This window comes from Sinomicrobium sp. (assembly GCA_029266035.1).
GTDB lineage: Bacteria > Bacteroidota > Bacteroidia > Flavobacteriales > Flavobacteriaceae > Sinomicrobium.
In genome coordinates, this window is record JAJUFH010000025.1 from 1 (window position 1) to 44,562 (window position 44,562).

General features: G+C 42.2%; 39 protein-coding genes, 1 tRNA gene and 1 pseudogene. 13 read left to right on the top strand and 28 right to left on the bottom strand.

Features of this window, described 5'->3' with window-relative positions:
• The 4 genes from ACYZZR_RS10900 to ACYZZR_RS10915 form a co-directional block, all read left to right on the top strand.
• Nucleotides 1-292 (top strand): Crp/Fnr family transcriptional regulator (locus ACYZZR_RS10900; RefSeq protein ID WP_461534038.1); only part of this gene is annotated, 292 nt, incomplete at its 5' end.
• A gap of 110 nt (nucleotides 293-402) precedes the next feature.
• Nucleotides 403-987: a peptide deformylase gene (gene def, locus ACYZZR_RS10905; protein WP_461534039.1), complete on the top strand. Its 585-nt coding sequence runs from the start codon at nucleotides 403-405 to the stop codon at nucleotides 985-987.
• A gap of 30 nt (nucleotides 988-1,017) precedes the next feature.
• On the top strand, nucleotides 1,018-1,548 hold the full coding sequence (locus ACYZZR_RS10910) for a GNAT family N-acetyltransferase (protein WP_461534040.1): 531 nt from the start codon (nucleotides 1,018-1,020) through the stop codon (nucleotides 1,546-1,548).
• Nucleotides 1,549-1,590: 42 nt separating this feature from the next.
• The gene (locus tag ACYZZR_RS10915; protein WP_461534076.1) at nucleotides 1,591-2,241 is read left to right on the top strand and encodes an RteC domain-containing protein; all 651 of its coding nucleotides are present in this window, start codon (nucleotides 1,591-1,593) and stop codon (nucleotides 2,239-2,241) included.
• 755 nt (nucleotides 2,242-2,996) lie between these two features.
• Here ACYZZR_RS10915 and ACYZZR_RS10920 read toward each other — a convergent pair.
• The 8 genes from ACYZZR_RS10920 to ACYZZR_RS10955 all read right to left on the bottom strand — a co-directional run bounded on the left by ACYZZR_RS10920 (nucleotide 2,997) and on the right by ACYZZR_RS10955 (nucleotide 9,437).
• A tRNA-Arg gene (locus ACYZZR_RS10920) sits at nucleotides 2,997-3,070 on the bottom strand.
• Between the two features lie 128 nt (nucleotides 3,071-3,198).
• Nucleotides 3,199-4,290 (bottom strand): AMP-binding protein, encoded by a 1,092-nt coding sequence (locus ACYZZR_RS10925; RefSeq protein WP_461534041.1) that lies wholly within the window; start codon nucleotides 4,288-4,290, stop codon nucleotides 3,199-3,201.
• A gap of 11 nt (nucleotides 4,291-4,301) precedes the next feature.
• Nucleotides 4,302-5,258, bottom strand: coding sequence for a lysostaphin resistance A-like protein (locus tag ACYZZR_RS10930; protein WP_461534042.1), 957 nt, complete (start codon nucleotides 5,256-5,258; stop codon nucleotides 4,302-4,304).
• A gap of 4 nt (nucleotides 5,259-5,262) precedes the next feature.
• The gene (locus ACYZZR_RS10935) at nucleotides 5,263-6,306 is read right to left on the bottom strand and encodes an o-succinylbenzoate synthase (protein ID WP_461534043.1); all 1,044 of its coding nucleotides are present in this window, start codon (nucleotides 6,304-6,306) and stop codon (nucleotides 5,263-5,265) included.
• An 80-nt stretch (nucleotides 6,307-6,386) separates the two neighbouring features.
• A complete protein-coding gene (locus ACYZZR_RS10940) occupies nucleotides 6,387-6,764 on the bottom strand; it encodes a four helix bundle protein (RefSeq protein WP_461534044.1) in 378 nt (125 codons plus the stop codon).
• A gap of 211 nt (nucleotides 6,765-6,975) precedes the next feature.
• Nucleotides 6,976-7,653 carry a metal-dependent hydrolase gene (locus ACYZZR_RS10945; RefSeq protein ID WP_461534045.1) on the bottom strand — a complete coding sequence of 226 codons (678 nt, stop codon included), beginning with the start codon at nucleotides 7,651-7,653 and terminating at the stop codon, nucleotides 6,976-6,978.
• A 25-nt stretch (nucleotides 7,654-7,678) separates the two neighbouring features.
• The gene (locus ACYZZR_RS10950) at nucleotides 7,679-8,581 is read right to left on the bottom strand and encodes a 1,4-dihydroxy-2-naphthoate polyprenyltransferase (RefSeq protein WP_461534046.1); all 903 of its coding nucleotides are present in this window, start codon (nucleotides 8,579-8,581) and stop codon (nucleotides 7,679-7,681) included.
• A 13-nt stretch (nucleotides 8,582-8,594) separates the two neighbouring features.
• On the bottom strand, nucleotides 8,595-9,437 hold the full coding sequence (locus tag ACYZZR_RS10955; RefSeq protein ID WP_461534047.1) for a 1,4-dihydroxy-2-naphthoyl-CoA synthase: 843 nt from the start codon (nucleotides 9,435-9,437) through the stop codon (nucleotides 8,595-8,597).
• A gap of 59 nt (nucleotides 9,438-9,496) precedes the next feature.
• Here ACYZZR_RS10955 and ACYZZR_RS10960 point away from each other — a divergent pair, with 59 nt between their 5' ends.
• Complete coding sequence (locus ACYZZR_RS10960; protein WP_461534048.1) at nucleotides 9,497-10,618, top strand: C1 family peptidase; 1,122 nt, start codon at nucleotides 9,497-9,499, stop codon at nucleotides 10,616-10,618.
• A 29-nt stretch (nucleotides 10,619-10,647) separates the two neighbouring features.
• Here ACYZZR_RS10960 and ACYZZR_RS10965 read toward each other — a convergent pair whose 3' ends face one another.
• A complete protein-coding gene (locus ACYZZR_RS10965; RefSeq protein ID WP_461534049.1) occupies nucleotides 10,648-13,059 on the bottom strand; it encodes a TonB-dependent receptor domain-containing protein in 2,412 nt (803 codons plus the stop codon).
• 318 nt (nucleotides 13,060-13,377) lie between these two features.
• Between ACYZZR_RS10965 and ACYZZR_RS10970 the strand changes: the two genes are divergently transcribed.
• The 4 genes from ACYZZR_RS10970 to ACYZZR_RS10985 all read left to right on the top strand — a co-directional run bounded on the left by ACYZZR_RS10970 (nucleotide 13,378) and on the right by ACYZZR_RS10985 (nucleotide 15,862).
• On the top strand, nucleotides 13,378-13,584 hold the full coding sequence (locus ACYZZR_RS10970; RefSeq protein ID WP_461534050.1) for a hypothetical protein: 207 nt from the start codon (nucleotides 13,378-13,380) through the stop codon (nucleotides 13,582-13,584).
• 106 nt (nucleotides 13,585-13,690) lie between these two features.
• On the top strand, nucleotides 13,691-14,191 hold the full coding sequence (locus ACYZZR_RS10975) for a hypothetical protein (RefSeq protein ID WP_461534051.1): 501 nt from the start codon (nucleotides 13,691-13,693) through the stop codon (nucleotides 14,189-14,191).
• A gap of 49 nt (nucleotides 14,192-14,240) precedes the next feature.
• Nucleotides 14,241-15,440: an alanine dehydrogenase gene (locus tag ACYZZR_RS10980; RefSeq protein ID WP_461534052.1), complete on the top strand. Its 1,200-nt coding sequence runs from the start codon at nucleotides 14,241-14,243 to the stop codon at nucleotides 15,438-15,440.
• A gap of 44 nt (nucleotides 15,441-15,484) precedes the next feature.
• The gene (locus ACYZZR_RS10985; protein ID WP_461534053.1) at nucleotides 15,485-15,862 is read left to right on the top strand and encodes a hypothetical protein; all 378 of its coding nucleotides are present in this window, start codon (nucleotides 15,485-15,487) and stop codon (nucleotides 15,860-15,862) included.
• 277 nt (nucleotides 15,863-16,139) lie between these two features.
• Here ACYZZR_RS10985 and ACYZZR_RS10990 read toward each other — a convergent pair whose 3' ends face one another.
• The 3 genes from ACYZZR_RS10990 to aroC all read right to left on the bottom strand — a co-directional run bounded on the left by ACYZZR_RS10990 (nucleotide 16,140) and on the right by aroC (nucleotide 18,485).
• Entirely contained in the window at nucleotides 16,140-16,322 is a 183-nt protein-coding gene (locus ACYZZR_RS10990; RefSeq protein ID WP_461534054.1) for a hypothetical protein, read from the bottom strand.
• Between the two features lie 49 nt (nucleotides 16,323-16,371).
• Nucleotides 16,372-17,355 (bottom strand): YpdA family putative bacillithiol disulfide reductase, encoded by a 984-nt coding sequence (locus ACYZZR_RS10995; RefSeq protein WP_461534055.1) that lies wholly within the window; start codon nucleotides 17,353-17,355, stop codon nucleotides 16,372-16,374.
• 65 nt (nucleotides 17,356-17,420) lie between these two features.
• The gene (gene aroC / locus ACYZZR_RS11000; protein ID WP_461534056.1) at nucleotides 17,421-18,485 is read right to left on the bottom strand and encodes a chorismate synthase; all 1,065 of its coding nucleotides are present in this window, start codon (nucleotides 18,483-18,485) and stop codon (nucleotides 17,421-17,423) included.
• A gap of 218 nt (nucleotides 18,486-18,703) precedes the next feature.
• Between aroC and ACYZZR_RS11005 the strand changes: the two genes are divergently transcribed.
• Nucleotides 18,704-19,543 carry a UDP-2,3-diacylglucosamine diphosphatase gene (locus ACYZZR_RS11005; protein ID WP_461534057.1) on the top strand — a complete coding sequence of 280 codons (840 nt, stop codon included), beginning with the start codon at nucleotides 18,704-18,706 and terminating at the stop codon, nucleotides 19,541-19,543.
• 12 nt (nucleotides 19,544-19,555) lie between these two features.
• On the opposite strand, the gene ACYZZR_RS11010 is transcribed toward ACYZZR_RS11005, so the two are convergent.
• The 13 genes from ACYZZR_RS11010 to ACYZZR_RS11070 all read right to left on the bottom strand — a co-directional run bounded on the left by ACYZZR_RS11010 (nucleotide 19,556) and on the right by ACYZZR_RS11070 (nucleotide 38,816).
• Nucleotides 19,556-20,569 carry a LacI family DNA-binding transcriptional regulator gene (locus ACYZZR_RS11010; protein WP_461534058.1) on the bottom strand — a complete coding sequence of 338 codons (1,014 nt, stop codon included), beginning with the start codon at nucleotides 20,567-20,569 and terminating at the stop codon, nucleotides 19,556-19,558.
• 45 nt (nucleotides 20,570-20,614) lie between these two features.
• Nucleotides 20,615-21,466 (bottom strand): glycerophosphodiester phosphodiesterase, encoded by an 852-nt coding sequence (locus tag ACYZZR_RS11015; protein WP_461534059.1) that lies wholly within the window; start codon nucleotides 21,464-21,466, stop codon nucleotides 20,615-20,617.
• Between the two features lie 18 nt (nucleotides 21,467-21,484).
• Nucleotides 21,485-22,354, bottom strand: a complete 870-nt coding sequence (locus tag ACYZZR_RS11020; RefSeq protein ID WP_461534060.1) for a glycerophosphodiester phosphodiesterase family protein — start codon at nucleotides 22,352-22,354, stop codon at nucleotides 21,485-21,487.
• A gap of 13 nt (nucleotides 22,355-22,367) precedes the next feature.
• Nucleotides 22,368-23,294: a carbohydrate kinase family protein gene (locus ACYZZR_RS11025; RefSeq protein WP_461534061.1), complete on the bottom strand. Its 927-nt coding sequence runs from the start codon at nucleotides 23,292-23,294 to the stop codon at nucleotides 22,368-22,370.
• 9 nt (nucleotides 23,295-23,303) lie between these two features.
• The gene (locus ACYZZR_RS11030; RefSeq protein WP_461534062.1) at nucleotides 23,304-24,800 is read right to left on the bottom strand and encodes a mannitol dehydrogenase family protein; all 1,497 of its coding nucleotides are present in this window, start codon (nucleotides 24,798-24,800) and stop codon (nucleotides 23,304-23,306) included.
• A gap of 5 nt (nucleotides 24,801-24,805) precedes the next feature.
• Nucleotides 24,806-25,750: an ABC transporter permease gene (locus ACYZZR_RS11035; protein WP_461534063.1), complete on the bottom strand. Its 945-nt coding sequence runs from the start codon at nucleotides 25,748-25,750 to the stop codon at nucleotides 24,806-24,808.
• Between the two features lie 2 nt (nucleotides 25,751-25,752).
• Nucleotides 25,753-27,246 carry a sugar ABC transporter ATP-binding protein gene (locus tag ACYZZR_RS11040; RefSeq protein ID WP_461534064.1) on the bottom strand — a complete coding sequence of 498 codons (1,494 nt, stop codon included), beginning with the start codon at nucleotides 27,244-27,246 and terminating at the stop codon, nucleotides 25,753-25,755.
• 17 nt (nucleotides 27,247-27,263) lie between these two features.
• Nucleotides 27,264-28,274, bottom strand: coding sequence for a substrate-binding domain-containing protein (locus ACYZZR_RS11045; RefSeq protein ID WP_461534065.1), 1,011 nt, complete (start codon nucleotides 28,272-28,274; stop codon nucleotides 27,264-27,266).
• An 11-nt stretch (nucleotides 28,275-28,285) separates the two neighbouring features.
• Nucleotides 28,286-29,680: an SUMF1/EgtB/PvdO family nonheme iron enzyme gene (locus tag ACYZZR_RS11050; RefSeq protein WP_461534066.1), complete on the bottom strand. Its 1,395-nt coding sequence runs from the start codon at nucleotides 29,678-29,680 to the stop codon at nucleotides 28,286-28,288.
• 17 nt (nucleotides 29,681-29,697) lie between these two features.
• The gene (locus ACYZZR_RS11055) at nucleotides 29,698-31,161 is read right to left on the bottom strand and encodes a RagB/SusD family nutrient uptake outer membrane protein (RefSeq protein ID WP_461534067.1); all 1,464 of its coding nucleotides are present in this window, start codon (nucleotides 31,159-31,161) and stop codon (nucleotides 29,698-29,700) included.
• 16 nt (nucleotides 31,162-31,177) lie between these two features.
• Nucleotides 31,178-34,336, bottom strand: coding sequence for a SusC/RagA family TonB-linked outer membrane protein (locus tag ACYZZR_RS11060; RefSeq protein ID WP_461534068.1), 3,159 nt, complete (start codon nucleotides 34,334-34,336; stop codon nucleotides 31,178-31,180).
• 305 nt (nucleotides 34,337-34,641) lie between these two features.
• Nucleotides 34,642-37,602, bottom strand: coding sequence for a DNA polymerase III subunit alpha (locus ACYZZR_RS11065; protein ID WP_461534069.1), 2,961 nt, complete (start codon nucleotides 37,600-37,602; stop codon nucleotides 34,642-34,644).
• A complete protein-coding gene (locus ACYZZR_RS11070; RefSeq protein WP_461534070.1) occupies nucleotides 37,602-38,816 on the bottom strand; it encodes a DNA polymerase Y family protein in 1,215 nt (404 codons plus the stop codon). Before ACYZZR_RS11070 ends, ACYZZR_RS11065 begins: the two co-directional genes overlap by 1 nt.
• Before the next feature lie 99 nt (nucleotides 38,817-38,915).
• Here ACYZZR_RS11070 and ACYZZR_RS11075 point away from each other — a divergent pair, with 99 nt between their 5' ends.
• Nucleotides 38,916-39,674: an XRE family transcriptional regulator gene (locus ACYZZR_RS11075; RefSeq protein ID WP_461534071.1), complete on the top strand. Its 759-nt coding sequence runs from the start codon at nucleotides 38,916-38,918 to the stop codon at nucleotides 39,672-39,674.
• Nucleotides 39,675-39,690: 16 nt separating this feature from the next.
• Here the strand turns inward: ACYZZR_RS11075 and ACYZZR_RS11080 are convergent, their stop codons facing one another.
• Nucleotides 39,691-40,419, bottom strand: a complete 729-nt coding sequence (locus ACYZZR_RS11080) for a YoaK family protein (RefSeq protein ID WP_461534072.1) — start codon at nucleotides 40,417-40,419, stop codon at nucleotides 39,691-39,693.
• Nucleotides 40,420-40,522: 103 nt separating this feature from the next.
• Nucleotides 40,523-41,725, bottom strand: a complete 1,203-nt coding sequence (locus ACYZZR_RS11085) for an MFS transporter (protein ID WP_461534073.1) — start codon at nucleotides 41,723-41,725, stop codon at nucleotides 40,523-40,525.
• A gap of 265 nt (nucleotides 41,726-41,990) precedes the next feature.
• On the opposite strand from ACYZZR_RS11085, the gene ACYZZR_RS11090 reads away from it, so the two are divergent.
• Together ACYZZR_RS11090 and ACYZZR_RS11095 are read left to right on the top strand one after the other, a co-directional pair.
• On the top strand, nucleotides 41,991-42,182 hold the full coding sequence (locus ACYZZR_RS11090; protein WP_461534074.1) for a cold-shock protein: 192 nt from the start codon (nucleotides 41,991-41,993) through the stop codon (nucleotides 42,180-42,182).
• An 87-nt stretch (nucleotides 42,183-42,269) separates the two neighbouring features.
• Nucleotides 42,270-44,399 (top strand): M3 family metallopeptidase, encoded by a 2,130-nt coding sequence (locus ACYZZR_RS11095; protein ID WP_461534075.1) that lies wholly within the window; start codon nucleotides 42,270-42,272, stop codon nucleotides 44,397-44,399.
• A gap of 30 nt (nucleotides 44,400-44,429) precedes the next feature.
• Here ACYZZR_RS11095 and ACYZZR_RS11100 read toward each other — a convergent pair.
• Nucleotides 44,430-44,562 (bottom strand): annotated as a pseudogene (locus ACYZZR_RS11100) (IS1595 family transposase); the annotation flags it as partial.

Here is a 44,562-nt window from a genome sequence, read left to right on the forward strand (position 1 = left end):
ATTGCAGGCATTGACGGAAACCGTGGTTTGGCAAATATCTTATGATGATTTGCAAAAAGTATATGCAGAGACCAAAGCAGGAAACTATTTAGGGCGTTTTGTGTCGGAGAAACTGTTTTTGCAAAAAAGCAAAAGAGAATTGTCGCTTTTAAAACATACAGCCAAAGAACGGTATCTAAACCTGTTCAATGAGCAACCTGATATTTTAAAATTCATTCCGTTAAAATACGTTGCTTCCTATATCGGGATAACACCACAGGCTTTGAGCCGGATACGCAGGCAAATTGCATAGCAATCACGAACATCGTTGAAAATCAACGGAATCCGTGCGCAAATACTTAACATAGGTTCATTGCCTACCATGTTTATTCTTTGGAAATTTGTTGAAAAATCCAAAGAATAATGAAACGATCCATCTTAGCATACGGACACCATATCTTAAAACAGAAATGCAACTACATCGAAAAGGATTATCCTGAATTGGATAAATTAATTGCCGATATGTGGGAAACTATGGAAAATGCCAATGGTTGCGGATTGGCATCACCACAGATAGGACTTCCGGTTAGATTGTTTATCGTGGACAGTAAATCAACTTTTGATAACCTCGGAGAAGAAGAAAGAAAGTTTTATTTCCCCCAAGATGATAAAGGCATAATGGAAACTTTCATCAATGCCAAAATCATCCAACGGTCTGAAGAACTTTGGGAAGACGAAGAGGGCTGTTTAAGTATTCCAAATTTATTCTACAAAGTAAAGCGGAATTGGGCGATAACGATTGAATATTATAATCGGAATTTTAAAAAGCAAATCCGTACATTCAGTGGAACGACCGCGCGAATGATACAACACGAATACGACCATACCGAGGGAGTTCTCTATCTCGATTATCTCAAGCCTTTGACAAAAAGGCTTATGGCTTCCAAACTTCAAAAAATCCTAAAAGGTCAAATTGTACCGACCTATCCCATGAACTTTATACGATAGAAAAAGCAGCCATCTTAAACATACTTACTTATGATAAATATTAGAAAAGCCGACATAGATGACGTGATAACTATTTCAAAATTGGGACGTATAACATTTTCAAATACGTTTGAGTCTTTTTTCAACGACAAGAACGACCTGTTGGATTACTTGGAAGACATTTTTTCGGAAAAAAGGATTCACGACAGTATACTAAAAGCGGAATCCATTTATTGGATTGCTTTCTACGATAGCATTCCTGTTGGTTATGCGAAAGTTAAACTGGACTTCACAAGCCAATTGATAATCCCACCAAATACGTGCTATCTTGATAAGATTTATGTCGTAAAAAAAATTATAAGCAAAGGAATCGGTAAAGAACTGCATAAAATTTTAATGCAAGAAATAATTGCTTTGAAATATCAGCGTATTTGGCTCTCTGTATTAAAACAGAATCAAAAGGCAATAAATTTTTATCACAAAAAGGGTTATCAGATAATAAGTCAGTATTCACAAAACATTGGTTCTCAGAAATTCGACTTTTTTGTAATGGCACTGAATTTAGACGAAAAAGCTACATGAATTTGCATACTGAAAAGAGGTTTTAAAAACACCGATGAAGAAATCCGTTTTTTCAAATATCAGAAACCTGCCATTGTTGCCAAGCTCATATACTACAATGCCATCTACAAAATCGAAACAAAAAAGCCTTATGGAACAAAGCCCATAAGGAAATGCCTTAACAAAGAACTGAAAAAGCTAAAAAGGTTCTTTGACAACAACCTCGATTTTTACAAGTACTACCGTAGCAATAACTCGTTCCTCGACGAGAAAATGTTTTTAAGGGGTAACCACGATATAAAGCTATGGTTGGACACTTATTATTTCCAGTCAGACCACAATTTTTCTACATCACATGATTACAACGTTGCCAAGATAATAGCCAACGATTTGATACAGGTCTACATCGAAGACCAATTATACCACAAGTTCCAAAAGAACAAATCAAAAGCCCAAAAGAGGCTGAAATGGACAGGTAGCAAAGTAGCCTTGATAGAACTGATTTATGCCCTGTATTATCAAAATGTGTTTGACAACGGGAACAACGACATAAGAGAAGTAGCCCAATATTTTGAAAGTGTATTCGGCATCAATTTGGGCAATTTCTATCAGACTTATTTGGAACTTAGAAACCGGAAGATGAACCAAACAAAATTCCTTGACACACTTCGGGAAACGCTTATCAAGAAAATGGACGAATTGTACAAAAGGTAAGGTTCAATTTAATAGGTTCTAAAATAGTAAAATAGTTATACGACCGACTTCGGAGGGTGTTAATATCACCTGTAAGGGCAAGTAGTTTTGAGGCACAGAATGGGTTTCGAGTGCCTCAAAACATAACTTGCTCTGTTTAGGGAAACAGAAAGTTTCTGAGTTATTAGGCGTCCATCAGCCGAGCTTGCTTGCATTCAAGCCATACGACTGCCTTGATAGATAGACAGCAAGGTTTCAGGAGGGCATGACGGCTTTCCATATATCAGTCTGACAACTTCTTTTTATTTATTCGGTAATGAGAGGAGGTGCTGTTTTGTTTCTCTATCACTACCATTTATTCGTTCAAAGGTCGGAGTATGCTATGTTTCGTTTTATGGGCCAAAAAGGTCAGTGTTTCGCTGAAACAAGGTTTTGACTGAAAAATACGATCCGCCAAAAGCGGATGGAGATTTTTCAGCAAACCGAAGGCTTGACCTTGTAAAGCGTAAAAACACTGATTTATCTTTGCCCGTGAAAATGAAACGAACAGCATACTTACTTTTTAATGAAATAGTATAAGGTGTTGAAAATCAATTGAATTATATAAAAATAAGTAAAAGCGGGTTCGATGTTCCCTAAATTTCGGTGATTTTACAAGACACAACATCGAACCCCGAAGGTAATTTTCAAGTCAATGTATAACTGTCAGAATATCAGTAAAATATAAGGGAATAAAAAAGGGACAAATCTGTTGTTTTCAGATTTGTCCCTAGAGGTGATCGCGACAGGATTCGAACCTGTGACCGTCTGCTTAGAAGGCAGATGCTCTATCCAGCTGAGCTACGCGACCGTTATTTGCGCTTTATTACTTCGACTAAACTGTGTAGTCGTTTGCGCAAAAGCGGTGCAAATATATAACTGTATTCTAAAGTATGCAATACAAATCGGCATTAATTGACTTGCTAATTCTAAACAGAATTACAACTTACTATGTCTTAATATTTTCCCGCTGGAGGTTTCTTTAATTTTTTTTACGATAAAGATCTCCCTGGGTTTTTCGTATTTGTCGAGTTCGCTAAGCTGGTCTATTCCTTTTTTTATCTCTTCTGTACTGCAGCCGGGATTGCTTTGCTGCTCTACAAACAGCACCAATTTTTCTCCCAAGGTATCATCGGGCATAGCGGTTACGTAAAAACGTCCTTTGAGCAGTTGGTCTAATTTGGCTTCTATCTGTTCCGGGATCAGTTTTACTCCTCCCGAATTAATAACGTGATCTATACGCCCCAACCATTTAAAGGAGGTATCTGAAAGCAGCTCTACAAGATCGTTGGTCACTATAGTCTCGCTGGTGATTTGAGGGGCGTGAATAACTAGACATCCCCTTTCATCTAGAGATAGGCTCACTCCGGGAATGGTCTTGAAATAGTCCTCTCCCTCTACTCCTACTCTTTTAGCGGCAATATGGGTTATGGTCTCTGTCATTCCATAGGTTTCAAAAACACTGCACTCTTGTGGCAGTGCCTCTTTGAGCTTGTCGGACATCGGTGCTCCTCCTACTAATAAGATCTTTACTCGATCTAACTCGTTTAGCGAATGCTCTACCTGCATGGGGGTCATCGCTACAAAGTCATAGGCTTTTGTACTGCTCTCTAAGGGAGTGGACGAAGGTGGAACGAGATCAAGTTCCAGTCCGAGGATAATCGCTCTGACCAGCATCATTTTCCCTGCGATATAGGTGGCGGGTAAACAGAGTAATGCGCTGTCTTCTACCTTTATATCAAAAAAGTTTCCGGTAGCGAGAGCCGAATGCACCATATTTTGCTTTTTCAACACAATTTCCTTTGGGGTTCCTGTAGATCCAGAAGTCTTAACGACAAGATCTTCTGAACTGTCGAGCCACTCCAACAGGAAGTCTCCTATAGCCTTTTGGTAATCATCTCCTTCTTTGATATAATCGCAGGCCACCTCTGCCAGTGCTTCGAGATCGTAATAGCTACCGTTGATTTTAAAGCGATTGTGAATATTCTTATACGTGATATCTATATTCCTGGTAAGGGTGTTTACAGACATAAATTAAGGCTTTAGAGTGATTTATCGATAATGACTTCAGGTTCTTCGGGAGCGTCGGTACGTCCGAACAGCTTCTCTTTCCAACCTGTCCACCCGTATTTCCTGGCAAAGATGAGCGTCAATGAGGGGTAGAGTACAATCAGCGGGAAGAAAATCTCCAGTCCGACAGAGGGGTCGGACACATCCTTTAACACGGAATGAGTTTGAAAAGCCGTCCAATCGGCGGTGACAAAAAGGGCGATAAAGAGGTTGTTGGCTGCGTGGAAACCCAATGCCAATTCCAAGCCTTCGTCCATCAGCGTGATGATTCCTAAAAAGAATCCTATTCCGATATAGGCTACCAAGGCTATATACCCCATTTTGCCAATTTCGGGATTAAAGATGTGCATCAATCCGAATACCACAGAGGTGATGATCAGTGGAACCCAGCGATTCTTGGCAAAGGCTCCTAGACCTTGCATCAAGTATCCTCTGAAAATATACTCCTCAAAACTGGTCTGCAAGGGAATCAACACTACGGCAATCACACACATAATCACAAAGGGAACGAGCTTGAAATTCCACTCGTAATCTTCCGGAGAGATAAAATATCCAACCCAAATAAAGAGTACACTTATACCCCCCCATAGTCCGAAGGAAAAGAAAACTCTTTTCCAGTCCAATTTCTGCCGGTAAGAATGCAGTACTTTAAAGGGTAAATTGTGTATCGGTTTCATCCACAATATCAATCCTAACAGCCCTAATGCAAAAGGCAACAACATAAGCACTAGCATGATATTGGGGTCGTATATTTTGAGAACGGCCATAGGATCGGACATATCTATTTCTCCTCCCGACAGGGCTTTTACAGTCATTGCCCCTCCCAAGAGTATTGCTCCTATAATCTGGCTCCCTCCGAAAACCACACATACTCCAATAATATACCTCCAAAGCTCGTGTTTACCTTTTAATGCCTGTTCTATATACATATTTTCAGTTTTTTAAAGTACTTGTATCCCATAGATTGTCCTCCCCGTAGCGTAAACTGCCTTTTGACACGGTGAGCGGACTTTCTATATTATTGGTATAAAGACTCCCGGTACCCAGTCCTTGTGGCATAGGATTGCCTAGCGTATGCGTCCACTGCGCTATAGCATTGAGTCCGATATTGCTTTCTAGAGCGCTGGTAATCCACCAACCAGCCCCGTATTTCTCGGCAAGTTTTATCCATGATTCACTGCCTTTATGTCCTCCAACTAGACTTGGTTTTAGTATGATGTATTGTGGCTTGATAGTTTGAAAGAGTTTCTGCTTTACGTCTTCGTTAAAAACCCCTATCAGTTCTTCGTCTAGAGCTATCGGCAGTGGAGTTTGCTCACAGAGGCGAGCCATCAACTCCCATTGCCCTTGTTTTACGGGTTGCTCGATAGAGTGGAGTGACAATTCGGATAGTATTTTCAGTTTTTCCAAAGCGTTACTTGAGGTAAAAGCACCATTGGCATCTACCCTGATCTCGATTTCATCGACAGAAAATTCTTTTCGTATAGATTGTAGTAATTCCAATTCGGTATCAAAATCTATGGCACCGATCTTCATTTTAATACAACTAAAACCCGAATCCAGTTTTTCTCTGATTTGCTCTCGCATAAAGGATTTGTCTCCCATCCACACCAATCCGTTGATGGATATGACTTCTTGTCCTGAAGTAAAGTTAGAAGGATAGAGCAAAAAAGGAGATGGTGAACGCAGCGATAGAAAAGCCTGTTCGAGTCCGAATTGTATGGATGGAAACTCTTTCAGCTGAGCATACAGCACCTCTTCTCCAAGTTCTATATTATCGCACAGCCAACGGAGTTTGTCTTCATAATCGTCTCTGTCGTCCGCGCTCAACCCTCTCAGTATACCACACTCCCCTATTCCCTTTTTCCCCTCTTCTTCCAAAAAGACAAACCAGGTTTCCTTTTCTGTGAGTATCCCCCTGGAAGTTCCACTGGGGCGTTTGAATCGAAGTGTATATTTGTTATATGATGCTCTCATCGATAATCTATGTAATTGAGACTTGGAGATGGAGAGACGCGGAGCAAAATCTCTGAGTTATCTATTTGAATCATTACTTTTTATGAATTCCACTTTTCCGGGTTTAGTATCATTTTGACTAACATCCCCAGAATAAAATTATACTTTTCATAGAGGTTATCGTAGATTTCTTTTTTTACATAACTACACGATAGCGCGTAATCTAGCCATACTTGGGTTTCAGCAGCTTCCCCTTCGGCATCTGTCAATTTTGCTACAAAAGCCTTAGGATATCTTCTTTTTCTCCATGCTTCTGCCAGATTTCCTGATACAGACCTAGACGACCTCCTAATTTGATCAGTCCGAGAATACCTTTCCTCTTTCGGAAAAGATTTAGACACTTCAAATATTTCCATCCCCGATTCAAACGAAAGCTGATAGACCCTTAAATCTTTATGTGTTTTGATTATTTTCCCCATTTCATTTATCCAATATTCACAGTCCATCACCAAACCTCCTAGTCTCCTCTTCTCCCAGTCTCCTCCTCTCCTAATCTCCTCTTCTCTCAGTCTCCTCCTCTCCCAGTCTCCTCTTCTCCCAGTCTCCTCCTCTCCTAATCTCCTCTTCTCTCAGTCTCCTCCTCTCCTAATCTCCTCTTCTCCCAGTCTCCTCCTCTCCTAGTCTCCTCTTCTACAACTCAATACTCTCTCCTATATCCAGCAGCATCAAATCTTTTCCTTTGTCAAAAAACTTTCGTTTGGCTTCTTCGTGGTTTATTTCTATATATCCAAAAGTATCGTAATGACAACCTAGGATTTTATCGCATTCTACAAAATCGGAAGCTATAATGGCATCGTCTACTCCCATAGTAAAATTATCACCTATAGGCAGTATAGCGAGGTCGAGTTTGATATACATCGGGATGAGCTTCATATCCATAGTCAGCGCGGTATCGCCTGCGATATAGATATTTTTGTTTTCTCCCTCTATGACAAAACCTCCGGGCTGCCCTCCGTAGCTACCGTCTGCGAATGAAGAGGTGTGTATAGCATTTACATATTTCAGTTTTCCAAATTCAAAATCCCAGCTCCCACCGTGGTTCATAGGGTGTACTTCTAGACCTTTATCACCGAAATGCCCTGCTATTTCATAATTGGATATCACCATAGCTCCGGTGTGTTTTGCGATAGTTTCTACGTCGAGGGTATGATCCTGATGGGCATGAGTGACCAGAATATAATCGGCTTTTATCTGATTGATATCGATATGAGAAGCCTTTTCGTTGGCAGATATATAAGGGTCGACCAGTATATTGATATCTCCGGTCTCTATTCCCAAACAGGCGTGTCCGTAAAATGTGATTTTCATAGCTGTTTCTTTATCAAATTAAACATTACATACACTGTGCTGCGAGAAAAAGCAGCGACAGCAAAAAAGTACTCAACGCCAGCTTTTTGAGTTCCGGATCCAGTGTTTTGGGATTTCTGTTTTCCCTTACCGCAGAGAGGTGAAAGAAGACCGGAACAAAGGCGAGGAAAAATACGTATTGATAAATATAAAAACTTTGGTCGACAGCAAAAAGTAAAAACAGTACTAATGACAGTATCAGTATGGTATAGTGATATTTTTTTGCCGCCTTCCCTCCTATCTTTACAACCAGAGTGTTTTTTCCGGATGCGGCATCGCTCTCTTCATCGCGCATATTGTTTAGGTTGAGTACGCCGGTACTCAGCAAACCGATAGAAGCCGCCGGGAGAAAAACCGTCCAATCCAGACTTTTAGTATAGAGAAAATAGCTTCCGGCTACACTTAAGAACCCAAAAAACAGGAAGACAAAAACATCTCCAAATCCGTTGTACCCATAGGCAGATTTCCCTACCGTGTATTTAATCGCAGCTACTACAGATGCTATTCCCAAAAAGAAAAACACCAGTGAATACAAGAAATTCTGACTCCCAAAAGACACGTAAATAAGCAATATGGCGATGAGCAGGGTTATCCCTATGGTAATCGCTATAGCCTTTTTCATTTCAGAAGGAGTAACTACTCCGCTCTGCAGGGCTCTTTGCGGTCCTACACGATCTTTGTTATCCGTTCCTTTTACTCCATCGCCGTAATCGTTGGCAAAATTGGAAAGCACCTGAAAGCCTACGGTAGTGAGCAAGGCCAGTACACATATTTTCCAGTTAAAGTGTCCTCTGGCAACGGCTAGGCCTGTTCCAGTAATAATTCCTGCTACAGAAAGAGGTAAGGTGCGTAAACGCGCAGCTTCTACAAAGGCTTTTGTCTTTGTCATTCTCTCCTGAGGTTTAAGGTATCCATTTAATATTGCTAAAGTCGGGCTTTCTCTTTTCTAAGAAAGCGTTGCGTCCTTCTTTGGCTTCGTCGGTCATATAGGCCAATCGGGTAGCCTCACCTGCAAATACCTGCTGTCCTACCATACCGTCGTCGGTAGCATTAAAGGCAAACTTCAGCATTTTTATAGATGTAGGCGATTTGGCCAGTATTTCCCGAGCCCATTCAAAAGCAGTGTCTTCGAGTTCTTCGTGTGGGATTACTGCATTGACCATTCCCATCTCGAAAGCCTCTTGAGCGGAGTAGTTTCTACCGAGAAAGAATATTTCGCGAGCGCGTTTCTGTCCTACCATCTTAGCGAGATAAGCCGAACCGTATCCACCGTCAAAACTGGTCACATCGGCATCAGTTTGTTTAAAAACAGCGTGTTCTTTACTGGCGAGAGTAAGGTCGCAAACCACGTGTAAGCTGTGCCCTCCTCCTACTGCCCAGCCCGGTACCACGGCGATAACCACCTTGGGCATAAAACGAATAAGGCGTTGTACTTCTAGTATGTTGAGTCTCGGCATACCGTCGTCGTCTACATAGCCTTGGTGACCTCTGGCATTCTGATCCCCTCCACTGCAAAAGGAATACACTCCGTCTTTGGTAGAAGGTCCTTCAGCAGATAGTAAAACCACTCCGATAGAGGTATCTTCCCGAGCGTCGAGAAAGGCTTCAAAAAGTTCGCCTACAGTTTTAGGCCGAAAGGCATTGCGTACATTGGGACGATTGAAGGCTATTCGAGCCACTCCGCCGCATTTTTTATAAGTGATGTCTTCGTATTCTTTGACTACTTTCCAATCAGCTTTACTCATAATTTTGTTATTTTGCGTAAAATTAATCCTTTTTAGTCTTTTAAAAGTAATATCACAGAATGAAAAAATTTCTTCTCTATCTTGGGTGCTTGTGCTGTACTAGCCTTGCATTTTCCCAACAATACAGTTTTGACAAACTTATCGACCTGGAAGCCAACCCTGTAATAAGTCAGGATATTACCGGAACCTGCTGGAGTTTTGCGACCTCCTCTTTTCTCGAATCAGAAATCATTCGCATGTCGGGAAAGCATATCGATATTTCTGAAATGTACAATGTGAGAAATACTTATTCTAAAAAAGCGTGGAATTACGTTATGCGACAAGGGAAAGCTCAGTTTAGCCAGGGCGGACTGGCTCACGATGTTATAAACAGTATCGCGGAATACGGAATGGTGCCACAGAAGTTGTACACCGGACTGAAGGAGGGCGAGGAAAAACACAATCACACCGAATTGGTGTCGGTACTCAAAGGGATGCTCGATGTATATATCGAAAACCCTGCAAAAACCCTTTCTCCAAAATGGAAAGAGGCTGTTGAAAATGTGTTGGACACTTATCTCGGGAAAAGAATAGCGTCTTTTACCTTTGAAGGTAAAGAGTATACCCCTCAGTCGTTTATGGAAATGACCGGGATAAAGCCTGAAAATTACATTACGGTTACCTCTTTTACCCACCGTCCTTTTTACGAAGATTTTGTGTTGAATATTCCGGATAACTTTTCAAACGGAAGTCTGTACAATCTGCCATTAGACGAGTTTATTCAGGTTGTAGATCACGCTCTCGAAAAAGGGTATACGCTGTCTCTGGACTGCGATGTAAGCGAAGCTGGATTCTCTCAGAAACACGGTATTGCCATCGTTCCTGAAAACACTGCCGATGCCCACGCTATTCTCACGGAAATAATGCCTGAAAAAGCCGTATCACCCGAATACCGTCAACAGGAATTTGAAAATTACCACACTACAGACGACCATCTGATGCACATAGTAGGCAAGGTAAAAGACCAAAAAGGAAATATCTACTACAAGGTTAAAAATTCGTGGGGCACCGACAAAACTCGTGTGGGCGACAGTGGCGGATATATCTATATGAGTGTTCCCTATATGAGGTTGAAAGCAATCTCTGTAATGCTTCACAAAGAGGCATTGCCTAGTGATACCGCCAAACATCTGGGAATTTAATAGAAATCCCGTAAAACTTTAAAGCACCACTACCCGTCCAATCTTTCTTGTTCGTCGGGAGTGGTGTTTCTGTTGTTGTCTTTCAGGCGGTAATTTCCGAAATTGTATTTCAGTCCCAGAATGAGTTTTCTGGTTTCGGGACGGGCAATATAAGCGTTGTCCTGATTGGCATACTCAGAGTGATACCATATACTGGAAGTATTGAAAATATCTTCTACGTTCAACGATGCCACCAGCCTGTTGTTCCACATCCTCCTCGTGACTCCCAGTCCGGCAGAAAACTGGTTTTTACTCTTTAAAGAACCAGACACCATACCCGAAAGGTAGTTAAGGCTTAATTCCATATTGGTTGTCCCCTCATTATCAAAGCGAATCTGATTGTACAACTGCCCGTAAAACGCGGTGACATTTAGGCTGTGTGATCGATCGGTATCTATAGCCTTGAAACGGCTCTCCATATAAAAAGTAGAGGTATAAGCATAACAGTACCACCAGTCGAATACATTGCCGTAATAAGAGAAGTCAAAGCTGTACTGAAATTCTCGGTCTATATTGTACAGCGAGGTGTAGATAAGCCGCGCTGCATTGTCCTGATACGGTAGTCCGCGCAAGGCTCCGGAAGCCCCCGAATAATAGATGGAAAAGGCGTATTGGTGTTTGTAGGTATAATCGAGTGCCAGTTTGTGCTCTACAGCACGGGTGAGTGCCGGATTTCCGGCTTCGTACTGCCTTTCGTTGAGATAATAGCGGTAAGGGTTTAAATCACCATATGAAGGCCTGCTCAAACTGCGCTTGTAATTGAGATCAAACGCGTGGTGTTTTCTGGGAGTGTATCTAAGGCTCGCCGAAGGAAACAGCTCAAAATAGCTGCGAGTATTGACCTGTCCGAGCACTACAGAACGCGCATTTACATCGGTGTATTCACTTCTTATTCCCAATACGGTCGACAGTTTTTCTCCCCATTCCCGAGTGTGATTTATATAACTGGCATAGATATTCTCGTAATAGTTAAAATGATCGTCAGGGCTATTTTGCGGAATGCCCCCACCCGAAAACTCTGCCCTGCTCTTGCTCTGTATGGAAGAGTATTTTAAACCTGTTCGCAATGTGGATGAAGCACCGGGCAGAGAGAGGTCGAATTGCTGTGTAAAAATATTGTTTCGCTGTCGGGCGCTAAAGACGAATGCGCTGTTGCTCTCCGGTATTCTATACTCGTCAAAATATGAAGTGTAGAGATGTTGTAGCTGACTGTCGTCGTGATAAATATAATTGGAAAGGCTTTTAAATTCAGCATCACTATCGTTCAACTGACGCGTGTATTCCAAGGAGAACGACAAGTTAGATCGGTCGTTGTTCAAATCGCTGTTTGTGAGAAAACAAGACTCGAGCTCGCCGTAGGTATCAAACACATCAGTAATCGCACGATTGCTGTAATCTGTTCCCGGAGCGTACTGCAGATTGGCTGAAAGACTCAGTGAATTTTTATCATTTAGTTCGAGGTCTGTAATAGTGTGTAAATTATGAGCGTAAGAATGTGTTATCCGGGTAAAATCGGTTTCCATACGTCCGGAAGCTGTTACGTCCTCGGCAAAGAAATTGATATAATCTAAATCGTGTTTATACTCTTTGGAAGGCGAAAAGTTGTAAGCGGCAAAAAAATCGAGGTGATCACTCTTAAAATAATGCTCGGTACCGAGATTGTATTTGGGAAAAATCGCTTGAGTCCACCGAGCACTGACCCCTCCCTTATATCCCGTAGCGATGTTTTTTGAGGTTACTATATTCAACACCATACCGCTATCGGCATCGTAGTTGGCTTGAGGTGAGGTGATCACTTCAACCGACTGTATATGGGAACCCGGATAATTTTGGAGAAAAGCTTTTAACTCCTCTCCACTTAGATAGAGCTTCTTTCCGTTGATATACACATCTGCTGCGGAATTCCGTATTCTAATCTCGTTATTTACAATGAGTACTCCGGGGGTATTTTGAAGTATGTTAAACGAATTTCCAGCCGACAGTGTGGTGTGTTCTACATTAAAAATCAATTTACCCACCTGCCGCTGTACTAAAGGTCTTCGTCCGGTAACAACGACCTCCCTTAAGTCCTCCGTACTTTCCTTGAGCATCACCTCTCCCACCGACATATCTCCGGAAACCTGAAGATTGATGGTATGACTCGTATATCCCAATGAGGAAATTTTTAATACATAGGTCCCTTCTCTGATTCGCTCGAGAACAAAATGACCGTTTTCATCCGATGAATTTCCCGTCACCACCGCAGAATCTGAGGGATGTAAGAGCGTGACATTGACAAAAGATAGAGGGGTGCCTCCTATTTCAGTCACCTTACCGCTCACCTTGTATTCCTGCGACAACAGGATTTCCGGAAAAAGCACAAGGCTCCACATACATATTTGTAACATCTCTCGACTGAACATAGGCTATGCACTTTTAGCGCCTTTCAAAAATATGTTTTTTATCGACAAAAACAAACACTTTATCTGTATCATATCGCCACCTGTTATATGCTAAATGACCGACATAACGAAAAACAGCAAGGGAAAAATTATACAGATTTATATCGTGAAGACTAAATGAATTTACGTAATATTGTGACAACTTCACTTCAATAAACCCTCGTTTTTTTATTATTTTTTCGATAAAAAGCTATAAAGTTACGATGAAAGTACAAAATAATACTATTTATTTTTTTGATACGTTTGTTCAAAAGTAAATAACCAAAAAGCATAACAAACATGAAATCATTTAAGGTTAACCACTATTTTCTATCTGTATCCCTTGCTTTTGTAGTCGCCTTGGGCACAGTATTCTTAATCGACAAGTTTCAAAAACCACCCAAGCACGGTCTCGCATTTATAGATAAATTCCAAAAACCGCCCAAGCACGGTCTCGCGTTTATAGACAAATTCCAAAAACCGCCTAAACACGGAGTGATTGCTTGATTATAACCCACTTGTCAGTTAATTTCTGACCCATAAATAATTAAGATAAAAGATTTGTATATAAGGAGTCTTTTTGCTTTCTTCGTATCTCTTTGTTATTCACCATATGAAGAAAGTAAAGACAAAGCAAATGCGGAGGTCGTTGTTATTCGGGAGTTTTATAGCTTTTCTGATTGCAATATCTCCGTATCTTTTTTATCTCTACGAAAATTTTCCGGAGAGCAAGTCTTGGGAGAGTGCGCTTTTTACATTGGAAGTCACAAATTATCCCGATGTCTATACCGCTGCCTGGTATTTTGTGAGTAAGTTTATCCCGCTATACCTTCTTCTTTTTTGGTTTTTTACCTGCAAGCATTGGTGGTATCACATCATACTCATCCCTATTTGTATGTATGCCTTCCAACTTTTTCACGTGATCAATGACGATGTGGAATACATAGATGAAACCGAGATCTATTACCTGATTCCCATCATGTTTATTATTATTCCCATAGTATATTTTATCCGGATAAAACTGTTTGATAAGTTGGTTAACGGTATCGATATGAAAAAACTGGACCGAGAACTTGAAGAACTGGATATGGAAAAGGAGCATTTCTCTAAATAATTTTTAACTTAGACAGTTCCTTAACCGGTATTTTGTAGTAAACTTAATTATGAATATAGCTTCGTCACCTTTTACCAAGCAGCAACTGTTACCCCAGGAGGAAATGCTGGAGGTGCTGAAACAGAAGGGAAATCTGTTTATCGGTATTCCTAAAGAGGTCGCTTATCAGGAAAAACGGGTATGTCTTACACCCGATGCAGTAAGTGCCCTTACGGCACACGGTCACAGGATATTGATAGAGTCGAAGGCCGGAGAGGGCGCCAATTTTAGCGATATAGAATACAGCAATGCCGGTGCAGAAATAACCACCGATACTAAAAAGGTGTATTCCTGCCCTATCATTCTCAAAGTAGAACCTCCTTCTCCAGATGAGCTGGAACTGATAAATCCGCAAACAATTCTGATCTCTGCACTACAGATAAAGACACAGGATAAAACCTATTTTGAGCAACTCGCTAAAAAGAGAATCACCGCCATAGCTTTTGAATACATACGAGACGAAGACGGCAATTATCCCGCCGTGAGATCCCTCAGTGAAATCGCTGGCACGGCTTCGGTACTGATTGCCTCAGAACTTATGACCAATGTAAACAGTGGTAACGGACTCATGTTTGGCAATATAAGTGGAGTGCCTCCCGTTGATGTGGTCATCCTCGGAGCGGGAACCGTAGGCGAATTTGCCGCACGATCTGCATTGGGACTCGGTGCCGGTGTCAAGATTTTTGACAACTCCATAACTCGCCTTCGACGTATACAGACCAATTTAGGCCGACCTATATTTACTTCTACACTTCAACCGAAAAGTCTTTTTAAAGCACTTATACGATGCGATGTGGTTATTGGAGCTATAAGAGGTAATAACCGTGCCCCAGTAGTGGTATCGGAAACCATGGTGGAGAATATGAAAAAGGGATCGGTGATAATAGACGTGAGCATAGATATGGGAGGATGCTTTGAAACCAGTGAGGTGACTACTCACGACAAACCAATTTTTGAAAAACACGGGGTTGTACATTATTGCGTTCCTAATATTCCAGCACGCTATTCCAGAACGGCTTCGGTTTCTATCAGCAATATATTTACACCCTATCTTCTAAAAATCGGCGATGAAGGCGGACTAGAAAATTCGCTTCGCTTTGACCGTGGTTTGAGAAACGGATTGTATTTTTACCACGGAATATTGACCAACAAGACCGTCGCTGAATGGTTTAACCTTTCTTATCGCGACATTAATTTGTTGATATTCTGAATGCAATACGTTTTAACATAAACTATTAGTTTAAACACATTAACATGAGTTTACTGAAGCGAATAGGTTTCTATCTTATAGGACTTTCTATCGGATTGGTCGTGGTGACATTCTTTCTTAGGGAAAAGGGTACTTCTTTTTGTTACGGACCTAACTGCCGAGTGTTGAAGAATATCAGAAGTAAACAAATCACATTTCAAGAGGAGGTACAAAGAGCTTTTGTAGCAAACGCTATCGACACTACCGGAATTACTCAAGCCGTATTTACCGACGGAGAGGTCAACTTTTCTGAAAGCGACACCAAACGAGATTCTTGCAAAACTTATGTTATAGAAGCTGTACTAAACTCAAAGGAAATCAGTATTTCCGTAGAAAACTGCGACAGCATTGCCAAGATCTACGACTTTAAACTGCGGCAATAATTTTCTTTTTAGGAAAAAAATATTTTAAAGTTTTCGAAAATTTAGCGTAAGAAGTATTCCCCAAGGCTTCGAACTTGAAAAAAATCGAAGTTTGACTCGTACAAAACAAAAACACTACCAACTATCAACTACGAACTAATCAACTAAAAAACGTCAAATCCAGAGATTCCTTCCTTCCTCCTGCGGCGGACAGGCCCTATCGTCGGAATGACACCAAAATATCATTCAGAATGCGGTTCTGAAAACTCTCCCCCCTATTTGCAATCAACTCCTCCCTTTAGACAAAGGGCGGTGGCATACCGGAGGTATGACGGAGGGTTTGAAAACCCAGACCATCCCGATGTTCCAAACCCTTAGTGCTACTCCAAAAATTCAGGCTATCAAAATCCTCCCCCCCATCGCTGCGCTCGGGTACCCCTTCATCTGAAGGGAGGAGCCTTTGTCTTGCTCTTGCAAACATAGGATGACACTCAAAATGTCAGAACGCAGTACCTGCTAGACAAAGGATTCTAATATCGAGCAGTTTTTGTGCTCTTCTTTGCAACGATATCGGCCATGATGAGTTTGGCGTGTATTCTCGAATTTTCTATAAACCAAAGATGAGTGTCCATTCCACCACAGACCACACCGGCAAGGTATAAACCGTCGACATTGGTCTCCATAGTCTGCGCGTCGTATTTCGGGTAGAACCGACCTTCGTCGGAAAGCTGTACTCCCGCTTTTCGGAGAAAATCGAAGTTTGGCATATATCCCGTAAGAGCTAAGACAAAATCGTTGGGCAGTACTACAGTTCCTTCGGGGGAATCTACCACAACTTCTTCTTCTTTTATTTCGCGTATATTACTGTTGAAATAGGCTTTAATAGCACCTTCTGCTATTCTGTTTTCTATATCGGGTTTTACCCAATACTTTACTCGGCTCCCTATTTCACCCTGTCTCACCACCATAGTTACTTCACCTCCCTTGCGATAAATCTCAAGTGCAGCGTCGACCGACGAATTGCTCGCCCCGACCACCACCACTCGCTGTCCGGCATAGTAGTGAGGGTCTTTGTAGTAGTGAGATACCTTGTTGAGCTCTTCTCCCGGCACTCCCATCGGATTAGGAATATCGTAAAAACCAGTGGCGATTACCACCTGCTTTGCCTTGTAAACCTCCTTGGAAGAGGTGATCACAAAAGCTTCTTCTTTTTTACTTATATCCGTAACCGCTTCAAACAATCTGAGATCAAGGCTGTTTGAAGTGACTATCCTCCTGTAATATTCAAGTGCTTCGGCTCTTTGTGGCTTACTCTTTATACTGATAAAGGGAATATTGTCAATCTCCAGTTTTTCTGAAGTAGAAAAAAAGGTCATATTAAGCGGATAGTTGTACAGTGAATTGGCAATACACCCCTTTTCCAAAACCACATATCGCAATCCTTTTTTCTTAGCTTCCAAAGCACAAGCTATACCTATGGGGCCACCCCCCACTATCAATACATCATATTCCATTATCCAATTTTTTCAACCACAAACCACAAACCACAAACAACAAACAACAAACAACAAACCACCAACTACAACCTCACACTCTTATTCATCAAAAAGTGATCGGCCAGTACAAGAGCTGCCATAGCTTCAACGATAGGTACAGCACGAGGAACCACACAGGGGTCGTGCCTTCCCTTGCCTTGCATTTCTACAATATTACCGTCGCGATCTATGGTGGGTTGCGACTGCATAATGGTAGCTACGGGCTTAAAGGCTACTCTGAAATAGATATCCATTCCGTTACTGATTCCTCCTTGAATACCTCCGGATAGATTGGTTTTAGTACTTCCGTCCGGATTGTACAAATCGTTGTGCTCGCTTCCCTTCATCTTCGCTCCGCAAAATCCGCTGCCGTATTCAAAGCCTTTTACGGCATTGATAGACAACATCGCCTTGCCGAGATCGGCGTGAAGCTTGTCGAAAACAGGTTCGCCGAGACCTATGGGTACATTTCGCACTACACAAGTTACTGTTCCCCCTACGGTATCCCCTTGTTTTCTTATTTCCTTGATATACTCCTCCATACGACGTGCTACTTCGGCATCCGGGCAGCGTACAGGATTGTCCTCTCTTTTGGAGAAATCTAAATCTTGATAGGGCTTTTCGAGAAAAATATCCCCTACCGAAGATACATAAGCCTCTATGGTAACACCTTTGAGCAACTGTTTGGCTATAGCTCCGCCAACTACTCTACAAGCCGTTTCCCTGGCCGAACTTCGACCACCGCCTCTATAATCGCGAAAACCGTATTTCTGATCGTACACATAATCGGCATGACTGGGGCGATAACTGTCTTTTATATGCGAATAGTCATGAGACTTCTGATTGGTATTTTCAATGACAAATCCAATAGGCACTCCAGTTGTTTTCCCTTCAAAAACCCCTGAAAGTATACGAAATTCATCGGGTTCCTTTCGCTGGGTTACAATAGCCGACTGCCCCGGTTTTCTTCGGTTCAGCTCGTATTGTATCTTCTCTGTATCCAGTTCCAGTCCGGCAGGACAACCATCAATTACACCCCCGAGGGCGGTTCCGTGCGATTCTCCGAATGTAGTGAGCCTGAATAAGGTTCCGAAAGTGTTTCCTGCCATGAAAAATTATTTGTGACAAAAGTAAATCTTAATCGTTAATTATTCAAGGTTTAGCACTGGTTTAAGTCACTCCCCGCAATTTTACTTCGCTAATGAGCTTAACTGATTGTAACAGGATATGCAGTTCACACATTATTAACGATATACTCATATTTTGTTAATTGGAGATTAATACTCTAATAACACAGAACGCTTTCTTTTACACAAAAGAATAAACGTTGAAAAAACGAAAAGTAGAAATTGTTGTTATTTCAGACGTGCACCTGGGTACTTATGGGTGTCACGCCGGAGAGTTGTTGTCTTATCTGAACAGTATATCCCCGGAAAAGCTCATCCTAAACGGAGATATTATAGACATCTGGCAGTTCAGAAAGCGTTATTTCCCGAAAAGTCATCTACAGGTTATCAAAAAGATTATCGACCTATCTACCAAAGGCACCGAAGTGTTTTATATCACTGGAAACCACGACGAAATGCTGCGCAGGTTCAGCGATGTCTCCATGGGGAATATAGCTATACTCGACAAACTCTGCATCACCCTCGACGGCAAGAAGGCTTGGTTTTTTCACGGCGATGTCTTTGACGCTTCCATACAACACACCAAGTGGATTGCCAAACTGGGCGGATGGGGATACGATTTTCTGATTGTTGTAAACCGTTTGATAAACTGGGTACTCATAAAAATGGGAAGAGAAAAATACTCGCTTTCCAAAAAAATAAAGAACAGTGTTAAGAAGGCGGTAAAGTACATCAACGACTTCGAAAAAGTTGTTGCAGATCTCGCCATAGAAAACGGTTTTAAATACGTGGTTTGCGGACATATTCACCAACCCAAAATGATACGGAAGGTGAATCGTAACGGCACCTGTCTCTACCTAAATTCGGGCGACTGGGTAGAAAATCTCACTTCACTAGAATACCACAAAAAGCACTGGGAGCTATACAGCTATAACGAAGACAAACTCAGTCCGTTTTATATCGATGAGAACCTCAAGTCGATGAGTTATAAAGATCTCTTGGCAGCTATTACGGTTACGGGGAAGAAATATTCAGAATAACTATAATTCTCTTCACCGTTCTGACGATTCTCCACTTATGATTTTGGTGTTGAAAACAACATGCTCTACTTCCTTGCTCCCTTCGACAATATTGAGCAGTGTTTTCACTACCTGATCTCCAATTTTCTTTAGGGGTTGCTTTACATAGGTAATACTGGTATTAAAAATGCGATAAGCATCGGCTTCATCAAAACACACTACACCCAATTGATCAGGAACTTTGATTTTGAATTTTGCAATAGCAGCTAGCCCTTCCATAGCTATTTTGTTGGTCGAAAAATACAGCGCATCTACTTGCCTATCGCCGTATATGAGCTCCTTAATTGTCTTTTCGATCTCACCTGATAATTTTTCTTCCTCCACCGTGATAATATAATCAGATCGATCTCCAAAAAAATGTTTGCCCCCTTCTTCAAATCCTCTCGATCTTTCTCGCAAATGATGTAATTCTGAAGTCAGTGTTATCATTACGGGATGTTTGAATTGGTTGTCGTGCAGGTGTTCGGCTACCTTGTACGAGGCCTTAAAATTATCTATGACTACAAAGCTTGCATCGTCAATACTAGGAAAAAAGCGGTCGATAAGCACAAATGGAACTCTTTGTTCCGAAAGATATTTCAAGGTTTCTTCGCTGTGTGCTGGTGCGGCGAGTATGATTCCATCTACCTGCCTTCTCAAAAAAACGTCGACAAGTCCCTTGAACTTTTCCATATTTTCGTCAGCACTACCAAAGATCATATTGTAATTATTTTCCTGGGCCTTGTCTTCAATAATCCTCGCAATGGAAGAATAGAACAGGTTGGAGATATCTGCAATTATAAGTCCAAGCGTATAAGTTTTGTTCTTCTTTAAACTTTTTGCAATAAAATTGGGTGTATAATTGAGCTTAGAGGCCACCTCTCTAATCCGTGTTGCGGTATCGGCATTGATTCGTTCAATATTTTTTCCATTGAGCACATAAGACACTAGGGTGACAGATACTCCTGCCTCCCTAGCTATGTCCTTTAACGAGGTTTTCTTTTTCATTTTTGTGGTTTTGACACCTTAAACATGGCTTGATTAGAGTGCAATTTATTTTTTTGCTTTGAGCTTTAAAGGGAAATTAGTAGATATTGCATAAATACCGTCGCGATCTGCAAACCAATCCATAGTTTCATTATCGTCTACAGTATACACGCTTACCTTGATATTCTTGTCGAGATACGTTTGTAATACCGCAGTGTTTTGATAGAATTTTTCATAGGAGAAATTTGCCCATGAATATCCGTTTTGTTCAAACTGTTCGGCTGTGTAATCCGTATTCATATAAGCACAATCCCAGTCACCTCTCGCCGCAGCTATACACTTGTCTAGCACCTCTTTTCGCCCCACGATAAACGACACCTTTTTTTCAGCTCCTTGAGTTCTGACAATCTCAGCTGCCATTTCTCCTGCCAGAATAGAACGTTCGTTACCCCCCGCAGCATCAGATAAAGACTTGACGTCGAGCCACAATTGTATATCTTGTTGTAAGGCCACATCTATAAAATCGGATAGCAGAGGAATCTCTTCTCCATTGGACAATTTATGCGTTTGAAGCTCTTCATAGGTCATATCTTTAAGGTACTTGCCCTGAATTGTTTCGTCGTGAAACACCACTACTTCTTCGTCTGCGGTAAGTTGTATATCGCATTCCGATATATCACTACCTATTTCTGCCGCCTTTTTCAGCGCAGCAACTGAGTTTTCCGGAAGATCAAATTCTTTCCAAGCCCCGCGGTGTGCTACTACACTAAAGGTTGCGTCGTCGTCTCCCGGGCTATTGTTATCATCTCCAGGTTCTTCTATTGGATTGTCGTTGTCGATAACACTGTCGTCATCTCCCCCACTACACGCAGTAAAGAGCGCGAAAACTATTATAAAACTATACACTGATCTAATCATAAGTCTGTATTTAACACATTAATAATTAATAAATAAAGCCGGGTAATCTGTTTCTATAATGTCTGGTTTTTTCATCAGTTCTTCCGAATATCCTTTTACCCGTTCGAGATCGGTTTTCTTCTTGTCTTGAGTTGGGTGAATGGAAATAAAGCACATTACTCCATTACTTCTGAGATACTTGTACATCTCGCTGTATTTCTCATCCATGGTATAGCCCACATAGGCGATAAGTCGGTCGAAAGGAACTCCGGTTTCTTCAAAGGCTTTCAAGTCTTCTTCCGTATGAATAGCAACGCAAAACATAACGTGATCCAAACGCTGGTAATAATAGGTCAGCTCTTCCATCGATCGGACGCTGAGTACTATATTGGGGTATTCATCTCCTCCAAATATCTCTACATATCTACTCCACGGAATCTCCTTGTTGTCCATATTGAATATGGTTTTGTCTTTCCCCCAATCGAGAGCCTCTTTAAGTGTAGGTATCCTTAAATCGGTCAGATTGCCCTGTCTGTCCTTTAATCGGGCTTTTTTTAACTCATCATAGGTATAATCAGAAACTTTGCCCTTCATATTGGTCGTTCTATCTAAAGTGTTGTCGTGCATCAGCACCAGTACACTGTCTTTTGTAAGCCTCGGATCTATCTCAAAAAAAGAAGGCAGTATGGTCAATGTCTTCTCCATGGCTTCTATACTGTTTTCGGGATATCCCGGAAGCATTCCTCCCCTGTGTCCAGAAATAATGACAGCTTTAGACTCGTCATAGCGAAAGTACTCCTGTAACTCTTCAAAATTACCGATCTGTACCGAGGTACTGTTCTGTCCGCAAAGATACTCTACCGAAAACAACATCCCTATACACAGAACCACTGGTATTGATATTTTCATTTTAAAAATCATTTTAATCATTAATTATGTTACACCCTCCTGAGAGCTTGTTATTACTTTTAAAATCTTCTAAGTCTTTTAAATTATAAATAGGGCAGGCCCCTTGTCTCGTAGCTATATAACCAGATAAAAGACTAGCTTTATCTAGGGAGTCTCTTACATCCCTTCCCCTTAATCGTCCGGCGAGAAAGGCGGCCAGAAAAGAATCTCCACTCCCCACGGTATCCTTTACCGATATCTGATGGGCAGGTACTTCGCAAACAGTTTTTTCAGAAATATATACAGCTCCCCGCTCCCCTCTGGTGAGGAGTATTTCTCCAATATTAGTAAAGCGTAATCTCAGGTGATGTATAATTTCTCTGTAATTATCGCTACTTATTTCCATCCAGTGTCCTATCTGGTATAACTCATCCATATTCAACTTTAATAAATCTGTCATTTGCAGAAGAAAAAATATATAATCCTTGTCGTAAAAAGGAGGCCTGAGATTTACGTCAAAGACTTTCAGCTTGCTGTGAGCCAACAATTTTAACAAAGTATCTCTAGAGGTTTTATGCCTGCCTACCAAGCTGCCAAATACCGTCATATCTGCCGTCTTGACCACTTCTTCAAGTGCTTCGGAATAATTTATATAATCCCAGGCTATATCGTCAACAATGTCATAACTCACATCACCTGCATCATCGTGCACTACTTTAACCGTAGAGGTAGGTGCCCTATCGGTGCGGGTACACAATTCAGAAGAGATTCCCAAACGCTCCAATTCCGAAAGAATAGCATTTCCGTCTTTGTCGTTTCCCACTTGTGATACGATGCGACTTTCAATCCCCATCTTAGACAGGTGATAGCAGACATTCAGAGGTGCTCCTCCCAGCCTTCTTCCATTCTCCATATAGTCCCAAAGAATTTCTCCGAAACACACTACTTCCATTTTTTCCATACTCTTCTCTTAATTGCTGTATTTGATCTGTATGGCGCACTTTGCCGCCTCATACATTCCTACACTCAAAATAAGGTTGATCCAGTAAGTGACCTGACTTTTTAGTTTTTTATCTTTTCCGAGACTTCCGAAAACAATATCCGTGTTCAGAAACTCGACAATAGCAATATCCTTCTCCTGGCTAAAAACAAATTTCCAACGATCCTGTAATACATCTTCTATTTCATCGGCCTTGTTACTTTCTACCTGTTGATAGAGATAAAACCACCAGGTCGCAATAATAAATATAGCTATATCCGGAGATTTTCCCGCATTGAGATTATACTGTAAAACAGGCAATACAAAACGCGGAATTTTGGCAGAGGAGTAAGATATAATACGGTCTGTACTGTCTTTTATAAGACTGTTTCCAAACCTTGATTTAACCGTAGAGGCATAGCGGTAAAAATCAATCTCGTCGATAATTTCCAAACTGGGTATAGCCTCTTTTTCCGTATACAAATCAAATAGTTCGGATAATAGCTCGGAAGACACGGCGGTGTGAATATAATCAATTCCCATACCTTTACCTACAAGCCCGAGAAGACTGTGTCCTCCATTGAGTATTCTGAGCTTCATCATTTCGTAGGGGCTTACATCGGGTACTACAATTGCTCCCGCTTCCTGAAGCGGAGGGAAATCGGAATTTCCGGTATCTTCTATAATCCATTGATGGAACGCTTCACAAACAACAAGACAATGATCTTGATAGTGAAAAGCCGACGCAAACTCTTTGCGGTTGTCGGCTGTGGTTACCGGCGTAATCCGATCGACCATAGTATTTGGAAACGCTATACCTCGCAAGACATAAGCAACTAATTCGGCGTCAAATTGTTCTAAAAAAGCAAGAAGAGCCTGTTTGAGGAGTTTGCCGTTTTCCTGCACATTGTCGCAAGACAGCAGTGTAATGGCTTCTCCTCCCTGCTCTTTTCTAATAGACAATCCTCTAGCGAGGTAGCCAAAAACTGTTTTGGGCGCATTTTCTTTATCCAAATCCCACAGAATATCGGGATGCTCTATCTGAAAACGACCGTTATCATCTATCATATACCCCCCTTCAGTTATAGTAAAACTCACTACCAGCGTTTCCGGTGAAGCTATTTTGTTTATAATCTGCATCGGATTTTCCGGACCGTAAAGAACAGTATCGATCACAGAGATAAGTTCTACTTCTTCCTGGCCATCCGGACTGTAGCTCTTCAGGGAATACAAGAAATCCTGGTTTCGAAAATGTTCTACAAAAGTCTTGTCTCCGGGCATAATACAAGCTCCTGTAATTTTCCATTTTGCGTAAAGCTCCGGGTTTTTGTCGATAAGCCGTTGAAGATAAAACGCCTGATGTGACCTGTGAAATGCTCCTACTCCAAAATGCAAAATGGCAGAAGTCTGCTCAGGTATGGGCTTTTCCATTCTCCGAATAGTATCCGGACACAGAGCAAGTGTCTTATTGTTCAGCTGTGGGTACATCTCTTTTATTTTTGATATTTCTGAAATACTACGGCAAGGATAATTATAATCCCTTTGATAAGCTGTTGAAGATACGAAGTAATATTGAGCAGATTCATGATATTACCTATCATTCCCAGAATCAGCACCCCCAGTAAAGTATTGAGCAAACTGCCCTTTCCACCCGAAAGACTTGCACCCCCTATCACCACCGCAGCAATGACATCCAACTCCATACCGACACCAATATTTGGCGTTCCTACCCCAGTTCTCGAAACAATGATTAGAGCCGCTAATGCGGTGAGAACGGCAATAATTACATATACCCAAAACTTATACCTTCTTACATTCACTCCAGAAAGCCGTACCGCTTCTTCATTACTCCCTATAGCTATCAACAATCTGCCAAATACATTGTAATGCAAAACGACATACAAGATACCGAAAACAACCACAAGGATAAGAGCCACATACGGAACTCCCAACACATCGCCACTACCTAGATTTAGAATGCTTTCAGAATACACTCCTACAGTAATTGGAGCCCCTTTTGAAAAGAGGTACCCAAGCCCTCGAACAATCGTCATCATAGCGAGGGTAGCTATAAAAGGTGCTACCTTCTGATAGGCTATCAGATAGCCAGTAATAACACCTATACCTCCTCCTATAAGTAGAGATAGCGCAAAAGCTACCGGAAAGTACACTTCGTAAGACAAGAGGGCAAATGCCACTCCTATCCCCGCAATTACAGAACCTACCGAAAGGTCTATACCCCCGATAAGGATTACGAGTAGCATACCAAAACTCATCAGTCCTATGGGTGCAATCTGCCGGATGAGATTAGACAGATTGTTCAACGTAAAAAAAGAATCAGACATGCTGGCTGAAAACACCAACATCACAACAAATATGAGTACGGTATTGTGCTCTATGATAAAGTCTTTTATACGGCTTATAGTATTTCTTTCCATAATTATTTGTATTCTTCTCCTATGGCCATTCTGAGTAATATTTCTTCATTCAAATCCTTTTTCAGGACTTCTCCGCAGATTGTTCCTTTGCGCATCACAATAACCCTATCGGGCAATCCGAGAAGTTCTTCCCAGTCTGACGACACCATAAGTATAGCCTTACCACTTTCTGCGAGGTCGTGAATAATTTGATATATCTCCGCTCTCGCTCCGACATCCACACCTCTTGTGGGCTCGTCAATCAGCAACAGTTCTACCTCTGTATTAAGCCACTTGGCAAGAATAACTTTTTGCTGATTTCCGCCACTGAGGTCTTTGAGAGCCTGATCGAGGGCAACCATTTTTATATTGAGTTTTTCTTTCAATGCCGCCACAATGGCATTTTCTTCTTCCCTTCGAATAAATCCCATCCCCTTGTTGAGTTTAGGATAATTGGCAACACTTATATTCTCCCGAATGCTACACTCTAATATACCACCGTGCTGTTTTCTGTCTTCGGGCACCATTCCTATTCCCGATCTAACTGCGGCTTTAGGGCTTTCTACCCTCAGTATAGCATCTCTCTTAGTCACCTTTTTAAACGACTGAGGGTCTGCACCAAATATGGCTCGAAGCAGCTCAGTTCTTCCACTTCCTACCAATCCGCCAACGCCTACAATCTCACCTGAACATATCTTTAGGGAAACCGGATCATTACTACCGGGAACGCGTATACCCGATATAGAGAATAGCACTTCTCGATGCTTCGCCGATTGTAGGTGCGTCCGATCGGGAAACATAGTGTTTAAGCTTCGTCCGAGCATGAGTTCGACCAGCTGGTCTTTTGTCGTTTCTCCTGTGCTTACCGTAGCCACCGAAACCCCGTCCTTTAAAACAGTAATTTTATCAGAAAGTTCAAACAGTTCTTCGAGATGATGCGATATATAAATGATGGCTACTCCTCTTTTTTGCAGTGCCCTCAAGGTGCGAAACAATTTGTGGATCTCGGCCGGACCTAATACAGCTGAGGGTTCATCGAGAATGAGTAATCGGACCTCTTCTGAGAGTGCTTTTGATATTTCTACGATCTGCTGATCGGCTATGCTCAGGTCTTTTACCTTTTTGCGAACATCTAGTTCAAAGCCGAGCTCGGCAATCAGTTTTCGGGAATTATCTCTGAGTTTTTTCCACGGAATAAACAGATGATTTTTCAGTTGGTGTAAAAAGATATTTTCGGCCACAGAAAGCTCTGGTACCAGAGAAAATTCCTGATATATGATTCCTATACCTTTCTCTTTGGCAGCCTGGGTGTTTTTGAAGTACACTTCATCCCCGTCTATTTTCAATACCCCCTCATCTCGGGATATGGCTCCTGAAATAATTTTCATCAGGGTTGACTTACCCGCACCGTTTTCTCCCAGCAGAGCGTGTATTTCACCGGCCTTTACCTCCATATTCACCCCTCTCAGAGCCCTGACACCTCCAAATGATTTTTTTACACCTAATACTTCAATCATAATTTATATTCACATTGTTAAAACAACGCATCCGGATCGTAATATTTATCCACATTTCTATCGTCTATAAGAACCGACGGAGTGTAAGTGGTACGCTTTACATTTTCATCATTCAGATATCTCGCAACAGTTTCTATAACTGTTCTTCCAAGTATATTCGGACTGTTTTGTGCGGTAGCTCCGTAATTTCCTTCCTTTAAAAGCTGATACGCCTGTTTTTGCCCATCAAATCCCAGCAGTGTAATGTGGTCTTCTAGTTTCATTTCTCTAATCGCCTTCAAGGCTCCCATAGCCATAGCGTCGTTTTCGGCAAAAAGCACATTGATATCAGGATATGTTACCAATATATCTTCAGCCGCTTTAAGTCCGCCATTATTGGTCCATTTCCCCCATCCTTGAGCCACGACCTCTACATTTACACGGTTGTCTAGGTGAAGCTGTGTATCTGCAATTCCTCTGATAAACCCAAGCCTTTTTTCGCGCCCTACAGGATTGCCCTGATTACCACTTATAATGGCTATGCGGAGATCTTCTCTGTGTTTTCTGACGATCCATTCTCCCAGCAACTCCCCATTTTTCTGATTGTCGGCAATAACCGCTGAAATAAAAGGAGCACTGTCGTCTATAAAACTGTCTACTATAAAAACCTTCACTCCCCTATCTACTGCTGTCTCTACAACAGGCACCATGGCTTTTGGATCTATGGGGTTTAAGACCAACACATCGATATCTTTTGATAGAAGATCTTCTACAGCCACTACTTGTTTTGAAATATCGGCCTGACCGTCTGTGCTGTAATACTGCATACCGTATTGTTTAACACTTTGTTGCACCGCTGCTTCCAGTGCCACGTAGAAGGGAGCGTCCAGGGTGGGAGTACAATATCCCACCCTGACCGAAGAAAGATCCTTATTACTTTTATAACTACTTTCTATCTCCGCAGCTTTACTCTTGCTCGCATCCTCAGGAAGGCAAGCTGTAAACACACACAATACAACTGACAGTAAAAAAAACTTATCAAATTTCATCTGAAGGTGTTTTACGGAATATACACTATTCTAAATCCGAGGTATGCCCTCGTAAAATCGGCTGTATTGTTTCCCCTGTAACTTACTGCCTCACTGTATTTGGTGTGATACCAACTACCGCCACGGAGCATATTGTTTCCACTTTGTCCAATAGGATCTGTCCGCCCTTCTGCAGTATATGTTTCCATTTTGTCTAATACCCATTCATACACATTTCCACTCATATCGTAAATCCCCAATTCGTTAGGGGCAAAAGACCCTACGGGAACAGTAACTCCTTTTGTACGTTGATCTCCACCATCATAATAATAAGCTACATCACCTAGAATATTGCTACCACTGTATATAAATCCATTACTTTCTTGTCCTCCCCTAGCAGCATACTCCCATTCTGCCTCTGTGGGCAACCTGAACTGTCTTCCTGTTTCCTGACTCAGCTTATCGGTAAATTCTTTTGCCGTATTCCAATCTACCATTTCAACAGGGTGATCACTTCCCACGGTAGTCGAAGGATTGTATCCCATAATATTTTCGAACTGTGCCTGAGTGAGCTCGTATTTACCGATGTAAAAATCTTTGGTAATAGTGACTTGATGAACAGGCCCCTGATTTGCCGCGGCATCAGGATAATAGTTGGGCATAGAGGGGTCTGTAGATTGCGCTCCCATATAAAAAGTACCAGCCTTGACAAGAATCATCTCTATACCGTTTATGGTGATACTCTCTTCGTTATCGGGTTTGGCTTGATTTATCAGCAGTGTATCCCGCACTACATAGGGCTCTTCTCCCGCTTCGAAGAATACCTCTCCCGATCGAGCTTCCATATCTGTATTTGCAGAAGTTGTTACCGCAAGAGTGTTGCCCAGTTGTTCCAGACTTAACCAATCCACATCGGTAGTAGCTCTCCATTCGTCTTGATTGGTGGTCACCGTCAGGTCGAGTGTTTCTCCATCGGCTGTAAAATTCAACAACACCTCCGAAATACTCAGTGCCGGATCATCAAGGGCACTTTCCTGAACCACCTCAAAGGTTCTCCGTTCTTCTTTACCTCCAAATACAGCGATAATACTTACTACAGCTCTTCTGGAATAGTAGGTATTTTCTTCTGCAGATAAATAAACTACGGGTTCTGGCTTTCCGTTTTCCTCTGTAGTTCCTGTTTCTACCATCAACCAATCTGCATCGGTTTCGGCCAACCAGGTATCAAATGTCCCTAGTATGGCTACAATGTTGGAAACCCGATCTCCTGCAACATTAATTTCAAGTGCAGCTTGTTCCAGTCCTATCCTGGTTGGCTGATCTATATTTTTCTGAATGTCCATTTCGTCAGAAGAACTGCACGATGCCAGCATCAACGCACTGAACAAGACAAATACTGATATTTTACTTATGATATTGCTTTTCATCTCTCAGTCTTTTTGTATTATTCCCAACCCGGTGTTTGTCCGCCAAGATTCGGGTTGTCATTAATAGAATTATCACTAAGTGGCCATAAGAGGATATTGGTATCTCCTTCTCTTCCGTTGAGATATGGATTCATGTCGAATACCACATCCAGTCTGATAAAATCCCACCACAGTTTTCCCTCAGCTGGAAACTCACGCATTCTCTCTTTTACCAGGAGATCTTTTACTTCTGTTGCTGAGAGAGAAGAAGGGTAATAAGCGGGATTGCCGTAGGCTCTTTCAACCAGTGTGTTTACAGCTCCGATAGCTCCCGGGTAATTTTCGCGGTAATATTTTATTTCTGCATCAAACATATAGGCATCTGCAAGTCGGTACAGTATAATATCGGCATCGAGTATCAGCGTATTATTTACCCAAGAGCCTTTATACTTATTGGTCCAGTTGAATTCCTGTGCCATAAGGTCGTCATAAAATGTCAAGTAATTTGTATTCAACCGAGTATCTGAGGTATTTTCAGTAAGTACGGTGATATAGTCTTCCGTGTAGAAAGTCCACTGTTGCTGTGTACCTACAGCAATGGGGTTCCAGTGGTACACTGGCGATACTGTAGCCGAATTGAACTGATAGTCTATGGGATAACCATCGGTATACTCGTCTTGAGCATAGTTCCAGGCGTATATCACTTCACTACCTTCCTCAGAAGTAACATCAAAGATCTGTGCGTAATCGGCAGACAGGCTATATCCGTCATTCAAGACATTAGAAACCGCTGTTTCTGCCTTTTGCAAATATGTTTCTCCTCCGTTTTCTACGGTGTACATCCACAGGGCATAATCGGCCATCAGCATATTGAGAGCGGCCGGTGATGCAGTTTTCTTTTCGCGCACTCCGGAAGGTATCAGTTCCAATGCAATTTCCAAATCACTTTCTACTTGAGCATAGACCTCACTTACAGGGCTCCTCACAGGCAACAGATCTTGTGAAGCCGACTCATAGCCTTCAATTACTATAGGCGCATCTCCCCAAATTCTCGCTATCCAGTAATAGCATATAGCCCGTACAAAATAACCATTGGCTAGTACTTCATTTTTCCTTTCCTCATCAGAAAAACTGATTCCGGGGGTATATTTAAGCAACAAATTGGCCTGATTGATGGTTCGGTAAAGGTTTTCCCAATCGGCATAGGCATGAGTACTCGGCATACTGCTCTGATATACCTGATCTCTTGGAGACTGAGACAAGCCGTTGTGATTACCGGGTCCCCAAAGCCCTGTTCGATATTCTCCCCAGTACACCAATCCCTTGCTAAACGTAGCTCTGAGATACTGATGAGCTCCATACATGGCAGATATGGCGTCGTTTTCTTCTGTCCACATCGAACTAGAAGACAGCTGACTTTCCTGTGCGATATCGAGATCGCCGTGACAACTTATCGATAAAAAGGAGATTGTAGCTGCAACTATGATATATTTTAATTTCATTATTCTCAGTTTTAAGTTAGAGTGTAATTTTTAATCCCAGCCCCACTTTTCTTGTGGAAGGATAAGAAGAAAATCCGGTACCATAGGTAGTACTAGTTCCACTTTCGGGAGAAACCCCGTTTACTCTAGTGAAAAAATGCAGATTGTTTCCCACGAGATATACCGATGCTCCTGTAAGCTTGAATTTGTCCAACAATGATTGCGGAAATTCATAGGTAAGCATTACTTCTCGAATGGCGAGGAAATCACCTTTTTCACTAAATATATTGGATGCCCGGGAGTAGTTTCTACTGCCGTCGTCCGCGTCGTTGGCGAAGAATTTGGCGTATTTGGTTTGGTCTCCCGGCTGTGTCCACGCCTTTTTCACTTCGTTGGTCAGCGTATAATTATAGTTAAAGGTACCCATAAAATAACGTTCCTGCAGATAGTTCTGAACGGTGTGCCCTATAGCGTAGTCCATAAAAATATTTAGAGACAGGTTTTTGTACTTAAACGTATTGCTTATACCTCCGGTAGAATGCGGAATGGTATACCCCAATAAAAACTGGTCTTCTGCATTGATTTGGTCTTTACCATCACGCTGAGAACTCCCCGGTCGGTTTACCCATTCGTAATCTCCTACAGCTTTTCGTCCCGGTATTGACTGCCCATCAGCAAAGCGGAATCCGTTCGAGTTGACATCGTACATGGCTGCATCTGCCTCGGCAGTTGTTTCCAGTATACGATCTACTACATAGCCGTAAATACGGTACATTCTCTCTCCTTCTGCGATACCACCATAAGCGCTACCATCGCCAAGGGTAATCCCTCCTATTCTGTTTTTGTCCCTGCCATTATCCGGCAATTCGCGTACTTCATTCATCACATAACTATAGGTGATATCTGTAGTCCAAGAAAAATCTGGTGTCTTGATATTTTCCGAGGTCAGGTGTAGCTCACCTCCCCAAAAATTCACCTTCCCTACATTGGTCATTATAGATGCATATCCCGTAGTATTCGGCAATGGCTGTTCGAAGATTAGGTTGTCTGTGATTTTATTAAAATAATCGGCCGCGATCACTATTCTATTGTCCAACAACCCTAAGTCCAGTCCTATATCAAACTGCCTTGTAGTTTCCCATTGGAGATCCTGATTGGGTATAGTAGAAGTAACGATAGTAGCCATATCGTTGTAAAGTCCGTTGGAATTGTAATTCCCATAGGCATCGTAAAGACCTATAGCATTGTTTCCGGTAAGTCCGTATGAGGTTCTTATTTTCAAGAAATTAAACTTTTCTGATTTCCAAAAATCTTCTTCAGACACTATCCAACCTGCCGAAGCCGCGGGGAAAAAGCCCCATCGATTATTTTTAGCAAATTTAGACGAACCATCTGCCCTAGCGGTAAAGCTCAATAGATACTTATCCTTAAAACCGTAATTCAACCTTCCGAAATAACTGATCAAGACTTCTTCTGTCCTGCTGCTGGTGGGAGCACCCGGTATAGCTCCTGCCGAAAGTGTCGGTACCTTATCCGACGAGGCTCCAGTTACCGAAGCTCCGAAAGCATTGTATTTGTCTTTCATATAATCGGTACCTACTACAGCATCTATTTCATGGTCCCCAAACTTTTTGGAATAATTGGCATAAGCCTGAAAGTTCAACCGGTGAGTCTCGCTAAATGCCTCTTCAGTGGGGCGCAGGCCGTTGTATTCGTTGGCTTTGATAAAGCTGGAATTTCTCGTATGTCTGTTGTAATTGGTAAGCATCCCCGTAAGGCTCAGATCGTCTGTCACATCGTATACCAATTTTCCAAAAGCTATACTCCTTTTAGTAATCTGACTTCTGTCGTAGTAGTATTTATACCAATCCGGAGTGGGAGTACTTCCGTTTACTCCCGGCTCGGGAAGTCCTGTTTCTACATTGTATATCCGGTGTGTATTGGGAGTAGACAGTCCTCGGTGCAACAGGTTCCTCTTGTTTCCCGGATAATCTTCTAGATCCGTTTCCATAAAATCATAACCTGTAGAAAAGGTCAATTTGTCAGTGATATTGATATCCATATTTCCCCTCATAGTAAAGCGGTCGTATCCTGTTCCTATACCCACACCATCATCTGAAGTATAACCGGCCGAGGCAGCGTATACCACTCGGTCTCCTCCTCCGTTTACCCCCAAGTAATAATTGGACCAGAAGGAGCTGTCAAAAAAACGTTTCTGAAAATCGTTATCCTCAAAAATCAATGTCTTGGAGGGATCGAGAGGATCTGGCATGGATTGCCATCCTTCTGGTATGCTCTCTCCATCTTGAAGATATCTAGTAGTCCACATCGAAGTATCTGTATTGGCAGAACTCATGGAAAAACCATTCTGAAAATTTCGGGCAGGATATTTCCCCTCAGCTACGGCTCGCCTCATATAGTACAGATAATCTCTCGAATTCATAAGATCAAAGCGCTGTACAGGCGATTGAGCAGCTACAGCAGTTTCGAAAAGTATTGTAGGGGCTTGTTTTTTTCCTTTCTTGGTAGTAATCATCACAATCCCGTTTGAAGCCCTCGCTCCGTATATAGCCGCAGAAGCGGCATCTTTGAGCACCTCGATAGATTCGATGTCGTTCGGGTTTATTCCACTTATTTCCCGAACCATCCCGTCTACAACTACAATGGGAGCGTCGCTTTGATTTATAGACGAACCTCCCCGAATGCGAAAAGTAGGATTCTGTCCCGGTTCGTTATTGGTAGAATACACCCGTAATCCGGCTACCTTCCCTTTGAGTGCATCCCCCAGAGAATTCACAGGAACATTCTCAAGCTTTTCTCCGGATAGATTGGAAACGGAAGCAGTTACTTTTCTTCGTGACAAGGTTCCATAACCCATAACGACCACCTCGTCTAACTGAGAAGCATCTGCAGACATTACGACGTTTATGGTATTGTTATCGGCAATAGTAATCTCCCGAGTCTTCATTCCCACAAAAGAAAAGATCAACACATCCCCTTTGGCAGCATCGATGGTATAAGCTCCATCAAAATCGGTCATTACCCCTTCGGTAGTGTTTTTTTTCAAAATGTTCACCCCTGGAAGAGGAACTCCCTCTTCGTCGGTTACAGTTCCTTTAACAGCAATCTCCTGTCCGTAAACAACAGGAAATACCATTACAGCAAGAATTAGCTGAAGAATTGAATGAATTTTCATCACATTTGGTTTTTAAGGTTTTGGTTGACACCTTGTTTAATCGTTGAAACAAATATATTGAAACGTTTCAACAATCAAAAAATATTTATTCTTTTTTGCGAAAAAAGCGTTTAAAAATTAAGTTATACTCAATTTAAAAAGAATAATATTAAGGAGGTGTCAGAAAATTATACATTTTTAACACTTCAAGGCCTTTAGTACTACTGCGGACGAAAGTAGTGTTAAGAAGATATGGCTGTGTTAATTGAGTAATAAGATATGGTTAATTCACAGCATTGTATTTATCATATATCATTAAGTGATTTTTATTGCTCCGCACTCGGGTTTACCCTATACACTTCTTTCTGCATCTTTACGATCTCGATGCTGTAGAAGCCAAATTCGTCGACCACCTTGCCGTACATTCGGTAAATTCCCTTGCCTTTAAATTTATTCTTTCGGGCAACGGGAGGGAATATCACTACATCGAATACTTCTCCGTATTGATCGATAAAGGTTCCGAAAAACATTTCCTCCCCCTTATGGGTACGGGTTTTCTTCACAGCGACAAGATATCCGTAAATATCGATATACTTCCCTTCATTGTACTCGAGATCGTGGGCTCCCTTACGGCTCTTTGGAGGTTCTTTCAACAATTCAAAAGGGCTACACAGCGTAAATCCTAAAAGTTCTATCTGATCGAAAGCTGCTTCCAATCTGGTGGTCTGCAACGACGGAAGAACAAAGTCTTTCTGCTGGGGAGCAAACATGCGGTACTGATTTTTATCTTCGGGAATTACCTCCCTTCTCAGATGAGCGAGCCACAACAGTTCATACTTGTCAATACCCGTAAACCGAAAGGCTCCTATTCGTATGAGAATACTCAGTTGTTCCGTACTGATGTCCACGCGCTCTACAAAATCGGTCAATGAGGTAAATTCTCCATTCCGATCGCGTTCTTCTACGAGTTTATACCCCACCTTGTCTTCCAGATCTTTCAAATAACCAAGCCCTAAGTAAATATCCTTTCCTATTATTCTATTCTCCATACGGCTGCGGTTTATACAGGGAAGGCGAACACGTGCACCCAGCATCTTTGCCTCGTGAATATAGATCTCCGGACGGTAAAATCCGCCTCCGTTATTGAGTACAGCCACCATAAATTCCAAAGGGTAATAGGCTCTTAAAAACAGGCTCTGATAACTCTCTACGGCATAAGAAGCGGAATGTCCTTTGGCAAAGGCATAACCGGCAAAACTCTCTATCTGTTTCCACACCTCAAAGATCGTCTTATCGTCGTATCCCCTACTCCTACAATTGCCGATAAAGCGGTCTTCCACCTCTTTAAATTCATCCCTCGAGCGGAATTTTCCGCTCATTCCGCGTCTCAAAACATCCGCCTCGGCCAGTGTCAGTCCGGCAAAGTGGTGAGCCACCTTGATCACATCTTCCTGATACACCATAACTCCGTAAGTCTCAGGCATAATTTTGAGCAATATGGGATGTGCTTGTTTCACGCGTTCCGGGTCTTGATGTCTGAGGATGTACTCACGCATCATCCCGCTTTTTGCCACTCCCGGACGTATGATAGAACTGGCCGCTACCAACCCCAGGTAATTGTCTACTTTCAACTTTTTGAGCAGCATTCTCATCGCCGGAGATTCTACATAAAAACAGCCCATACACTGTGCGCTTTCGAGCATGGTTTTGATCTTTGGATCTTGTTTAAAACGGTTGATATCGTGTATGTCTGGTATCGTCTCTCCTGGGCGGTTATACCGGATAATCTCTATCGTTTCTCGTATTTTACCCAATCCGCGCTGCCCCAGAATATCAAACTTATACAGTCCTATATCTTCCGCTATATGCATATCAAATTGTACAGTAGGATAGTTTTTGGGAGGTAAAAAGGTAGCCGAAAAAGTGTGTAACGAATGTTCACTGATAATTATTCCGCTCGAATGCACGCTGAGGTAACTGGGCATTCCTTCTATAAGTTTTCCGTATTTCAACACCAAACGCGACGGCTCATCGAGTTCGTACAGCTGAAAGTTTCCCTCGCTCAATCGGTCGATATCTTCCTTAGGCAACCCGAACACCTTACCCAATTTGCGTACTACGCCTTTGTAGTTAAAAGTCACATAAGCTCCCATCAGCGCCACATGGGGAAATCTTTCAAAAATATAACGGGTTACATCATCTCGGTCGCGCCAGGAGAAATCGATATCAAAATCCGGAGGGCTACTTCGAAACAGATTGATAAAACGCTCAAAATACAAATCCAGTTCAAGCGGATCTACATCGGTAATTCCGAGCAAGTAAGCCACTATACTATTGGCGCCACTCCCTCTACCTACATGAAAATAACCTTGTTTTCGGGCGTATTCCACTATGTCGTAATTGATTAGAAAATAGGAGACAAAGTCTTTCTTCTTTATCAGTTCCAGTTCTTTTTGCATCCGCTCTATCGCCATCTGTCGTTGTTCAGGGTAGCGATAGCCTATCCCCTCTATACACAGTTTTTCCAACAGCTGTTCATCTTCTTCTCTACTCCCGGTATAGGTCTGCTGATTATTCCCTTGTTTTCCCTCCGAAAAATCGAAAGAGACCTGACAGACGTCCATCAATCGGACTGTGTTTTCCAATATGCGAGGATACTGTTCAAAAGCCCTGTACAGATTTTCCGGAGGATACATTTTTTCGTCTTCCGGGGCTATTTCCTCAGGCGGCAGTTTACTCAACAGGGTATTGCAATCTATAGCTCGCAACAGTCGATGGGCATTGTAGTCTCTCTTATTGCGGAAACTTACCGTTTGCAATACCACCAATTTCTCCTGCATACTGCCAAATACAGTGAAGGGAAGCCTTCTAAGATCACTGACCGATACTCCTATATATTCGTTTTCTTTCAGAGTAGTAAATCCGTTCTCCTCAGCTTTTTGCAAAGGATAGATCACAAAAGCTCCCGGGAGTTCTGGAGCTCGAGAAGAGATGTCGCAACGGTGGTATAAATATTCGGAAAGCAAGGTATTGATAGCTGTATACCCTGCATTGTTCCTCGCCAGGGCTACAAACTGCTGTTCTATACCCTTGCGAAAATCTACTCCTACTATCGGACTTATTCCAGCTTCTTCCGCCTTTCGGATAAAATTGAGACAGGCCGAGGTGTTGTTAATATCGGTAAGCGCCAGTCTGGACACGTGATTTTCCCTAGCGAGATCCAGGAGCTCTGTCTCAGAAAAGGTTCCGAAACGCAAACTGTAATAGGTGTGACAATTCAGATACATTATTGTTTTCTATGTGCTAAAATGATTGGTGGTTGTCCGTTAAAAGGGTTGGTCATTCGCCCTATGGTTTTCACGCCCATGGCCGAAGCCCGGGTAATACTGCGGTCGCCATACCGCAGGCGGATCTTGTCCATCGCCTCGTAAAGACGAATGGTTTCTTCGGTGTCTTCAAAAAGGTTGATCTGATAATTTCCGTGTACCAGATGGCTGAACTTGACTCCTATTAACCGTATCAACATCCTCCGGTTATACAACTGAGAGAACAAATCCATCACTTTCGGAATAAGGATATGATCGGCACTGGTATAGGGTATTTTCAACTGTTTTGAATACGTCTGAAAATCGGAATAGCGAATCTTTACGCTTACACAGGCCGTCAGCTTATCACCCCGACGCAGTTGAAATGCGAGATTTTCTGCCATAGCTGCGAGTAGCGAACGAAGTCTTTGCACATCTATAGTATCTCGGTCGAAAGTGCGTTCGGTAGAAATGGATTTGCGTTCAGAAAAGGGAATTACCGGACTCCTATCTATACCATTGGCACGATCGCGAATGGTGAGCCCGTTACGTCCCAGCACGCGGTACAACACCTCTCCCGGCATTTCCTGCAGATTACTCATATATCTGAGTCCCAGATTTCTCAGGGTGATATAGGTCTTATCCCCTATCATGGGTAGTTTTCGGATAGACAAAGGGGCGAGAAAGCCCTTCTCCATCCCGGGGTCTATCAACCGCTGATTGTTGGGTTTGGCCTCATTGGTAGCCACCTTAGAAACCACCTTGTTTACAGAAAGCCCAAATGAGATGGGTAAACCGGTTTCGCGAATTATCTTCTGACGGAGTTCGGAGGCGTATCTATACGTTCCAAAAAAGCGATCCATACCCGAGAGGTCGGCGTAAAACTCGTCTACACTCGACTTCTCGAAAAGAGGCACATTTTCTCTGATAATATCAGTCACCATCTCTGAATACCGGGTATAGGTAGAGGCATCTCCCTTTATCACGGTCGCCTCACTACACAATTGCCGAGCCATTTTCATAGGCATTCCACTGTGTATACCACAGACTCGTGCCTCATAGCTACAAGCTGCAACCACGCCGCGATCGCTAATTCCCCCTACCAGTACGGGGCGGTCGTTTAGCCTGCTGTCCAACAATCGCTCTACAGATACGAAAAAGGTATCCAGATCCAGATGTAAAATGCTGCGGTTCACTTTTCGGGATTTTTTCCAAAAATATGGAATTTTTCCATAAAAAATAGAATTGTTTCCTTTTTGTTGGAAAAATTCCATATTAAAAGTTACATTTGCTTTATGGCCAAAAACTTAAATACAGAAGCAAAGCGTTTTAAACTCCTCCGTCAGGAACTGGGGTTCACTCAACAGGCTTTTGCCGAAGAGCTGGGCATCAAAGGTTCTGTGGCTGATATCGAAAGGGGAAAGTCCAGAATATCCGGAGAAGTTGTAGCCACATTGTTCGAACGTTACCGCATCAACCCACTGTGGCTTTTCGGAAAGAGTGAAGAAAAACACCTACAGTCAGAAGAAGTTCAGATTATGCCTAAAGTGGTAACACTCAATACTTCGGAGCACGAAAATATAGTTCTGGTAAACGCCAAGGTCTCTGCCGGCTACGCTCATAATCTACAGGATCCCGAATGGTATGATACCCTTCCGGCCTTTAGCCTTCCCCTTCCGGAATACCGGAATGCCACCTATCGCGGGTTTCAAGTGGAGGGAAACAGCATGTATCCCGTATTGCATTCGGGAGAATGGGTTATCGCTCAGGCAGAGGAAAAACTGTCAGACCTACGCCCCGAAGAGATTTATGTAGTTGTACTCCAAGACTCTTTAGTGGTAAAAAAAATTGTGCGCCAGCAAAATCGTATACAACTGGTCTCTGTAAATCCAGAATACCCAACCATAGAAACTCGACCAGAAGACATCCGCGAAATATGGCGGGTGGTCAGTAAAATATCAGGAGTGCTGGAGCCTGCCCCAAACCTCCAACTGGATCACTGGGCGCAGGAAATAAAAAATGAACTAAAGGAAATACGAGAGCATTTGAAGTAATCCCTCAACTGCCGTATTAATTAGAAGTGATTTTTCTCCTTATAAGATAAAATCGCAACAGTACGGCATCGTAAAAAATAGCAGCAATCAGTCCGCTACAAGCCAACAGAAGCACCTTTAGGTCGAGGTAATTATAGCCTACTCCCCCCATAATCCCTCCTACAAAGAAACAACATATAATAGTCAGCTTGAGATATACCCCCCGTTTAAGCCAGTACAATTGGTTCTTATCTCGGTAAAAAAGTAACTGTGACAATTCGATTCCCAGGTCGGTAAATAATCCGGTGAGGTGTGTTGTTCGTACTACAGATTGTGATATTTTAGTAACCAGAGCATTCTGCAATCCCATTGCAAAAAGCAACGAACAGGCCATCGCGCCCGAGATATAAGGTGCATCATTTCCTACACCGATTATAGCAACCGCTAGCAATATCACAAATTCTATACACACAGGTATCAGGTATGAAAGTTTTTCCCGAGTATGCGTCAGTATTTCGTTGAGCCAGCCCGAGACAAAGGCTCCCAAAAGAAAAAAGAAAATGAAGAGCAGGTACAGTAACATCCAATGATAATCGCGGTCTACAAAAGCCTTGGAAAAATAGGCAAAATGCCCCGTTACATTGGTCGTTAGCGTTTCCAATGACAATATGCCGGCTATATTGACCACTCCGGCTACAAAACTCAGCATGGAAGCCAGCCTCAAGTTGTGAACAAAAGCTCTCTTCCTTCCTTTATGCCTAAACATATCTATATAGAAATTGGAAAGGGCAAAGGTACTGAAAGCAAGAATACTAACGGCTATACTTTCAATTTTAATTATCTGAGGAAGCCTCGCATAGTACTGTTAACTATTCCCACGACAACTTCTTCTTCGATATAACTCGCAAATAATTGATTATCAAAAGCATGGATATACTGAGTATAATATAACTGAGCGCCAGTAATGACTGAGTTTCAATATGTATAATACTTACTATGACAAAACTGACCACCGAAGTCACGAGATAACTCGCCCCACTGGTAAGTCCGTTAGCAACCCCGGCGTATTGAGGAAATCTCGTTATACAATAGGTGAAATACACCGTGTAGATGAATCCGGAGGAAGTGTGTAGCAACAGTACAAACAACATCAGCGTATACACAGTAGAGTAATACTGTCCGAAACCGTACATCAGTATTCCCAAAATCAATATCGCTGTGCTCCCTCCTATCAATTTCCTTACAAACGACCAGTGGCTCAACGCCCTTCCTATGAGGCCTCCAAACATCAATCCCACCCCTGAAAAAAGAGCACAGTAACCAGTAACTACAGCCGACAGGTGAAAATGGTGCTCTACGATAAAGGGGGTAGACATGGCAAATACCATAGCCATGCTATAAGCCAGTCCGAGTACTACCAGACCTATACTGAAATCGGGAGCTCGGAGTACATTTTTATAAGATTCTACAATAGTGTTTTTATTAAACGCTTTAAAATCTTTCAGGGCTTCCCCTGAGAAAACTGCTTCCATAACCAGCATAATCAGTGCGTATATGCCCAACAGGTAAAAATTGGCATCCCAGCCGAATAATTTCTGGAGGTAGCCCCCTATAAAAGGCGCTGATATAGGGGCCATAGACCATATTACCGTAAGCCAGGAAGTGTAGTGTTTCAGTTTCTCTCCGCTGTATATATCTACGAGAAAAGAACGCTTGCTCACCACAATTAGCGCCGTGCTTATCCCCTGCACAATCCTCATGGCATATAACAGATATATATCGGGAAACCACACAATGGCAAAACTGCTCAAGGCAAATACCACCAAGGCTCCCAAGGTGAGATTATACCTCCCAAAACTGTCTACCACGCTCCCTGCAAAGAGCAGTGCAAAACCGTAGCTCACCAAAAAGTAAGTAAGCGTGAGCTGTATTGCCCCCGCTCCAACACCGAGAGCCTCTTGCATCTCCGGAAATGACGGCAAATAAATATCGGTAACCAGTCCCGAAAGCGGAATCAGTAAAAATGTAGATATGGTACTGATTCGCTCGTTCTTACTGTTGTAACTTTTCATAGACAATCTTCTAATCAAGGGGTAAAATTATACAGAAGAAAAGAGAAAACCGCTATTAAATCAAAATAAAATAGCCTGGGAAAAAGCGCTTAAAAATAAGCGTAGAAGACAAATATTCGGGTCGGTAACGGATATAAGGGCGTTTTTCCTGTTTTTTAAAATAGTGCTTTAGAATATCTTTTTTAGAATTGTCAAAAATAAATCGCATAAAAAAAACTGAAAACCAAATAATTACATTATCTTCGCCAATAATTTTTTATTTAAGATGAACAAAGGAACAGTAAAATTTTTTAATGACGCCAAAGGATATGGTTTCATTACACCAGCCGACGGCGGAGAAGATGTATTTGTACACGCATCAGGATTGAGAAACAACATTCGCGAGAACGACGAAGTCACTTACGAAGTTGAACAAGGCAAAAAAGGTCTTAACGCAGTAAATGTAACAGCAATTTAAGTTGCTTTTATCATATTATTGTCAGCCACCCTCTCTCGGGTGGCTTTTTTTTTGTGTAAATTTGAAGTCACTTAACAAATTTACACAATGAGAGGAAAACACCTTACACTGTTATCTGTTGTTTTAGTACTTTCGCTGTCTGGATGTGAAGAGAAAGACAAGGCCAAAAAAACACAGGAACACACCGCAGAAATCATGCAAAACAACCCGCTATTACAAGAGAGTAAACTGCCCTATGGCGCTCCTGATTTTTCGAAAATCAAGAACGAAGATTTCAAACCGGCACTGGAATATGCCCTTCAGTCGGAAACAGAAGCCATACAACTCATTGCCAACAACCCAGAACCTCCTACTTTTGAGAATACACTCGTAGCTATGGAAAAGGCACACATACTCGTAAACCGGGTAAACAGTGTGTTTAACGCCCTGACTAGTGCACATACCAACGATGTACTCAAAAAACTGGACGCTGAAATGTCGGCGCGATTTGCCGAACATCGAGACAATATTACCCTTGACGAAAAACTCTTTGATCGCATACAAACACTATACGACCAAAGAAATGAGCTGAATTTGGATGCAGAAGATCTAAAGCTGCTCGAAATTCGCTATCAGAAATTTGTAAAAGCCGGTGCCAAATTGTCGGCTGACGACAAGGCCAAACTCAAGGAAATTAACTCCCGCCTCGCCTCATTAGAAAACGAGTTCGGACAGGTGCTATTGGAAGCCAATAACGCCTCGGCATTGACAGTTACAGATACACTACTCTTGGACGGACTCTCTTTCGGGGAAATCAATGCATTAAAAGTAGACGGTAAGGATGAGTGGAGAATTCCACTGCTCAATACCACACAGCAACCGTTGACACAAAGCCTTAGCAATCGGAAAATCAGAGAAGAGTTGTTTAGCCGCAGCTGGAATAGAACAAACGGAGCAGAACACTCGACTACAGCCATCATACAGGAAATTGTAAAATTGCGTATCGAAAAGGCTAAACTGCTCGGATTTTCCACCTACGCAGCATGGAATCTACAAGACACCATGGTAGAAACTCCTGAAACGGTAGAGGATTTCTTTGCACAATTAGTTCCGGCCACCGTAGCTGCTGCAAAAGAAGAAGCTATAGAAATCCAAAAAATAATAGACGAAGAAGAAAATCCGTTTACACTCGAACCCTGGGATTGGAATTTTTATGCTGAAAAAGTACGCAAAGCCAAGTACGACTTGGATGAAAATCAGATAAAACCCTATTTCGAATTAAAAACCGTGCTGGAAAAAGGAGTCTTTTACGCCGCTTCCAAACTGTATGGCATCACCTTCGAAGAGCGCAAAGACATACCCGTATATCATCCCGAAGTACTAGTTTACGAATTAAAAGAAGAAGACGGCACGCCACTCGGACTCTTCTACGGCGATTATTTTGCCCGCGAAAGCAAACGCGGTGGAGCCTGGATGAGCAACTTCAGAGATCAGTCAAAATTAATGGATCAGAAACCGGTAATTTACAATGTGTGTAATTATACCAAACCCGCTCCCGGCGAACCGGCACTCATCACTTTTGACGATGCCATGACGCTCTTCCACGAATTCGGCCATGCCCTGCACGGATTTTTCGCAAACCAGAAATACGCTTTTATCTCCGGGACCTCAGTGGCTAGAGATTTTGTGGAATATCCGTCACAAGCCAATGAACACTGGGCACTGGTACCTGAAGTACTAAAAAACTACGCCGTTCATTTCGAAACCGGGGAGCCTATGCCGCAGGAACTTATCGACAAGATCAAAAAGGCAAGTACCTTCAATCAGGGATTTGCCTTTGGTGAAGTCATCGCAGCGGCCAAACTGGATTTTAATTTCCACACCTTAAATGAAGTCGAGGAAAACATGGATGTCAATGCCTTTGAAAAATCTTCACTCGAAGCAGATCATCTCTGGATGAAAAACGTTCCGCCCAGATACCGTGCTACCTTTTTCAACCACGTTTTCGGAGGAGGATATGCCTCTGGCTATTACGCCTATCTGTGGACCGAAATGCTGGCACTCGATACCGGAAAATGGTTTGACGAAAACGGAGGACTCACCCGTGAGAACGGGCAACGTTACCGAGATATGATACTCTCTCGAGGAAATACTCTCGAATACAAAGAAGCCTACAAAGCCTTTAGAGGAAGTGATCCGAAAGTCGATGCCATACTAGAATCTAAGGGACTGAAGTAAACGAGCCCCCTCAATAACAGATTAATTGAGTTATGTATTTAAGTTCTGTGTAATTTGATATTGATATATGGGTTGATGTTTTACCATCCTTTCAATAGCTTTATGAAAAATGGTCTGTTTGGATTGTGAACGATTTAACCTAAAAGCAAACTCGTTGAGGTAC

What these genes read in the sequence shown, in the direction of transcription:
- ACYZZR_RS11090 (WP_461534074.1), top strand. Translation starts at nt 41,991, where the DNA reads ATGAACAAAGGAACAGTAAAATTTTTTAATGACGCCAAAGGATATGGT.
- ACYZZR_RS10980 (WP_461534052.1), top strand. Translation starts at nt 14,241, where the DNA reads ATGAATATAGCTTCGTCACCTTTTACCAAGCAGCAACTGTTACCCCAG.
- ACYZZR_RS10925 (WP_461534041.1), bottom strand. Translation starts at nt 4,290, where the DNA reads ATGTCTGTAAACACCCTTACCAGGAATATAGATATCACGTATAAGAAT.
- ACYZZR_RS10995 (WP_461534055.1), bottom strand. Translation starts at nt 17,355, where the DNA reads ATGGAATATGATGTATTGATAGTGGGGGGTGGCCCCATAGGTATAGCT.
- ACYZZR_RS11075 (WP_461534071.1), top strand. Translation starts at nt 38,916, where the DNA reads ATGGCCAAAAACTTAAATACAGAAGCAAAGCGTTTTAAACTCCTCCGT.
- ACYZZR_RS11010 (WP_461534058.1), bottom strand. Translation starts at nt 20,569, where the DNA reads ATGAAAAAGAAAACCTCGTTAAAGGACATAGCTAGGGAGGCAGGAGTA.
- ACYZZR_RS11015 (WP_461534059.1), bottom strand. Translation starts at nt 21,466, where the DNA reads ATGATTAGATCAGTGTATAGTTTTATAATAGTTTTCGCGCTCTTTACT.
- ACYZZR_RS10940 (WP_461534044.1), bottom strand. Translation starts at nt 6,764, where the DNA reads ATGGGGAAAATAATCAAAACACATAAAGATTTAAGGGTCTATCAGCTT.
- ACYZZR_RS11095 (WP_461534075.1), top strand. Translation starts at nt 42,270, where the DNA reads ATGAGAGGAAAACACCTTACACTGTTATCTGTTGTTTTAGTACTTTCG.
- def (WP_461534039.1), top strand. Translation starts at nt 403, where the DNA reads ATGAAACGATCCATCTTAGCATACGGACACCATATCTTAAAACAGAAA.
- ACYZZR_RS10970 (WP_461534050.1), top strand. Translation starts at nt 13,378, where the DNA reads ATGAAATCATTTAAGGTTAACCACTATTTTCTATCTGTATCCCTTGCT.
- ACYZZR_RS10985 (WP_461534053.1), top strand. Translation starts at nt 15,485, where the DNA reads ATGAGTTTACTGAAGCGAATAGGTTTCTATCTTATAGGACTTTCTATC.
- ACYZZR_RS11060 (WP_461534068.1), bottom strand. Translation starts at nt 34,336, where the DNA reads ATGAAAATTCATTCAATTCTTCAGCTAATTCTTGCTGTAATGGTATTT.
- ACYZZR_RS11035 (WP_461534063.1), bottom strand. Translation starts at nt 25,750, where the DNA reads ATGGAAAGAAATACTATAAGCCGTATAAAAGACTTTATCATAGAGCAC.
- ACYZZR_RS10965 (WP_461534049.1), bottom strand. Translation starts at nt 13,059, where the DNA reads ATGTTCAGTCGAGAGATGTTACAAATATGTATGTGGAGCCTTGTGCTT.
- aroC (WP_461534056.1), bottom strand. Translation starts at nt 18,485, where the DNA reads ATGGCAGGAAACACTTTCGGAACCTTATTCAGGCTCACTACATTCGGA.
- ACYZZR_RS11020 (WP_461534060.1), bottom strand. Translation starts at nt 22,354, where the DNA reads ATGAAAATATCAATACCAGTGGTTCTGTGTATAGGGATGTTGTTTTCG.
- ACYZZR_RS11080 (WP_461534072.1), bottom strand. Translation starts at nt 40,419, where the DNA reads ATGTTTAGGCATAAAGGAAGGAAGAGAGCTTTTGTTCACAACTTGAGG.
- ACYZZR_RS10975 (WP_461534051.1), top strand. Translation starts at nt 13,691, where the DNA reads ATGAAGAAAGTAAAGACAAAGCAAATGCGGAGGTCGTTGTTATTCGGG.
- ACYZZR_RS10955 (WP_461534047.1), bottom strand. Translation starts at nt 9,437, where the DNA reads ATGAGTAAAGCTGATTGGAAAGTAGTCAAAGAATACGAAGACATCACT.
- ACYZZR_RS11085 (WP_461534073.1), bottom strand. Translation starts at nt 41,725, where the DNA reads ATGAAAAGTTACAACAGTAAGAACGAGCGAATCAGTACCATATCTACA.
- ACYZZR_RS11045 (WP_461534065.1), bottom strand. Translation starts at nt 28,274, where the DNA reads ATGAAATTTGATAAGTTTTTTTTACTGTCAGTTGTATTGTGTGTGTTT.
- ACYZZR_RS10950 (WP_461534046.1), bottom strand. Translation starts at nt 8,581, where the DNA reads ATGACAAAGACAAAAGCCTTTGTAGAAGCTGCGCGTTTACGCACCTTA.
- ACYZZR_RS10935 (WP_461534043.1), bottom strand. Translation starts at nt 6,306, where the DNA reads ATGAGAGCATCATATAACAAATATACACTTCGATTCAAACGCCCCAGT.
- ACYZZR_RS10910 (WP_461534040.1), top strand. Translation starts at nt 1,018, where the DNA reads ATGATAAATATTAGAAAAGCCGACATAGATGACGTGATAACTATTTCA.
- ACYZZR_RS10930 (WP_461534042.1), bottom strand. Translation starts at nt 5,258, where the DNA reads ATGTATATAGAACAGGCATTAAAAGGTAAACACGAGCTTTGGAGGTAT.
- ACYZZR_RS11050 (WP_461534066.1), bottom strand. Translation starts at nt 29,680, where the DNA reads ATGAAAAGCAATATCATAAGTAAAATATCAGTATTTGTCTTGTTCAGT.
- ACYZZR_RS11025 (WP_461534061.1), bottom strand. Translation starts at nt 23,294, where the DNA reads ATGGAAAAAATGGAAGTAGTGTGTTTCGGAGAAATTCTTTGGGACTAT.
- ACYZZR_RS11055 (WP_461534067.1), bottom strand. Translation starts at nt 31,161, where the DNA reads ATGAAATTAAAATATATCATAGTTGCAGCTACAATCTCCTTTTTATCG.
- ACYZZR_RS11040 (WP_461534064.1), bottom strand. Translation starts at nt 27,246, where the DNA reads ATGATTGAAGTATTAGGTGTAAAAAAATCATTTGGAGGTGTCAGGGCT.
- ACYZZR_RS11030 (WP_461534062.1), bottom strand. Translation starts at nt 24,800, where the DNA reads ATGTACCCACAGCTGAACAATAAGACACTTGCTCTGTGTCCGGATACT.
- ACYZZR_RS10945 (WP_461534045.1), bottom strand. Translation starts at nt 7,653, where the DNA reads ATGAAAATCACATTTTACGGACACGCCTGTTTGGGAATAGAGACCGGA.
- ACYZZR_RS10990 (WP_461534054.1), bottom strand. Translation starts at nt 16,322, where the DNA reads ATGTTTGCAAGAGCAAGACAAAGGCTCCTCCCTTCAGATGAAGGGGTA.
- ACYZZR_RS11065 (WP_461534069.1), bottom strand. Translation starts at nt 37,602, where the DNA reads ATGTATCTGAATTGTCACACCTATTACAGTTTGCGTTTCGGAACCTTT.
- ACYZZR_RS10960 (WP_461534048.1), top strand. Translation starts at nt 9,497, where the DNA reads ATGAAAAAATTTCTTCTCTATCTTGGGTGCTTGTGCTGTACTAGCCTT.